Here is a 57,671-nt window from a genome sequence, read left to right on the forward strand (position 1 = left end):
TCGTTCGGATCTTCCTGAATGAGTTTTAGCGGATTTTACTCAAGACCTTGAAAGGGATGGCTGTAAGAGCGAAACCATAAGTGGTCGTTACCGCAGCAACGGACATGCCCACCAACAAGACCGCCCCCTCATGCTCCACGACCACCACGCCCCCCAACAGGAACACCCCCCCTCACCACAACAAGCCACCCAACAGAAATGCCGATCGCCCGCCTATGTGCCCCAACGCACAGACACCCTCCCCCACGCCCGCCACCGTCAAGGTTGCAGCTTTTTGCCTGAAACGTTCGTCGCGACGGTGCATCGATTTGACCGCACGCCCCGCTCCCGGCCCTCCCTCGCACCCCGTGCCGAGGGACGGCTCTGTTATGCCAAGGAAAACATGGACAGTCATTGGACCCACACATTCCTGAGGTTCTGCCGTCTGCCCGCCGCCAGATACGGCCAATGGAAGGCCTCGCGCAACAGCGTCGAATACGAAGCGCCGCTGCGCTCGGAATTGTTCAGCAGTGAACAGATGGCCAGCCACGGCACCCTGCTGGCGCACCAGCACCGCCTGAGCCAAAGCCGCAACCCCGACTGGCTGCTGGCACGCCTGTCGGACAACGCCAGCGCCCTGGCCAGTTGCTGCAAAAGCCTGACCGCCGCCACCGGCAGCTCGCCCCGAGCCACCCCCGCCGCCGAGTGGCTGCTGGACAACTACTACCTGCTGGAAGAACAGATCCGCATCACCCGCACTCACCTGCCCCGGGGCTACAGTCGGCAATTGCCGCGCCTGGCCAACGGCCAGTCGGCGGGCCTGCCACGGGTCTACGACATCGCCCTGGAAACCATTTCCCACGGCGACGGCCGGGTCGACAGCGAAAGCCTGGGGCGTTTCGTCGACAGCTACCAGAGCGTCACCCCGCTCAAGCTCGGCGAGCTGTGGGCGATTCCCATCATGCTGCGCCTGGCCTTGATCGAGAACCTGCGGCGCGTGGCCTTCCGGGTCATGGCCAACTGGAGCGAGCGCAATCTGGCCAACGACTGGGCCGACCGTCTGATGGAAACCGCCGAGCAGGACGCCAAGAGCGTGGTGCTGGCGGTGGCCGACATGGCCCGCTCGGCACCGCCCATGAGTGCCGCCTTCGTCGCTGAACTGGCGCGGCGCCTGCAGGGCCAGAACGCCGCCCTGGTGCTGCCCCTGGCCTGGATCGAGCAACTGCTGGGGGAAACCGGGCTGAACATCGAGCGCCTGGTGCAGCTCGACGCCCAACAGCAAGCCGCCGATCAGGTGTCCATCAGCAACAGCATTTCCAGCCTGCGCCTGCTCTCGGCCAGCAACTGGCGCGAGTTCGTCGAACTGATGAGCCGGGTCGAACAGGTGCTCCAGGACGACCCGGCCAAGGTCTACCGGCGCATGGATTTCGCCACCCGCGACCATTACCGGCATGTGCTCGAACGCCTGACCCGCCACTGCCCCCTGAGTGAAGACCAGGTGGCCCGCCAGTGCATCGAACTGGCCCGGGCCCACTACCGCGCCGAGGCCCCGGAAGCCGTGGCCGGCCATGTCGGGCATTACCTGATCGGCGCCGGACGCCGCACCCTGGAACAACAGATCGGCGCCCGAGTGCCCCTGGCCGAACGCGGCCGGCGCCTGCTGACCCAGGCGCCCCTGGGCTTTTTCCTGGGGCCGGTGATGCTGCTCTCGGCGCTGTTCGCCTGGCCGTTTCTCGATGCCCTGTATCAGGAAGCCAGCCCCGGCCATTACTGGCTGGCACTGTGGGCGGTGCCGGCGTTGCTGCTGGCCAGCCGCCTGGCCATCGGCCTGATCAACGGCCTGGTGACCCTGACCGTGGCCCCGGGCATTCTGCCGCGCCTGGACTACAGCGAAGGCATTGCGCCCCGGGCCCGGACCCTGGTGGCGGTGCCCTGCCTGTTCGGCAACGCGGCGGATGTCGAAGAGCTGGTGGAAGGCCTGGAAGTGCGCTTTCTGGCCAACCGCGATGCCCAGCTGTACTTCGCCCTGCTCAGCGACTTTCTCGACGCCCCCAGCGAAACCCAGGACGGCGACACCGCCCTGCTGGCGCTGGCCCGACAAGGCATTGAGGCGCTGAACCTGAAGTACCCCGAAGAGGCGGTGGACCGCTTCTACCTGCTGCACCGGCCACGGCTGTGGAACGCCGCCGAACATTGCTGGATGGGCCACGAGCGCAAGCGCGGCAAGCTCGAAGACCTCAATGCCCTGCTGCGCGGCCGGGGCCAGGAACGCTTCTCGCTGATCGTCGGCGATATCCAGGCCCTGCCCGAGATCACCTACGTCATCACCCTGGACAGCGACACCCAACTGCCCCGGGACGTGGCCCAGCAATGCGTGGGCGCCATGGACCACCCGCTGAACCGCCCACAGACCGACCCGCTCAGCGGGCGCATCGTCAGCGGCTACGGGATTCTCCAGCCGCGGGTCGGCATCAGCCTGTCGAGCACCGCGCGCAGCGCCTATTCCCGGCTGTTCGCCAGCGATGCCGGGATCGATCCCTATACCCGCGCGGTGTCGGACGTCTACCAGGACCTGTTCCAGGAAGGCTCCTTCGTCGGCAAGGGCATCTATGCCCTGGACACCTTCGAGCAGACCCTGGGCGGGCGCTTTGCCGACAACCGGATTCTCAGCCACGACCTGATCGAGGGCTGCTACGCCCGTTCCGGGCTGCTCAGTGATGTGCAGCTGTTCGAGGAATACCCGGCGCGCTACAGCGCCGACGTCAAGCGCCGCCAGCGCTGGATTCGCGGCGACTGGCAACTGCTGCCCTGGCTCCTGCCCTGGTCGCCCAAGGCCGCCGGCGGCCTGGAAAGCAATCGCCTGAGCCCGCTGGCACGCTGGAAAATCCTCGACAACCTGCGCCGCAGCCTCGAACCCCTGGCCTTGCTGAGCATGCTGCTGTGGGGCTGGCTGGGCTCCACCCAGCCCCTGGCCTGGACCCTGGCGGTACTGATTGTGCTGCTGGTGCTGCCCCTGTCCGCCGCCTTGCGCGAGCTGGTGCACAACACCCCGGAAGTGCCGTTGCTGCAACAACTGAACGCCGCCCTGGGCAGCGCCGGCCAGCACCTGTCCCGGGCCCTGTTGCCCCTGGCCTGGCTGCCCTATGAGGTCGCCTACAGCCTGGACGCCATGGCCCGCGCGTTGTGGCGCATGGGCATCAGCAAAGCTCATCGCCTGCAGTGGCAACCGTCCCGGGAAGCCGAGCGCGGCCCGGATGACAACCTGCTGCAGCTGTACCGGCGGATGTGGATCGGCCCGTTGCTGGCCCTGCTGCTGACGGCGCTACTGTGGCCGCGGCCGCAACTGCTGATGGCCGCGCCCTTGCTCCTGGCCTGGCTGGCCGGCCCGGCCCTGGCCTGGTGGCTCAGCCGCCCGGCAAGCCAGGTGGCGTTCGAGCCTTCCAGCGGCCAACGGCGTTTCCTGCAGAGCCTGGCCCGCCGCACCTGGGGCTTTTTCGACCAGTACGTCGGCCCCGATGACAACTGGCTGGCCCCGGACAATCTGCAGGAACAGCCCCAGCAGCGCATCGCCCATCGCACCTCGCCGACCAACCTCGGGTTGGCCCTGCTGGCCCATCTGGCGGCCCACGACTTCGGCTACCTGAGCAGCCGCCGGCTGATGCACCGCCTGGAGCAGATGCTGGCCAGCATGGGCCGGCTGGAACGCTATCGCGGGCACTTCTACAACTGGTACGACACCCAGAGCCTGCAACCCTTGCCGCCGCGCTATGTGTCCACCGTGGACAGCGGCAACCTGGTGGGCATGCTGCTGACCCTGCGCCCCGGCCTGCAAGCCCTGGTGGACAGTCCTCCGGCGCTGCTGCAGATCGCCAACGGCCTGCTGGACAGCCTCGATGTGTTCCAGGACGCCCTCACGGCGGCCGGCCAGGACACCGCCCCAGTGCTGCGCTGGCGCCTGGAAACCCGCGCCGTGCATGAGCACCTGAGCCTGCATGCCGATGTGGCTCCGGATGCCTTGCTGGGGCTGCTGCAACGGATTGCCGACAGCGTCGAGCAGGCGCAGACCGGCACAACGGACGATGTGGACTTCTGGCGCCAGGCACTGGCCGCGCAATGCCGTGACCTGCATGACGAACTGCAATGGCGCTGCCTGCCGCCCATGGCCGATGGCCGCCGCTTCGGCACCCTGAGCTGGCGCCAGCTGGCCCAACTGGACGCCGGGTATTGGTTGCCGATGCACCATGAGCGGATCGCCGCCGTGCGCGAGCTGGCCCTGGAGCGCATCAGTTGCCTCAGTCGATTGCTGGAAGCGGTAGCCAGCATGGCGCAGATGGACTTCGGCTTTCTCTACGACACCCGTCGTCACTTGCTGGTGATCGGCTACAACGCCGATGAGCACCGCCTGGATGCCGGTTACTACGACCTCTTGGCCTCGGAAGTGCGCCTGACCCACTTTGTCGCCATCGCCCAGGGACAGTTGCCCCAGGAAAGCTGGTTCGCCCTGGGCCGCCTGCTCACCAGCAGCGCCGGCACCCCGGTGCTGCTGTCCTGGACCGGCTCGATGTTCGAGTACCTGATGCCGATGCTGGTGATGCCCAGCTACCAGGGCACACTGCTGGACCAGACCTGCCGCGCCGCGGTGGCCCTGCAGATCGAGCACGGCCAGCAACTGGGCCTGCCTTGGGGCGTGTCCGAGTCGGGCTACAACACCCTCGACAGTCAGTTCAACTACCAGTACCGGGCGTTCGGCGTACCGGGCCTGGGGCTCAAGCGTGGCCTCGGCGCGGAACGGGTGGTGGCGCCCTACGCCAGTGTCCTGGCGCTGATGGTGGCGCCCCAGGCCGCCTGCCAGAATCTGCAGCGCCTGGCACAGCTGGGGCTGGGTGGACGCTTCGGCCTCTATGAAGCCGTGGACTACACCGAGTCGCGCCTGCCCCGGGGCCAGGACCATGCCGTGGTGCGGTCGTTCATGGCTCACCACCAGGGCATGAGCCTGCTGGCCCTGGCCTGGTTGCTGCTGGATCAACCCATGCAACGGCGCTTCGAATCCGATCCGCAGTTCCAGGCCATCGCCCTGCTGCTGCAGGAACGGGTGCCGAAAACCGCCGCCCAGTACCTGCACGCCGCCGGTGCTCCGGAAGCCGACGAAGCGGCCCGGGCCCATGAAAACAAACTGCGGGTATTCGCCGACCCGGACCGCAAGCGCCCGGCCGTGCAACTGCTGTCCAACGGTCACTACCACCTGATGCTCAGCAGTGCCGGTGGTGGCTACAGCCGCTGCAACGAACTGGCAGTGACCCGCTGGCACGAAGACCCGACCCGCGATCACTGGGGGCAGTTCTGCTACCTGCGGGACGTGGCCAGCGGCGACTTCTGGTCCGCGGCCTACCAGCCAACCCGCCACCGCCCAGAGCATTTCGAGGCGATCTTCACCGATGCCCGGGCCGAATTCCGGGTACGTGAACGGGACTTCGACAGCCACCTGGAAATCGTCGTGTCCCCCGAGGACCCCATCGAACTGCGCCGCCTGCACCTGTGCAACCGGGCCCGGGGGCGCCGCAGCATCGAGCTCACCAGCTACGCCGAGGTGGTCCTGGCCCCGGCCCAGAGCGATGCGGCCCACCCGGCCTTCAGCAACCTGTTCATCGAAACCGAACTGCTGCCCAGCCTGCAGGCCATCGTCTGCAGCCGCCGGCCACGGGCCCAGGAGCAGCCAGTGCCGTGGCTGTGCCACCTGCTGGCGGCCCACGGCGTGGACATCGACGCCATCTCCTATGAAACCGACCGCGCACGCTTTATCGGCCGCGGCCGGGATCTGGCCGCGCCCCAGGCCCTGGACCCGCAGGTCGAACGGCTCTCGGGGAGCGATGGACCGGTGCTCGACCCGATCGTGGCGATCCGCTGCCGGATCACCCTCGACCCCGGCCAGAGCGCCACCATCGACCTGGTGACCGGGGTCGCCGAGAGCCGCGAACACTGCCTGCAACTGATCCACAAATACCGTGACCGGCACCTGGCGGACCGGGTCTTCGACCTGGCCTGGACCCACAGCCAGGTGCTGTTGCGCCAGCTCAACGCCTCGCTGGCCGAAGCCCGACTGTTCCAACAGATGGCCGCCTCGCTGCTCTACGCCAACGCCAGCCTGCGGGCCGACACCAGCCTGCTGCTGGCCAACCGCCGCAGCCAGTCCGGGCTCTGGGGCCAGGGCATTTCCGGCGACCTGCCGATCGTCCTTTTGCAAGTGGGCGACCTGGCCAACATCACCCTGGTGCAGCAACTGATCAAGGCCCACGCCTACTGGCGGCAGAAAGGCCTGGCGGTGGACCTGGTGATCTGGAACGAGGATCAGGTCGGCTACCGCCAGCAGCTCCAGGACCTGATCATGGGCCTGGTGACCTCCGGCAGCGAAGCCAGCCTGATCGACCGTCCCGGGGGCATCTTCGTGCGTCCGGCCCAGCAACTGTCGGGCGAAGACCGCGTGCTGATGCTGGCGGTGGCGCGCCTGGTGATCAGCGACAGCCGCGGCAGCCTCGCCGAGCAGGTCCACCGGCGCCGCGCCGATCCGTCGCTGCCGCGTCTGGAAGCGCCCCTGGTGCGCCTGCCACAAACGGCCAGCAGTGCCCCGCCAGCCCCGCTGCCGGAACTGATCCTGGAAACGCCCTACGGCGGCTTCAGCAGCGACGGCCGCGAATACCTGATCACCCTCAACCCCGGGCAACCGACCCCGGCGCCCTGGGCCAACGTGCTCGCCAACCCGCTGTTCGGCACGGTGATCTCGGAAAGCGGCGGCGCCTACAGCTGGCGCGAAAACGCCCACGAGTACCGCCTCAGCCCCTGGCACGACGACCCGGTCAGCGACCCCAGCGGCGAAGCCCTGTACCTGCGTGACGAAGACAGCGGCCAGGTCTGGTCGCCCACTCCCCAGCCCTGCCCCGGCAACGGCAGCTATCGCACCCGCCATGGCTTCGGCTACAGCGTGTTCGAGCATGAGGAGAACGGCATCCACAGCGAGCTGACGATCTATGTGGCGCAGCAGGCGCCGATCAAGTTCTCGCGGTTGAAGATCCGCAACCGCAGCGGCCGGCCACGGCGCCTCACAGTGACCTGCTACGTGGAATGGGTGCTGGGGGAATTGCGCGGCCGCTCGGCCATGCATGTGGTCACTGAAAGCGATCCGGTCAGTGGCGCGCTGTTCGCCCGCAACCCCTACAACATGGAGTTTTCCGGGCATGTGGCGTTTCTCGACACCGACTCGGCGGTGCGCAGTTTCACCGGTGACCGCAGCGAGTTCATTGGCCGCAACGGCAGCCTCGCGGCGCCGGCCGCGTTGACTCGGGGGCGTCTGTCCGGGCGTTCCGGCGCCGGTTTCGATCCGTGCGCGGCGATGCAGGTGGCGCTGGAGCTGGCGGACGGCCAGAGCCAGGAAGTGCTGTTCCGCCTGGGGGCCGAGGTGGATGCCAAGGCCGCAACCCGGCGGGTCCTACAGTACCGCGGCACGCAGATGGCGCAGAGCGAACTGGCCGCCGTGCACCAGCACTGGCAGCAGAGTCTGGGCACACTGCAAGTGCATACCCCCGACCCGGCCGTCGATGTCATGGCCAACGGCTGGCTGATGTACCAGACCATCGCCTGTCGCTTCTGGGCTCGCAGCGGTTTCTACCAGTCCGGTGGCGCCATCGGTTTTCGCGACCAGTTGCAGGACAGCATGGCAATGATCCACGCCGAGCCGACCCTGGCCCGCGAGCACCTGCTGCTCTGCGCCGCCCACCAGTACCCCGAGGGCGACGTCCAGCACTGGTGGCACCCGCCACAGAATCGCGGGGTACGCACCGGCTGCTCCGATGACTTCCTCTGGCTGCCCCTGGCCACCAGCCGCTACGTGCAGATCACCGGCGACCGCAGTGTGCTGGAGGTTGAAGTGGGTTACCTGGAAGGTCGCCAGCTCAACCCCGGGGAAGAGTCCTACTACGACCTGCCCCAGGCCAGCGGACTGCGGGAAAGCCTCTACCGCCACTGCCAACGGGCCATCGAGCACGGCAGCCGGCGCGGCGTCCACGGTTTGCCGCTGATGGGCACCGGGGACTGGAATGACGGCATGAACCGGGTCGGCGAGCGGGGCCTGGGGGAAAGCGTGTGGCTGGGGTTCTTCAGCCACGAGGTGCTGCAGCGGTTCGCCGTCACCGCCGAACAGCACGACGACCCGGCCTTCGCCCGGACCTGTCGCGAGCAGGCCCTGGCCTTGCGCGCCGCCCTCGACAGCCAGGCCTGGGACGGACAGTGGTATCGCCGGGCCTGGTTCGACGACGGCCAGATCCTGGGCTCCGCCGACAACCAGGAATGCCGCATCGACTCCATCGCCCAGAGCTGGTCGGTGCTCTCCGCTGCCGCCAGTGACGTCCGCCAGCATCAGGCCATGGAGTCCCTGGACCGGCATCTGGTGCGCCGCGACAGCGGCGTGGTGCTGCTGCTGGACCCGCCGTTCGCCCACAGCCCCCTGGACCCGGGCTACATCAAGGGCTATGTGCCCGGGGTGCGGGAGAACGGCGGCCAATACACCCACGCGGCGATCTGGGCCAGCATGGCCTTCGCCCGCCTGGGGGACAGCGCCCGGGCCTGGGAGCTGCTGCACATGATCAACCCGGTGAGCCGACGCAGCGCCGAGCAGGTGGCCACCTACCGGGTCGAGCCCTATGTGATGGCCGCCGACGTCTATGGCGTGGCGCCCCACACCGGACGCGGCGGCTGGAGCTGGTACACCGGCTCGGCGGGCTGGATGTACCGGCTGATCGTCGAGTCGTTGCTGGGGCTGCGCCGCGAAGGCGAGCAGCTGTACATCGAACCGGTGATCCCGGCCCACTGGCCGGGCTACAGCCTGGACTACCGGTTTGGCGCGACGGTCTACCACATCGAGGTGCAGCAGACTCCAGGCGCCAACCTCAGCCTGAGCCTGGACGGCCGCCCCCTGCCGGGGCTGGCCATCCCGCTGCTGGACGACGGCACCACGCGCCGGGTGTTGCTCACCTGGCCCGTCAGTGTCCCACCGCCGCAGACCGGGCATTCCCCGACAGCGGCCATCACCGAGTCGGCGCCATGACAGACACCGGGCAACGCCCTGGACTACCCTGAGTGAGCGCTGACGCCTTGCCATCCGGTGGTTCTGAGATGTTCGACAACCTTGGGCTCGGGCCCAATCACTTGCTCAACGCACTGCCGGCCGAGGTGCAGGAGCGCCTGCTGCCCCACCTCAAGCCGGTGCCCCTGGCCCTGGGCCAGGTGCTCTACGAGTCCGGGGATATCCCGCGCCACGTGTATTTCCCCACGGACGCGGTGGTGTCGCTGCTGTACCTGATGGAGAACGGCGCCTCGGCGGAAATCGCCGTGGTGGGCAACGAAGGGCTGGTGGGCGTGTCCCTGGTCATGGGCGGCGAGAGCACCACCAGCCGAGCCATCGTGCAAAGCGCCGGGCATGCCTTGCGCCTGCCCGGGCAGCGTCTCAAGGACGAGTTCAACCGCCACGGCGAGATGCTCCTGCTGATGCTGCGCTACACCCAGTCGCTGATCACCCAGATGGCCCAGACCGCGGTGTGCAACCGGCACCACTCCATCGACCAGCAACTGTGCCGCTGGCTGTTGCTGTCCCTGGACCGCCTGCCGGGCAACCAACTGGTGATGACCCAGGAGTTGATCGCCAACATGCTCGGGGTGCGCCGTGAAGGGGTCACCGAGGCCGCTGGCAAACTGCAGCGCCAGGGCATCATCGAGTACAGCCGGGGACGCATCAACGTCCTCGACCGGCCTCGCCTGGAACAGCACAGCTGCGAGTGCTACGCGGTGGTGCGCAAGGAGACCGCGCGGCTGCTGCCGTACCTGCCGGGCAGCCAGCGCGACGAGCCGGGCTGAGGCTCGTCGCTGACGGGGTCAGAGCGGGGATTTCAGTTCGGGCTCAGCGCCTTCACCGCCAGGATGCTGCCCGGCATCGAGTACAGGGCACGCTCGGTGGTGCTGCCGATCAGCCGGCCAAAGCCGGTGCGGTGCACGGTGCCCATGACCACCACGTCCACCAGGTACTCGTCGACGAACTGGGCGATGCCCGGCACCGGCGGCCCCATGATGAAGTGACGGAATTCCTGGGGCACGTTGTGTTCATCGCCCAGGCGCTCGAATTCCTTGTGCAGGGAGTCGCGCAACTCGTCCAGGCAGTTGACGCTCCAGGCGGTGGATGCCACCGGCGCGACGCCATCGAGCATCGGCATCAGGTCGTAGGCATACAGCAGGTGCAATTGCGCATCGCATTGCAGGGCCAGGGCGTTGGCGGTCTGGATGATCAGGCCGTTGAGGCCGCTGATCTGGGTGTCGGACTGGGCCGGGTCGACGGCGGCGACAATGCGCCGGGGCAGTTTGTGCGGGGCGTCGTTGACCAGGTGCACCGGCACCGGGGCTTCACGCAGCAGATGGCAATCCAGGGGAGTGACGAAAACGCGCTTGAGGGCCGATTCCAGGGTCACGTCCTTGATCAGCAGATCAGGCTGGAATTCGTTGATGTAGGCCAGCATGTCCTTGAGCACCTGGGTGCTCCAGATCACCTGGGTGGTGACTTCCACCCCCTGCTCGCGCATCCATTCGGCTTCCACCTGCAGCCAGCGCTCATGGCGTTGCAGGTAGGCCTGGCGTTCACTCTCTTCCAGGTGCTCTTCCCACAGGTAGGTGCGCGCCGGTGGTTCGACGAACACCAGGGCATGCAAGGCCGCTCCGCTGGCCTTGGCCAGGGCGGCAGCGCGGCGCGCCGCGGGAGACTGATGCTGTTGGGGATCGGCAATCAGCAACAGACGCTGGTACTGGCTCATGGTTGACCTCCTTGGACGTTGATGGGCCTGAGTGTCGAGGCAGACGGCGCCGGGCGCCTTGATATGCATCAAGGCCACCCGGTACGCGGGTCATGGCGTGATGGCGATCTTCATTACGCCGTCGCGCTGGCTGGCGAACAGTTCGTAGGCGGCTTCGATGTCATCCAGCTTGAAGCGGTGGGTAACCAGGGGCTTGAGGTCCACCTGGCCACTGGCGACCACCTCCATCAGCCGGCGCATGCGCTCCTTGCCGCCGGGGCACAGGGTACTGAGGATGCTCAGGTCGCCGAGGCCGGCGGCGTAGGCATCCAGCGGGATGCGCAGGTCGGAGGAATAGACCCCCAGGCTCGACAGCTTGCCGCCCGGGCGCAGCACCCGCAGCGCCGATTCGAAAGTGCCCTGGGTGCCCAGGGCCTCGATGGACACATCGACCCCGCGGCCGTCGGTGAGGTCCATGATCTGCTTGACCACGTCGCCCTGCTTGAAGTCCACCACATGGGTCGCTCCCAACCCGCGCGCCACGCTCATGCGCGCGGCCACGGTGTCGACGCCGATGATGGTGGTGGCGCCCTTGAGCCGGGCCCCGGCCACCGCGCACAGGCCGATGGGCCCCAGGGCAAACACCGCGACGCTGTCGCCGATGTTGACTTCGGCGCGCTCGGCGCCGGAGAAGCCGGTGGACATGATGTCCGGGCACATCAGTACTTCTTCGTCACTCAGACCGTCGGGAATCGGGCACAGGTTGGCCAGGGCGTCCGGCACCCGCACGTACTCGGCCTGACAGCCATCGATGGTGTTGCCGAACTTCCAGCCGCCCGTGGCGCGAAAGCCATGGCGGGTGTCGGGCCCATCCTGGGAGCCGCAGCCACAGAGGCAGGCGTAGCTCTGGCCGCTGGGGGTGATGGCCCCGGCGATCACCCGCTGGCCTTCATGGAAACCACGGACCTGGGAGCCGAGGCGCTCGATCACGCCCACCGGTTCATGGCCGATGGTCAAGCCCTTGGCCACCGGGTATTCACCGCGCAGGATGTGCACGTCGGTGCCGCAGATCGTCGTGGTGGTGATGCGCACCAGGGCGTCCAGCGGACCGATTTCGGGGATGTCCTTGTCTTCCAGGACGATGCGGTTCTTTTCCACGAATACCGCGGCTTTCATCTTGGCCATGTTGCCGATCTCCATTTCCGGGAAGGGGCTGCGCCGTTGCACAGATCTGCCAACAGGCTGCGCGGATGCGCCGGGCAACGGCTTGATCATGGTCAAACAATGGACCCTTCAGGGACGGTGCGGCGACCGCGTGTCGCAAACCCGGCTTTCATGTGCGGTGGCGCGCATCCAGGCACAGCAACAGGGCCGCCGCGCCGCACAGGCAAAGGCTCGGGCCCAGGGCCTGCCCCCAACCCACCAGCAGCAGGCCGGCGCCGATCAGCAGGTAATAGAACAAACCGAACCAGGCCCCGGCGCTGCCCAGCCGGTCGCTGTAGGCCGCCAGGGCCGAGCCGAGAATGTTCGGGATCGCCAGGCCAAAGCCCAGCACCACGCCGAGCATCGGCAGCACCAGCCACAGGCTGTGCTGCAAGGCCAGGACACCGCCGCCCCCGGCCAACACCGCCAGGGCTGCCAGCATCAGTAGCCGCTCGCTGCACCAGCCCCGGCCCAACAGCCGGCGATTGAGCCAAGCGCCCAGGCCGGACCCCAGGGCCAGCAACGCGCCGCTGTAACCGAACCATTGCGCGCCTTGCCCCAGGCTACGGAACACAAAGGGCCCGAGGCTGTAATAGCTGAGCAAGGCCAGGTTGAACACCGCCACCAGCAGCGCCGAGCGCCAGATCGCGGGGTCCCGCAGCATCTGCCACAAGGTGCCGGCCAGGGGCGCCAGAGGCTGCGCAGGCGGACGGGTTTCCGGCAAGGCCCGGGCGCACCAGCCGAACAACGCCAAGGCCAGCACCAGCAACCCCGTCAGTGCGCCCTGATAGCCAAAAGCGCGGCTCAGGGCCGCTCCCGCGAACAGGCCGATAGCGGGACTGGCCGCCAGCACCATGCCCATCAGCGAGAACACCCGGATCAGTTCGCGGCCCTGGAACAGATCCCGCAGCAGGGTCTGGGTCACCACCGAACCGGCAGCCACGCCCAGGGCCGCCAGGCCCTGGCACAGCAACAGCTGGGCAAAGCTGCGGACCTGCAACTCCAGGACCAGCGCCAGGGCATACAGCGCCAGCCCGCCAAGCAAGGCCGGGCGCCGCCCCCAGCGATCGCTCAGGCGTCCCCAGAGCACCACCCCCGGCGCGAACCCCAGGATAAACACCGACAGGCTCTGGGCCGCCTGCTGCGCCGGGACGCCAAAGGCCCGACCGATATCGGTCAGGGCCGGGCTGAAGAGGGTCTGGGCGATCTGCGGGAACATCAGCAGGGCCATGGCCAGGGGTAACAGGGAACGGGGATTCATCAGGTGGGTGCTCGGCAAAAAAAACATGCCGGCGATTCTAGGCAGGCGCGGCTGGCGTATTATCGCAATCCCGCCAACAAACAGTGGAAATCGGACAAAGATGGCATGGCTCGATCCCCAGGCACGCTTCGACCCGGACCCCTTCAGCGCACCGGTGATCGGCGTTGCCGCCACCCTCGGCGATCATGACTCCGGCCTGCACCGGCACCGTCGCGGGCAACTGCTGTACACCCGCCAGGGCTGCACCCGGATCACCCTCGCCGACCGCCTGTGCCTGCTGCCCCCCTCGCGGGCGGCCTGGATTCCCGGTGGGGTGCAGCACCGGGCGCAAATGCAACAGAGCGTGGATTACCGCTCGCTGTATTTCAGTGTCGAACTCAGTCCGCGCCTGCCGGCGGACGTGGCGGTGATCGATGTCAGTCCCCTGCTGCGCGCCGTGCTGGAACCCATGGCCCTGGCGGCGTTCGATTGCGACTGGAGCCAGGGCCGCTACCCGCACCTGCTGGGCCTGTGCCTGGAGGAAATCGGCGCTGCGCTGCATCAGCCGCTGTCCTTGCCCCTGCCCCGGGACAAGCGCCTGCAGCCGCTGCTGGAAGACCTGCAGCACCTGCCACCGGAGCTAAAGGTGCTGGCCACCCGGGTCGGCGCCAGCAGCCGCACCATCGGCCGCATCTTTCAGCGCGAGACCGGCCTGGGTTACCAGCAATGGCGTCAGCAATGGCGGCTGATGCGCGCCATCGAGTTACTGGCCACCGGCCGCAGCATCGGCTACACGGCCTTCGAACTGGGCTTTGCCAGTGACAGCATCTTTATCGCCTTCTTCAAGGCCACGACCGGCACCACGCCCCGGGCCTACTTCAAATGAGGAACCGCGCCTTCAGACCTGGGGGCTGCAGAAGGTCTTCGCCGAGAACTGCGCGATCGTGGCCCTCTCGGCCACCGCGCCCGCTTCGCCAATCACTTCACCCGGGCTCATGGGCCCGGCTTCGAAGGGCTGGCCGTCACGCTGCATGGTCACCGACACCACGCCGGACTCGATGATGAACAGGTGATCGCTGGCCGCCCCTGCCGCCAGCCGATCTGCAAACCGATGGCCGCCAGGTGCAACGGCACATCGTCCGGCCAGGGCGCCGTCTGCATGGGGCTCAGGCCATGCCACGCAACAGCGGGCGCGATGCCCGCCGCTGCCGGGGCTTTACTGGCCTTGGGTCAGGGTGTTGTAGCTGGTCATCAGGTTGCGGTAGTCGGGGATATGGTTGGAAAACAGAGTGCCCAGGCCTTCGACATCGTTGCGCCAGTCACGGTGCAGCTCGCACGCCAGGCCAAACCAGGTCATCAATTGCGCGCCAGCGTTGGACATGCGGTTCCAGGCCGAGTCGCGGGTCAGTGCATTGAAGGTACCGGAGGCATCGGTGACCACAAAGACTTCAAAGCCTGCTTCCAGGGCCGAGAGTGCCGGGAACGCCACGCAGACTTCGGTGACCACCCCGGCAATGATCAGTTGCTTCTTACCGGTGGCCTTGATCGCCTTGACGAAGTCTTCGTTGTCCCAGGCGTTGATCTGGCCGGGACGGGCAATGTACGGCGCGTCGGGAAACAGCGCCTTGAGCTCCGGCACCAGCGGGCCGTTGGGGCCGGTTTCGAAACTGGTGGTGAGGATGGTCGGCAGCTTGAAGTACTTGGCCAGGTCGGCCAGGGCCAGCACGTTGTTCTTGAAGCGATCGGGCTCGATATCGCGGACCAGCGACAGCAGGCCGGCCTGGTGATCAACCAGCAGAACAGCGGCATTTTCCTTGTCGAGACGTTTGTAGGCGTTAGTCATGGTGAGTCCTCGTTAATGATCGATGCCGGGTAACCCGGCTGGGGTTAAACCCATGGCCGCGCCTGCAGCGTGAGGGCGGACATGGGGGTAGCACGCGACTCGCAGAGCCTAGTCGGCCAAGCGCGCCGCGCCAGCGCTGCCGGTCAGTGACCGGTAGCGTCCATCTGGCCGAAGCGTCCCGATTGAAAATCGACGAAGGCCTGATGAATCTCCTCTTCGCTGTTCATCACGAACGGGCCGTGACCGACGATGGGTTCGTCGATGGGCTCGCCGCTGAGCAACAGCACAATCGCGTCGCTGTCGGCTTGCAGGCTGATCAGGTCGCCCTCGCGTTCCAACAGTGCCAACTGTCCTTGCGCGACCCGCTCCTGGCCATTGACCTGCAGCGTGCCACGCAGCACCACCAAAGCGGTGTTGCGCCCCGGGTGCAGGGGCAGCTCCAGGTGTTTGCCGGCCAGCAGGCGCATGTCCCAGACGTCAATGGGGGTGAAGGTCCGCGCCGGGCCGCGCTGGCCGGCGAACTCACCAGCGATCAGGCGCAGGCTGCCGGCATGGCCGGGCAGCGGGAGCTGCGCAATATCCGCCGCGACGAGGGTCTGGTAACCGGGGGCTGCGAGCTTGTCCTTCGCCGGCAGGTTGACCCACAGTTGGACCATTTCCAGATTGCCGCCACGCCGGGCGAAATCGGCGGAGTGGAACTCCTCGTGGAGAATCCCCGAAGCGGCGGTCATCCACTGCACGTCGCCCGGACCGATCTTGCCGCCGCTGCCGGTGGAATCACGGTGTTCCACTTCGCCGTCGTAGACGATGGTCACTGTCTCGAAGCCGCGATGGGGATGTTCACCGACCCCACGGCGGGTGCTGGTGGGGCTGAACTGGGCGGGGCCGGCGTGATCCAGCAGCAGGAACGGGCTGATGTGCTGACCCAGGTTGTCGTAGGAAAACAGGGTGCGGACCGGGAAGCCGTCACCGACCCAATGAGGCCGGGGGCTGGTGTAGATGCCGATGATGTTTTTCATGTCGTCCTCCAGAACTATCTGATGGACACACCTTAAAACTCACACCTTTGCCGCGCTAGACTGCAAAAATCGCCCTTAGCGTTCTATTTGGAGAACGATCTTGGAAGACCTGAACACCCTCTACTACTTCACCCAAGTGGTGGAGCACCGAGGATTCGCCGCCGCCGGGCGCGCCCTGGACATGCCCAAGTCCAAGCTCAGCCGACGGATTGCCCAGCTGGAGGAGCGCCTCGGCGTGCGCCTGATCCAGCGCACCAGCCGCCACTGTTCGCTGACCGAGATCGGCCAGGAGTATTACCAGCGCTGCCTGGCCATGCGGGTGGAAGCCGAGGGCGCGGCGGAAGTCATCGAACGCAATCGCTCCGAACCTCAAGGCCTGGTGCGCGTGGCCTGCCCCACGGCCCTGCTCAATTCCTGGGTCGGGCCGATGCTTACCCGCTTCATGCTCAAGTACCCCTTGGTCGAGCTGTTCATCGAAAGCACCAACCGCCGGGTCGACCTGATCCACGAGGGTTTCGACATTGCCCTGCGGGTGCGCTTCCCGCCCCTGGAAAACACCGATCTGGTGATGAAGGTACTGGGCAACAGCACCCAGAGCCTGGTGGGCCATCCGGACTTTCTCCAGCGCCTGTCGAGCCCGGCCACACCGGCGGATCTCAGTGGCCTGCCGAGCCTGCACTGGGGAGCGGCGCAACGCGAATACCAATGGCAGTTGCTGGGGCCCGACGGCGCCGAAGCCTTGATCCGCCATCGGCCGCGGATGGTCACCGACGACTTGCTGGCCCTGCGCCATGCGGTGCTGGCGGGCGTCGGCATCGCCCATCTGCCCAAGGTGGTGGTCCGCGAGGACCTGGACGCCGGGCGCCTGCTGGAACTGGTGCCCGGCTGGGCGCCGCGCTGCGGGATCGTCCACGCCATCTTCCCGTCACGCCGCGGTCTGCTGCCTTCGGTACGCAGCCTGATCGACTTTCTCGGCGAGGAGTTCAGCCACAGCGACATGGCCTGAACCCGGCCTCGCCTGCTCAGCGACGCCTTGCCCGAAGCGCAACGTAAAACGGCATCCCCTGGGGATGCCGTTTTTTATAGAGCGCGGTTCAATCAATTGGCACTGACGCGCCAGCCGCCGTGCTGCAGTTCCGGCAGCCACTGAATGCCTGATCTGGCGCCCCTGAACACCGGGGGATCGATCTGCAGCATCAAGCGGCGGATCGCCTCGCTGTCGGGCAACTGGGCGCGGCTGGCCTGGATCCGGTGCCGCAGGCTGCTGGGGATGGGCGGAAAGCGCTGGCTGTCATAGATCAAGGCGTGACCGAGCTGAGGGTTGTCCAGGCAGAAGTCCAGAAGATCGAAACCGCTGTGGATGGCCAGGCTACCGTTGATGATCAGCAGGTCGAACGGATCGCAGGCGTACTCCACCAGCGAAAGCAGCTCCTCCAGCGTGTGCACGGGGGCAATGCGGTAATAACTCAGTTGATTCAAGGTTCGTTCGATCTGCATCCGATGAAAATGTTGATCATCGGCAATCAGTATGCGCAGCGCTCTATTGGACATTTCTGGATCCTGCTTTTGAGACTACGACCGGCGGCTGCCGGCCTTTCCTCCTAGGTCGGTAGAAGGCTAGGGAAGTGCCTGTAGGTTTTCTCTAGGAGTATTCTGAAAACCATGTCCAGCGTGCTCTTGCCGTAGTTTTTTTCGGACAAGTCAGCTAGTGCACAAGCACAACCGCTAGCTCTTTCTAAGTCGCTGACTACCTTAATCGCCGCCCGTTTTTTTTAGCAGAGGGGTAGGAGACTGAAAGGTCTTGTTGTTTTGTAAGGCTTTTCCCAGAACCCACTACAGGTCTCTGAGAACAGCAAAAGACAACAGGCTAGCCATCATCGAGCCCCTATCACTCGGTGGTGCTCGGGCTCCAGAATGCCTGCTGCACCAGGGCCGAAGTGGACAGCCGCGCCACCAGCGCATCCAGTTCTTCACCGTCCACCGAGGTGCTGGCCAGAGTCGCCTCGATTTCCACTTCATCGTTGCCAAAAGCATGCACATCGACATCGCTGGCCGGGTAATTGCTGCGCGTCAGCTCGGCTTCCAGCAAGGCGAACACGGCCTTCTGGTTCGAACGCTGGGCAATGACGTAGACGATGTTGGTGACCTCGGCGGAGATCACGTCCAGTGGCTGGCGGTTGATGTTGTTGACGATGGGCCGCAACAGGGTATTGGCGGCCAGCACGAACAGGGTGCCCAGCAGGGCTTCGAGAACCAGATCGGCACCGGCACAGGCGCCCACCGCCGCCGAAGCCCAAAGGGTGGCGGCGGTGTTCAGCCCGCGGACGTTGCCCTCCTCGCGCATGATCACCCCGGCGCCGAGAAAGCCGATGCCCGACACCACGTAGGCCACCACCCGCACCGCGCCGTCGGCACCGCCCAGGCGGTTGGCCATGTCGACGAAAATCGCCGCGCCCACCGCCACCAGCACGTTGGTGCGCAAGCCCGCGGTGCGCTGCCGGTACTGGCGTTCAAAGCCGATCAGGCCACCAAGGATAAAAGCCGCGCTGAGGCTGACCAGGGTATCGATCAGCGAGTCCAGGTTGATGTTGTGCAGGGCCTGCATGGCGAAAATCCTCTTGGCGACTAGCGGCAAGCTACAAGCAGCAAGTTACAAGCAGTACGCCGCAAACCCGAAACTTGCCGCGGGCCACCACGACGCGGCAAGAGGAATCGAAAAGTTCTCAAGCCAAGGTTCAGGAACGCCTTCGCCGGCAAGCCGGCTCCTGCAAAAAACACCCGGGATAACCCCGAACGGCAGGAGCCGGCTTGCCGGCGAAGAGCTCTGCAAGAATGCCTTGGCGCCCGTCCGCGCAGGCCACGCAAGAGCGGCCGTGGCGCCTCTCAGCTGGCGGTGGCCAGCAGCAGGTCGCGGACCGAGCGGCTGTGACCGCGGGTCTTGCCATGTTCGTACAGCGAATCGGCAATCTCCTGGGCACGAATCGGCAGCACCGACAGCAAGGTGTCGCTCAGGCCATGGCTGGCCTGGCTGAAGCCCTGCATGTAGATACCGGCCTTGCAGCGTTCGTCGGTGATCACCCGATAGTTGCGGTCCACTTCGAAGTCGCCCAGGTATTCCTGCAGAGGCGCCAGCAACTGCCGATGCATCTGGCGCTCATAACCGGTGGCCAGCACTACCGCGTCGTAGTTTTCAGTGGTGCAGGCGCCGGTGGCATTGTTGCGCAGCACCAACTCGATGCCTTGATCGGTAGCCACGGCTTTTTCCACCAGGGTCAGGGTGCGGAATGCGTGACGGGCGATCCCCGAGACTTTCTGGCGATAGAAGATCCCGTAGATGCGTTCGATCAGGTCGATGTCCACCACCGAATAGTTGGTGTTGTGGTACTCGTTGACCAGGCGCTCACGTTCACTGCTGGCTTGCTGGAACACTAGGTCGGTGAACTCGGGCGAGAACACTTCGTTGACAAAGGGACTGTCGTCGGCTGGCTTGAGTGCCGAGCCACGGATCATCATGTCCACCTGCACCGACGGAAAACTGTCATTCAGATCAATGAAGGCCTCCGCCGCACTCTGACCGCCACCAATGATGGCGATTTTCATCTTCTTGCCGGCGACACAAGGTTGTTCAGCCATGCGCTCCAGGTACTGAGAATGGTGGAACACCCGAGGGTCGCCCTTGAGCGCCTTGAAGGTCTCGGGAATCCGCGGTGTTCCACCGGCGCTGACCACCACCGAGCGAGTGCTGCGGATGAACTCTTCCCCCTGGGCATTGCGCGAGATGACCCGCAGCGCCTCGACGTGCTGGTTGTGCAGCAGCGGCTCGATGGCCAGAACCTCCTCGCCGTAGCGGCTCTGGTCCTTGAATTGAGCGGCGACCCAGCGCAGATAGTCGTTGAACTCCATGCGGCACGGATAAAAGGTCCCGAGGTTGATGAAGTCCACCAGGCGTCCATGGTGCTTGAGGTAGTTGACGAACGAGTAAGGGCTGGTGGGGTTGCGCAGGGTGACCAGGTCCTTGAGGAAGGAAATCTGCAGTTCACTCTGGGTCACCAGGGTATTGCCGTGCCAGCGATAATCGGCCTGTTTGTCGAGAAACAGCACGTCCAGAGGACCCTGAACCTGGCCGCGCTCCTCCAGCGCAATGGCCAGCGCCAGGTTCGAGGGACCAAAACCGATACCAATCAAATCGTGAACGATGGCCGATGCCATTGCCTGTGTCATGTCCAGTGTCCTCTGGAGAAGCCCCTCAACGCGGGGAATTACGCCGGTGACCTGGCCGGCCCCTGAGGGCCAACAGGTCGTCTGTTGAGTAGGAACGAGGACGATGAAAAAAAATTTAACCCACTGCCCCGGCGGTCCGGCAAACAAAAGTCAGCCGCCACTACACCAGGCTCAGTGCCACCAGCGTGCGCCGCTGGTCACTGAGCTTCCCACTGACGCAGGCGCACCCGGCAATGCTTCATGGCATTGACGATGTGTTTTTCCACCAGGCTGCGGGAAATGCCCAGATGCTCGGCAATCTGCACATGGGACAGACCTTCAAGCTTGCGCAGCAGAAAACTCTCGCGGCACAGCCGGGGCAGTTCCGCCAGGGCTCGCTGGAGCATCTCCAGGCGCTGCCCCTGATCCAGGCTCGCCTGCGGTGACGGACTGAAGCAGTGCTCTTGCTGGTCGAGTGCTTCCAGGGGTTCGGATTGACGCAGCTGGTTACGCCGATGGTCGTCGATCACCAGATTCAGCGCCGTGCGATAAAGGAAGGCCCGCGGCTGCTCGATGGGAGGAGCGCTGGGGCGCTCCAGCACCCGCACAAAGGCGTCATGGGCAACGTCCTCGGCGACCTGGCGGTTGCCAAGCCTGGCGTTGAGGAAGCCCATCAGCTCGCGGTAGTAACTTTCCAACATGACTCCCGACCCAGGTGGGTGATTTCTGTCCTTGAACAAGATCCGTGGCAAGGGGACTGATCCAGTCATTCAATGATGGCAGTTTAGGAGCGACGTAATTTATAGTAATTCTCATATAGATTTAAAGTACTGCTGCTGCGATACGCTGATATTTCGTGTTCAAGCAGCTGTAACCCCATGTGTCGGGAGTTAAATTCCCCCACGCGCTTCTCGTTTACCTGACAGCTCCCCGTATCTGCCGCCCCGACGGCAGCGCCCGGCCTTGCCTCATGAAGCAGCAACGGCTGGATGACGGGCCGATTTCCCCTGGCCGGAACCCTGCATGAAACGTCCCCGACATACCCGACGCGCCCTGCTTGCAGCACTCTGCTTGATTCCCGTTGTAGCCATCACTGCCTGGACCTTCATTCCCCCTGGACGGGATCAGTTCGCGACGGTGCAAGTCAGCCGTGGCGATATCGAAAGCAGCGTCACCGCCCTGGGCACCCTGCAGCCCCGACGCTATGTCGACGTCGGCGCCCAGGCCTCCGGGCAGATCCGCAAGATCCACGTCGAGGCCGGCGACACCGTCAACGAAGGCCAATTGCTGGTGGAGATCGACCCCGCCACCCAACAGGCCAAGCTCGACGCCAGCCGTTTCGCCATCGAGAACCTGCAGGCCCAGTTGCAGGAGCAGTACGCCCAGAACCAGCTGGCCCGGCAGAAATACCAGCGCCAGCAGAACCTGGCGGCCGGCGGCGCCACTCGCGAAGAGGACGTACAGACCGCACAGGCCGAACTCAAGGCCACCCAGGCACGCATCGACATGTACAAGGCGCAGATCCGCCAGGCCCAGGCCAGTTTGCGCAGCGACCAGGCGGAGCTGGGCTATACGCGCATCTACGCCCCCATGTCCGGCACCGTGGTGGCGGTGGATGCCCGCGAAGGCCAGACCCTCAACGCCCAGCAGCAGACGCCGCTGATCCTGCGCATCGCCAAACTCTCGCCCATGACCGTCTGGGCCGAAGTCTCGGAAGCCGATATCGGCCACGTCAAACCCGGCATGCAGGCCTACTTCACCACCCTGAGCGGTGGCAACCGGCGCTGGACCAGCACCGTGCGGCAGATCCTGCCCATTCCGCCCAAGCCGCTGAACGAAACCAGCCAGGGCAGCGGCAGCCCCACCAGCACCAGCAAGAGCGGCAGCGGCCGGGTGGTGCTCTACACCGTGCTGCTGGACGTGGACAACGCCGACAACGCGCTGATGGCGGAAATGACCACCCAGGTGTTTTTCGTCGCCAACCAGGCAAAAAATGTCCTCACCGCCCCCATCGCCGCCCTGCAGGGCAGTACTGAGCCGGACCTGCAGATTGCCCGGGTGGTGGCCAAGAACGGTTCGATCGACGAGCGCAAGGTCCGGGTCGGTATCAGTGACCGCCTGCGCATCCAGATCCTCGACGGCTTGAACGAAGGTGATCACCTGCTGATCGGCCCGGCCAACAGCAGCGAGGGTTGAATGCAGACTCCGCTGATCGACCTCAGAGACATCCGCAAATCCTATGGCGGCGGCGACAGCCCGCAAGTCGATGTCCTGCGCGGCATCGACCTGTCGATCCACGCTGGGGAATTCGTCGCCATCGTCGGCGCCTCGGGCTCCGGCAAGTCGACCCTGATGAACATCCTCGGCTGCCTGGACCGTCCGACGTCCGGCGAGTACCTGTTTGCCGGAGAGAACGTCGCCCAGCTCGACAGCGACGAACTGGCCTGGCTGCGCCGCGAAGCTTTTGGCTTCGTGTTCCAGGGCTACCACCTGATCCCCTCGGCCTCGGCCCAGGAAAACGTCGAGATGCCGGCCATCTACGCCGGCACCCCGACCGCCGAACGCCACGCCCGCGCCGCCGCCCTGCTGGAACGCCTGGGCCTGGCCAGTCGCAGCGGCAACCGCCCGCATCAACTGTCCGGCGGTCAGCAGCAACGGGTGTCCATCGCCCGCGCCCTGATGAACGGCGGCCACATCATCCTCGCCGACGAACCCACCGGCGCCCTGGACAGCCACAGCGGCGCCGAAGTCATGGCCCTGCTGGACGAACTGGCCAGCCAGGGCCACGTGGTGATCCTCATCACCCACGACCGTGAAGTGGCGGCCCGGGCCAAGCGCATCATTGAGATCCGCGACGGCGAAATCATCAGCGACACCGCCCACCACGACCCATCGGTACAGACCAGCGCCAACGCCGGCGCCCTGCAGGCAGTGGACCTGCGCCAGCGCCTGGCCGACGGCAGCGAAGCCACCGGCGCCTGGAAAGGCGAACTGCTGGAAGCGGTGCAGGCGGCCTGGCGGGTGATGTGGATCAACCGCTTCCGCACCGCCCTGACCCTGCTGGGGATCGTCATTGGCGTCGCTTCGGTGGTGGTGATGCTGGCGGTGGGCGAAGGCAGCAAACGTCAGGTGATGGCACAGATGGGCGCCTTCGGCTCGAACATCCTTTACCTCAGCGGACACGCGCCCAACCCGCGCGCACCGCAAGGCGTCATCAGCCTCGACGACGTCGCCGCCGTGGCCACCCTGCCCCAGGTCAAGCGCATCATGCCGGTCAACGGCTCGGAAGCCGTGGTGCGTTTCGGCAATGCCGATCACATGAGCTACGTAGGGGGCAACGACACCAACTTCCCGCACATTTTCAACTGGCCGGTGGTCGAAGGCAGCTACTTCACCGAGGCCGACGAACGAGCCGGCGCCGCGGTCGCGGTGATCGGCAAGAAGGTCCGGGAAAAACTGCTCAAGGACGTTGCCAACCCCATCGGCCAGTACATCCTGATCGAAAACGCCCCCTTCCAGGTGGTCGGCGTACTGATGGGCAAAGGCGCCAGCTCCGGCGACCAGGACAGCGACGATCGCATCGCCGTGCCCTACTCCGCCGCCAGCACCCGCCTGTTCGGCAGTCGCAATCCGGAGTACGTGGCCATCGCCGCGGCGGACGCCAGCAAGGTCAAGGAAGCCGAGCAAGCCATCGACCAACTGATGCTGCGCCTGCACAACGGCAAGCGCGACTATGAGCTGACCAACAACGCGGCGATGATCCAGGCCGAGGCCCGCACCCAGAACACCCTGTCCCTGATGCTCGGCGCCATTGCCGCGATCTCGCTACTGGTGGGCGGTATCGGGGTGATGAACATCATGCTCATGACCGTGCGCGAACGCACCCGGGAGATCGGCATCCGCATGGCCACCGGCGCTCGCCAGCGCGACATCCTGCGCCAGTTCCTCACCGAAGCGGTGATGCTCTCGGTGGTCGGCGGCCTGACCGGCATCGCCCTGGCACTGCTGATCGGTGGCGTACTGATCCTCAGTGAAGTGGCGATCGCCTTCTCCCTGGTCGCCGTCCTCGGCGCCTTCGGCTGCGCCCTGGTCACCGGCGTCATCTTCGGCTTCATGCCGGCCCGCAAAGCTGCCCGGCTCGACCCGGTCACGGCCCTTACCAGTGAATGATCGATCGATGAAAACACCCCTGAGCCTTCTGGCCGCCTGCATCCTGCTGGCCGCCTGCAGCAGCCCCGCACCGCGCCCGGACAGCGGCCTGCAAGCACCCGCCACCTGGCAAACAGCCACCCCCCCCGCCGCCCAGGCCGACAACCGGCAATGGTGGAGCCAGTTCGCCAGCCCGGACCTGGACCGCCTGATCGCCCAGGCCCGCGATGGCAGCTTCGACCTCGCCGCGGCCATGGCGCGGGTACGCCAGGCCCAGGCCAGCGCCGTGATCACCGGCGCGCCACTGCTGCCCGAGCTCAAGGGCGGGCTCAACGCCAACCGGCAGAAACTGCTGCGCGGCAAGGGCTACAGCAAGTTGGACGCCACCAGCGACAACCAGGCTGTGGACTATTTCGACGCCAGCCTCAGCGCCAGCTACGAGATCGACTTCTGGGGCGGCCGCCACGCCGCCCGCGACAGCGCCCTGCTGGGGGTCAAGGCCAGCGAGTTCGACCGGGCCACCGTGGAACTGACCCTGCTCAGCGGCGTCGCCAACAGCTACACCCAGGCCCTGGCGCTGAGCGAACAAAGCCGGATCGCCCAGCTGAATCTGGACAACGCCCTGAACGTGCTCAAGCTGGTGCAGACCCGCTACGACTCGGGCTCGGCCACCGCCCTGGAACTGGCCCAACAACGCAGCCTGGTCGCCGCCCAGCAACGCCAGTTGCCCCTGGCGCAGCAACAGGCCGAGGAAGCCCGGATCACCCTCGCCGCCCTGCTCGGGCAACCGGTGCAGGCGCTCAACCTGGGCCACCAGGACTTCACCCAACTGCAATGGCCGAGCATCAATGCCGGCGTCCCCAGCGACCTGCTGAGCCGGCGCCCGGACATTGCCAGCGCCGAGGCCAAACTGGCCGCAGCCCAGGCCGACGTCAAAGTGGCGCGGGCGGCCATGTTGCCCAGCGTGACCCTGAGCGCCAGCCTCGGCTCCGGCGCCAGTCACGCCCCGGATCTGCTGCGCAGCCCCTTCTACAACCTCGGCGCGGGGCTGGTGGCGCCGATCTTCAACGCCGGACGCCTGAGCGCCGAACGGGACAAAGCCACGGCCCGCCAAGAAGAACTGCTGGAAAGCTATCGGGGGGCGATCATCAATGGTTTTGCCGATGTGGAAAAAGCCCTCAACAGCATTCGCGGCCTGGACCAGCAACGCCAGTGGCAGAGCGAGGAGTTGAATCAGGCGCAACGGGCCTTCGAGATTGCCCAGAGCCGCTACCAGGCAGGCGCCGAAGACCTGCTGACCGTGCTGGAAACCCAGCGCACCCTGTACGCCGCCCAGGATCAGAACGTGCAACTGCGGCTGTCACGGCTGCAGTCCAGCATTGCCCTGTACAAGGCCCTGGGCGGCGGCTGGAATCAATGAATCACCAAAGTCTCGCATGGCCGGCGGCATCACCACTGGCCATCGTCGCAGCGACGGCCAGGCCCCTGATGACCTAGAATCGTGCGACCACCAACAGACGCGAGCAACACCCCCACCATGCCCATCGGAACCGAGCTGGACGCCTCCCTGGCAGACGTACTGTCGATGCTGAAAAGAGCATTCCCGAACGGAGTCAGCCCAACCGATTACCGCCCTCTTCTGGCAGCGCTATATGAACATCTGTCAGATCGAAACCTGGCGAATGTCATCTCACAGCTCACCCACAAGGACCCGGATCTGGTCCTCAACGAGATCTACGAGGCCGTGACCAGCAAGAAACCGAAAGCTCAGGAGATAGCATCGCTAACTCGGCGCCTGAACCATCACGGAGCGTCTGAAACACTGGCCGACACCTGATGCCTCGCCCCTCAAGAAGACCAGGACAATGAACTTCAGTGAATTTGAACAACTGCTGAATGCCAAGAAGAACCTCCATCCGATCTGGTTTGAGCTCCCTTCGGACAGCGCCGCCACCGAGGAGGACATCACCGAGGCTCAAAATGACCTGGCGCTGCGACTTCCTGTCGAGTACCGCCAGTTCCTGCTGAAGCATGGGGGCGGCTACTTTGCCTTGGGAATCGTCTACTCACTGGACAGAGACAGCGATTTCAACCTGGCCAGAATCAATCGACAACACCCACTGATTGGCAAGTGTCATCTGTTGTTTTCAGAGAACGGCTGCGGCGACTTCTACGGATTCCGGATTGAAAATAACCAATGCCTGGCAGAGGTGTGCTTTTTTGATCATGAAACCCAAGCATGGCAGCAGACCGGATACCCAGAACTGTTCAGCTTCCTGGCCGAAGTGGCCCTTTCGATCTGAACACCCCTAGCAACGACCTCCAGACTCGAAGTTCGCGATCAGCCCGGCGCCACTACAACAGCCGCTGCCTGACCTTCAAATGCCGCGCATACCAGGGCCGGCGCGGCACCTTGCGCAGCAGATCGGCCAACTGCTTTTCATCCTCGATAAAGGTGATGCGCAGGGCCAGCTTCATGGTTTCCGGGTCCATCTCCACGGTCTTGCCGGTCTGCAATCCAGGGATAGTGCTGCAACCGTGGGTCACCGGCCCCAGCCAGGGATCGCCGGCCTCGACCCAGCGCCCCGGGGCGAACCAGGGCACGCCATTGACTTCCAGACGCTTGAGCTCGCCGGGATGGAAACGCTCGTGGGCGCGGAACCAGTCCTCCAGGCGGTCGTCGATCCAGCCATGGAAACGCCAGAACACCGGGCTGACATGGGAGGAGAACGGGTCGCCGAGAAAGTCGTTTTCCGGCTGGTACCAGCGCGGGGAAAAGTCCGCCGGATCGCGGGCCATGGGCACCGGTGCACCGCTGGAAGGATCACGCGGCACCGAGGCCCAGCGCATGTGCAGCCAGTCGTGCAGGCCCAGTTCAATCTCCGAGCCGAACTGGCCCAGGGTCAGGTTCGCCAGGTAGCGCGGGTTGCGATACTGCGACTCCCAGACCTGGAAGTTGCTGTGGTATGTCTCGCCGGCCTTGATGTCGCTGACCCACTGGCTGTAGTCGTCATCGTCATCGGCCAGCCACGCTGGCGGCAGGGAACCGCCGTCATGGTTGTCGAAATAGCGGGCGAAGCCCAGGCGATCACGCAGCAGTTCCGGCTGCGGCAGGGGGAAATGCTGCCAGGACGGCAAGTCCTGCATGGAACGCGCCGTGCCCAGCATGTGCCGGTGCATGAAGAAGAAATCGATGCCCGAGCCATTGCGATCCTTCTTCGGACCGCGCGCATCGCGCTCCTGCCCCCGAGGACCGGGCTGCCAGCCGATGCCGCGCAGGGCGTCACGCTTCTCTTCGGACAGCCGGTGCCACTTGTCCCGGGTCGCGTGCCACAGCTGGTGGAACAACCGATGCTCGGGCGACACCAGCCAGGCCTGCAGCGTCGGGTTCAGGCCGATACGCTGGCGGGCTTCGGGAAACATCTGCTTGGTGGCGACAAAGCGGTTGTCCAGGGCGGGCAGCGCCAGGGGCCGGTCCAGGCGCTCGACACGGCCGCTCAGGGTGCCGCTGCCGGCGTTGGCGAAATCGGCCCAGACTTCATCCAGGCTCATCTTGAACTCATAAGTGGCGGCACCGTCCACCGCCGTGGCAGGAATCAACCGCCAGTACATTTCACCCGGCTGCGGGCTCACCAGGTCGGCAACGATCCGGTAGCGCGGCTCGGCGGCGCCGCGCAGGCCCTCGGCGGTGTCCAGGTAACCGCGCAGGCCACGCCCGCGCTGGGCGATGTCGAGAAACACTTCCAAGTCCTGGCGCCCCAAGCCATCGAGCCCGGCATCGGCGCCTTCAAAGCGAATGCTCCAGATGCCCCGCAACTGGTCCGCCAGGCGTTGCCCGGCGGTATCCGCCAGGTCCACCGTGGCCTCGCCCGGGGTGATCGGGAATTCCTCACGCGTCAACTCGCGATGCACATAAAACGCCGCCGGCACGGCAGCGCCAGTCAGCGCCAAGCCCGCCATGAACCCTCGTCGAGAAATCGTCATTGCCCTACCTGTGTCAGCCCTGATGCAGGCTTTATCCAAGCTAGAACGTTTATTGCCCACGGAAATTTACCGCCCGCGCAGGGGGCTTAAATTTCCTCGTCACTGGCTCGTTCTTCCCAGATAGCAAAGGCCCCTGTGCCTGCACCTTGACGGCGAAACCGACTGAGATGGCAATGACAAAACCACGTTCGAAGAAGGCTCTTTACATTGGCCTGCCGCTGGCCCTGGCGATTGGCGCCGGCGCCGGCTTCCTGGCCTGGGACTACTGGTTCAGGGACAACCCCGGCTATCCGGTCAAGCTGATGAAGCAGGCAGAAGAACTGCAGGAGCGCATCCTCTCCTTCGACAGCCACATTACCGTGCCCCTGGATTTCGGCAGTGCCGGCAACGAGGCCGACAAGGACGGCAGCGGCCAGTTCGACCTAGCCAAGGCCGGACGCGGGCGCCTGTCCGGCGCAGCCCTGACGATCTTTGGCTGGCCGGAAATCTGGAACGGCGCAAATGCCCCTCATCGTCCCACGGCGGGCTTTGTCGACGCCGCGCGCAACGAGCAGGAAGCGCGCTACAAGATCCTCACCGGCATGGTCCGCGACTTCCCCAACCAGGTGGCCATTGCCCACACCCCGGAAGAGTTCCGCCGCCTCAACGGCGAAGGCAAGTTCGCGGTGTTCCTCAGCATGCTCAACGCCTACCCCCTGGGCACCGATCTCAACCAGCTCGATCTCTGGGCGGCCCGGGGCATGCGCATGTTCGGTTTCAGCTACGTGGGCAACAACGCCTGGTCCGATTCCTCGCGGCCACTGCCGTTCTTCAACGACACCCCGGATGCCCTGGGCGGGCTGTCCGACCTGGGCCGGCAGGCCGTGCGCCGGCTCAACGACCTGGGGGTGATCATCGATGTTTCGCAGATGTCGACCAAGGCCCTGGAGCAAGTCAGCCAGCTCAGCCGCGCGCCCTTCGTCGCCTCGCACTCGGCGCCCCGGGCCCTGGTGGATATCCCGCGCAACCTCAGCGACAAGGAAATGCAGCTGATCAAGGACAGCGGCGGCGTGGTGCAGATCGTCGGTTTCCCCACCTACCTGCGCCCCCTGAGCCAAGCGACCCGGGACAAGCTCAACGCCCTGCGCGCGCGTTTCGACCTGCAACCCTTGACCGGGCTGGAAATGGCCCTGATGCCCGGCGACGCCATCATCACCGTGTGGCCCGAACAGCGTTTCGGCGAATACGCCGGCGAGCTGTACAGCATTGTCGAAGCAGAACCCAAGGCCACCCTCAAGGACTTCGGCGACGCCATCGATTACGCCGTGAAGAAGATCGGCATCGACCACGTCGGCATCAGTTCGGACTTCAACGACGGCGGCGGCCTGGACGGCTGGAAGGATGTCAGCGAGGGCCGCAACGTCACCGCCGAACTGCTGCAGCGCGGCTACAGCGAAGCAGATATCGCCAAGCTCTGGGGCGGCAACTTCCTGCGGGTCTGGGAGCAGGTGCAGAAGTCCGCCAAGCCCCTGGCCAATCGCTGATCCCCCCTTTTGCCAACCAGTGAAATGAGCTCATGACCGATCGCCGTACATTTCTCAAACAGGCCGGCATCCTCGCCGCCGGCCTGCCTCTGGGCGCCAGTGCCCTGGCCGCGTCCGGCACCAGCGCTAGCGCCCCGGCGCCCACGCCCAAGGACCCATGGGCGCAACTGCGCCTGCTGTTCGACCAGGACCCGGACTCCATTCACTTTTCCAACTTCCTGGTGACCTCGCACCCAAGGCCCGTGCGTGAAGCCATCGAACGGCATCGCGCCAATATCGACCGCAACCCCGGGCTGGCCATGGACTGGGACCTGCAGGAACCCTGGAAACGCGAGGCCGAGGTGCGTCGATGGGCGGGTCGCTACCTGCAAGCCAAGCCCGGCCAGATCGCCCTCACCGGCAGCACCAGCGAAGGCCTGGCGATGATCTATGGCGGCCTTCACGTGCGGCCCGATCAGGAGATCCTGACCACGGTGCACGAACACTACGCCACCGAGTACAGCCTGGAATATCGCGTGCGCAAGCAAGGCACCCAGGTGCGCAAGATCAGCCTGTTCAAGGACCCGCACCGGGTGTCCAAAGATGAAATCCTGGACTCGATCAAGCGCAGTATCCGCCCCAATACCCGAGTCCTGGGCATGACCTGGGTGCAGTCGGGCAGCGGCGTGAAACTGCCGATCGGCGAGATCGGCCAGTTGGTGGACGAGTTCAACCGCAACCGCGACGACAAAGACCGAATCATCTATGTGGTGGATGGGGTCCACGGGTTTGGCGTGGACAACCTGGACTTCCCCGACATGCACTGCGACTACTTCATTTCCGGCACCCACAAGTGGATGTTCGGCCCTCGCGGCACCGGGATCATCTGTGCCCGTTCCGAGGAGCTCAAGGACGTTACCCCCAGCGTGCCGACCTTTTCCGAGGACAACAATTTCGCCACCAGCATGACCCCCGGCGGCTACCACGCCTTTGAACACCGCTGGGCCCTGGATGAAGCCTTCAAGCTGCATTTGCAATTGGGCAAGGCCCAGGTCCAGGCGCGCATCCACGCCCTCAACAGCTACCTCAAGCAACGTCTGCAGGAGCTGCCCCAAGTGGAGCTGGTCACCCCCCTGAGCCCCGAGCTGTCAGCGGGCTTCACCTTCTTCCGGATCAAGAATCAGGACTGCGACAAATTCGCCGCCTACCTGATGGCCAATCGGGTGGTGGTCGATGCCGTGGACCGCGACGTCGGTCCGGTGATCCGTACCGCGCCTGGCCTGCTCAACGACGAACAACAGATCGATCGCTTCATGGACCTGCTGCGCAAAAAGGTCTGAAACCGCTCCTCCTTGCGCCCTGCGTCACTTTTAAAAAGAGAGTCATGATGAAACAGCATTCACTGAGCACCGCCCTCCGCCCGCCCCTGGCCAGTCTCTCCCTGGCCCTGCTGTTGAGCCTGTTACTGCCGACCGCCGCCCAGGCCGCCGCCTCGCCCCAGCCGGGCAAGGTGTTCAAGGACTGCAAGGACTGTCCGGAAATGGTGGTGCTGCCCGCCGGCACCTTCATCATGGGCACCCCCGCTGACGAGGTCGGCCGCCAGGAGGACGAAGGTCCGATGCATGAAGTGACCTTCGCCAAGCCGTTCGCCATCGGGCGCTTCCAGGTCCTGGCCGGCGAATGGGCGACCTACCTGAAGGAAACCGGCTACCAGATGCCCGACGGCGACACGCGCCCTGGCCGCGAATGCAAGGCCGGCAAACCCCGCTACGAAGTCGGTCCGCGCCAACCGGCGGTATGCATGGACTTCAACGAAGCCCAGGCCTACACCGCCTGGCTGTCCAAGCGCACCGGCCAGCACTACTTCATCGTCAGCGAAGCCATGCGCGAATACGCGGCCCGCGCCGGCAGTACCGGCCCCTTCCCCTTCCCTTTCGACGAGGGCAAGGAGTACAGCATCGCCAAGCACGCCAACACCTACGGCCCGGAAGACGGCTTCAGCTTCACCTCACCAGCCGGCTCCTTCCCCGCCAACGCCTTCGGCGTCTACGACATGCACGGCAATGTCTACGAGTTCACCCCCGACTGCTGGCATGAAAACTATGTCGGCGCCCCCACCGACGGCAGCGCCTGGACCGAGCCCAACTGCAGCGTCCTGCAGATGCGCGGCAACGATTGGACCGAAGCGCCGATTTTTTCCCGCTCAGGCAACCGCAACAACATCTACCCCACCGATCGTGGTGACTGGCTGGGGTTCCGGGTTGCCCGCGACCTTTGACCTTCCCCCTCATCGACTGACGGAGACACACCATGAAAGCAGCTTTGTTCACCCTGTCGCTGAGCGACGGTTCCACCGCCAGCGTGCATGACGCCGAAGAGAACCAGGGCAGCCTGCACACCGAGGGCTTCGCGGCACTGACCTTTCGCAGCGATGGCGAACTGATCGAGATCGCCGGCGAGATTGCCCCCAACTACCCGGCCAGCGCGCTGCTGGCCTTGTTGGGCGGGCATTTCTGCTACAAGAAAAAGTCCGCCCAGGTGCGGGTTCGCCTGCGTGCCAGCCGCGACTTTGCCGTGTCAGCCATCCGCCAGGGGGTCTTTGACACCTTGCTCGCCGCCGATGCCCACCAGGTGGAGCTACAGTGCCGACGCGGCACCTTCTGGCAGCACCCGCTGCCCTGGCTCAGCGCTCCGGCCAGCGCCCACACCGCGCCCTTCTACCAGTTCAGCGGCGAGAAACGTCACCCACAACGCCCGCCACTGCCCCAGGGCGAGGTGTACCGCCGTCGACTGCCGGGGCTCAACACCGAGTTCAGCCTGCGCACCATCGATCCGGACCGTGACCTGCAAGCCTTCAATCGCTGGATGAACCTGGAGCAGGTGGCGTTCTTCTGGGAGCAGGCCGGCAGCCTCGACGAGCACGCCGCCTATCTGCAAGACATGCTCGCCGACCCGCGGGTCCATCCGTTGATCGGCTGCTACGACGACGAGCCTTTCGCCTACTTCGAAGTCTACTGGTGCAAGGAAGACCGCATCGCCCCCTACTACGACGTGCAGGACCACGACCGCGGCTGGCACGTGGTGGTGGGCGAGAACAAGCACCAGGGCATCGGCAAGCTCAAGGGCTGGTTCAATTCGCTGATGCACTACATGTTCCTGGATGATCCACGCACCCAGCGCATCCTTGGCGAACCGCGCATCGACCATGACCGGCAGATCGACTTCCTCAAGTCCCAGGGCTTCGGTCACTTGAAGGACATTCAACTGGCCCACAAGAAAGCCGCTCTGCTGCGCCTGGAACGCGAGTTCTTCTTCGATCGACCACTTTGAGCTGATCCAGCGGTCGCTGCAGCCTCCCTGCAGCGACCGACGCACGGCGCGACGCCAGGCCTGCGCTAAATCCCCCCAGCGCCACTTCGTCTTCTCTGCAACGGTCTTGAGTCAAGCCCCGTCCCGAACGCGACAGCCTCCTCAAGCCCGGCATTGAAGCGCACGGCACTGCACGCCGCGTCGCGCTGTGCACCCCGGCCCCTTGCCCGTATCTCGATCCATTCCAGAGGAAGCGCACCAGATGAACCCGACGGCTGCACCCCGGCCCCCATGCCCCAACGCAAACCGCCTCTCACCCGCCCTTATCCGTGCTTGAACCAGGAGTCATCATGAACAGCCCTCCGCGTAGCCGCAGCGCCATCCGTGACCTGCTGGGCCTGCTCAAACCTTTCTGGCCCACCGTGGCCGTATCGATCGTGCTGGGCATCATCGGCGGCCTGAGCATCACCGTCCTGTTGGCGACCATCAACCAGGCCCTGAACGGCGCCGACGGCCTCAGTCGCGGCGTGGTCCTGACCTTCGCCGGGCTGTGCCTGCTGGCGCTGCTGTGTTCGATTCTGTCGGACATCGGCAGCAACTACGTCGGCCAGCACATCATCAGCAAGCTGCGCAAAGACCTGGGGGAAAAAGTCCTCAGCGCGCCCATCGAGCAGATCGAACGCTATCGCAGCCATCGCCTGATCCCGGTACTGACCCACGACATCGACACCATCAGCGACTTCGCCTTCGCCTTTGCGCCACTGGCCATTTCCCTGACCGTGACCCTGGGCTGCCTGGGTTACCTGGCCCTGCTCTCATGGCCGATGTTCCTGCTGATGCTGGTGGCCATCGTGATTGGCTGCAGCGTGCAGTTTGTCGCGCAGACCAAGGGCATCAAGGGCTTCATGGACGCCCGGGATGAAGAGGACAACCTGCAAAAGCACTACAACGCCATTGCCGACGGCGCCAAGGAACTGCGCATCCACCGGCCGCGCCGCAACCGCATGTTCAACCAGCGGATCAAGCACAGCGCCGAGCACATCTGCAACAAACAGATCGAGTCGGTGAACATTTTCATCGTCGCCAAGACCTTCGGCTCCATGCTGTTTTTCGTGGTCATCGGCCTGGCCCTGGCCCTGCAGTCCTTCTGGCCCAACAACGACCGCGCAGTGATGAGCGGTTTCGTCCTGGTGCTGCTGTACATGAAGGGCCCCCTGGAGTTGCTGATCGGCAACCTGCCGATTGTCAGCCGCGCCCAGGTGGCCTTCCGCCGCATCGCCGAACTGTCCGAGCGCTTCTCCTCCCCCGAACCGCACCTGCTGCTCAGTGAAACCGCGAGCCAAGCCCAGACTGTGCACAGCCTGGAACTGCACGATGTGCGCTACGCCTTCCCGGCCGTCGAAGGCAGCGCGCCCTTTGCCCTAGGCCCGGTGAACCTACGAATCAAGCAGGGCGACATCGTCTTCATCGTTGGCGAGAACGGCTGCGGCAAGACCACCCTGATCAAGCTGCTGCTGGGCCTGTACCGACCCCAGGAAGGCGAGATCCGCCTCAACGGCCACGCGGTCACCGCCAAGACCCGCGACGACTATCGGCAACTGTTCACCACCATCTTTGCCGACTACTACCTGTTCGACGACCTGGTCCAGGGCGGCGAACAACTGCCCGAAGAGGCCGAACAATATCTGCGCCGCCTGGAGATCGGGCACAAGGTGAGCATCCGCGACGGGGCCTTCACCACCACCGACCTGTCCACCGGGCAACGCAAGCGACTGGCGCTGGTCAACGCCTGGATCGAAGAACGCCCGGTGCTGGTGTTCGACGAATGGGCCGCCGACCAGGACCCGACCTTCCGGCGCGTTTTCTACACCGAGCTGCTGCCGGACCTCAAACGCCTGGGCAAGACCATCATCGTCATCTCCCACGACGATCGCTATTTCGACATTGCCGACCAGTTGGTGCGCATGGAAGCGGGCAAGGTCAGTTGCGAACTCGAACCGGCTTGATTTTTTTCGTCTCGGCTTTCCGGTTTTCGGGAAGTCGAACGTCTCATAACAAGTTTGAGAAACATTCACATTTAAAACGAATTCCCATTGCCGCTTAATAAGAGCAAATGAACATGCCAGCACCTCTTGGACTCACCCCCCTGAAAACAGCCCTGCTCATGCGCCATGCGCTGCGGCCGAGCTTGCGTCCCTATCTGCTTGGGGCCGTATTGGCGCTGCCCTGTGCCGCCCAGGTACAGGCCCAGCAAGCCAATTTCGATATTCCTGCACAGTCACTGGGCAGCGCCTTGCAGACATTCGGCCAGCAAGCCGACCTGCAAGTGCTCTACAACCAGGACAGCGTCCAGGGCAAGCGCAGCACGGCGATCAAGGGCGCCTTACAGCCCGACCAGGCCCTGTCGCAACTGCTGCGCGGGACCGGGGTGAGTTATCAGCGCCAAGGCAACACCGTGACCCTGGTGCAAAGCAGTGGGGCTGTGGAGCTGGGGACCATGAACATTTCCACTCAGGGGCTGGGGAGCACCACTGAGGGGACTGGTTCCTACACCACCGGGCAAAGCAACTCGGCCACGCGCATGGACCTGTCCCTGCGTGAAACGCCGCAGTCGGTGAGCGTCATCACCCGCCAGCAGATGGATGACCAAGGGTTGACCGAACTGGCGCACGTCATGCAGCAGACCCCCGGGATCACGGTCAACCGCGAGAGCTCCGAAGGCTACGTGTATTACTCGCGGGGCTTTGAAATCCAGAACTTCCAGTACGACGGCATTCCCAGCCTGGGCACCGACGGCGGCAACATCCGCGACAACTACAGCATCGGCAACACCCTGATCTACGACCGCATCGAAGTGCTCAAGGGCGCCACCGGCCTGGTCAACGGCATCGGCTATCCGTCCGGGGTGATCAACATGGTGCGCAAGCGCCCCACCCGGGAATTCCAGGGCCACGTCGCCGCTGGCGCCGGTTCCTGGGACCGCTACACCAGCGAAGTGGACGTTTCCGGCCCGCTGGTGGAAGGCGGTGCGATACGCGGACGGATGGTGGCCGGCACCGGCAAGCGCAACAGCTTCATCGACTATCAGAAAGGTGAGCAGAACGTCTTCTACGGCATTCTCGAAGGCGACCTGAGCGACGCCACCACCCTCAGCGTCGGCTACGACTACCAGAAGAACAACAACGACGCCACGACCAACACCAGCTTGCCGGTGTTCTACAAGAACGGTAATCGGATCAAGTTCTCCCGTTCCACCAACCCGGCGGACAAGTTCGCCTACCGCAACCAGGAAACCCAGCACGCCTTTGTCGGCCTCGATCACCAGTTCGACAACGACTGGACCTTCAAGGCGACGGTCAACACACGCAAGTACACCTCGCGGGAAATCATTGCCGGCATGTCCAGCGAGCACGTCAACCTCGACAACAGCCAGGACTATGGCTACCTGCCGCCGGGCGGCGTGGCCAACTTCGGCTCCAACAGCGACGAGAAGTCCTTCGATGCCTACGCCAAGGGTCCGTTCGCGCTGTTTGGGCGCACCCACGAACTGGTGCTGGGCTACAACTATTCCCACGCCACCACCCGCTCCAAGCGTATCGACGGCACCACCACTGGAGTCATCGACGACGTGCTGAACTGGAACAACAGCATGCCCTACCCGACCGACTGGGCCTGGTGGTCGACCTTCGACATCAAGAGCACCCAGAAAGTCTCCTACGCAGCGGTGATCCTCAAACCCACCGACGCCCTGAACTTCATACTCGGTGCCCGGGTCACCGACTACGACTGGCAGATCGATCGGGTCAACGCCCTGCGCCAACTGCCGCGCATCTCCACCACCAACTCCGGGGAAGTCATTCCCTATGCCGGCATCACCTATGACCTGGACGACTACCACACGGTCTACGCCAGCTACACCGACATCTTCAAGCCACAGCCCTACAGCCTGGACGTCAGCGGCAAGTCCCTGGAGCCGCTCACCGGGCAGAGCTACGAAGTGGGGGTCAAGGGTGAATACTTCGACCGTCGCCTGAACGCCAGCCTGGCGCTGTTCCAGCTCAAGCAGGACAACCTGGGCGAGAATACCGGCGTCATGGGCGTTGACGGCTTCGAGGCCATGCGCGCGATCAAGGGCGCCACCACCAACGGCATCGAACTGGAAATGGCCGGTGAAGTGCTGCCGGACTGGAACGTCAACGCCGGCTACGTCTACCAGGAATCCTACGACGCCAAGAACAAGCGCGTGGCCACCACCCAGCCACAGCACTTGTTCAAGGTAGCCACCACCTATCGCCTGCCTGCCGAACTGAACAAAGTCACCGTAGGCGGCAACATGCAATGGCAGAGCTCGACCTCCTTCGTCGACAACAGCTTCGTCGATGCCGCCTACAACCAACTGCCCAGCCACAAATTCACCCGTGCCAGCTACGCCGTGGTGGGCCTGATGAGCAGCTACGACTTCAACCAGAACCTCAAGGCCACGGTCAACCTGAACAACGTCTTCGACCGCAACTACTACAGCGGTATCGGCACCTACAACTCGGTCTACTACGGCGACCCGCGCAACGTCATGTTCAACGTCAAATACAGCTTCTGATTCCCCTTGGTTGAACCCCTCCCCGCCCCGGTCACCGGTGCGGGGATTTTTTTGCCCGAGGCGCCAGCATCGACCTGATGTCTCGCCCTCAGTCTTCGGCATACGCATTGGTATTGGATTTTCGTAGGAGCCGGCTTGCCGGCGAAGAGGCTCGTGAGACATGCATTGCCCGGACGGACGCCTTCGCTGGCAAGCCAGCTCCTACACAAACGCACCCCACCCTTAGCTTCAGGCCGGCCGGCAGGCCGCCGTCACGCTCTTGATCTTGATCTGAACGCCCCGTTAACCACGATGGCTCAATGCCGGAGTTCGGGCATGCCGAGCCTAGGCGAGGCACCGAGTGGAGGGGCAAAGCCCTTTGGTTACTTTGGGGCCCCAAAGTGACTCGCCGTAAGGGCGAAACCGCCAGCCGCCGCACCCGCAGCAATGGATAAGCCCCCTAACCGCCAGCCACCACCCCCGCAGCAATGGATCTGCACTCCAACCCCCGCCGCAAAAGCCCAACCACCACCAGATTTCCCCCATCCAAAAAAAACGGGAGAACAGTCACCTGCCCTCCCGCCCTTCACTCCAATGTCCTGTACCTAAGCCCCCACCCGCACCTCCCGCTGAGACCGAGTCCCACCCAGCTGCGCCAACACCTGCGCCAGCGAGCGCGCCGGCGAACCATCTGCCAACACCCCAAGCAACTGCACCAGTTGCAGATTCACCCCCTGCACCGCCGCCTCGCTAAAGGCCTCAAGCCGATGGTCATAGTGGAACTGCAACTGCCCCTTGAGCTCGACATACAAGGTCAACGCCGAACTGGTCTGCTCGAAACTGTGCATGCTCTCCAGACGCAAATCACCGACATCACCACCGGCCGACGCCGCACTGACCGGATAGTTCTCGAACACGATCACCGTGTCGCTCAACTCCCCGCCCGGCAACCCGGCCCAGCGTTCGATATCGCTCAAGGCACTGTAGCCATGCTCACGCATCAGCAAGTTGCGTCCTTGCAGCGCCTGCAACCAGTCACCCACGCTCTGCTCTGGCTCGATACGGGCCACCAGCGGCACATCGTTGATGTACAGCCCCAACTGCTGCTCGATGCCCTTGAGCTGTGGCGGGCGTCCGGCGATGGTGGCGCCGCAGGCCACCGTCGACTGACCGCAATGCACATGCAGGAGCAACAGCCAGGCCGCCTGCACCAGGGTGTTGGCGGTGATCTTCTGCTGCCGGGCGAAACGAGTCAGTTGCTCGGTCTGGGCCTCGTCGAATTCGAAGTAATGCTGGCGATGCCCACCCCGCTGCCGATCACCCTGGGCCATCGCGCAGGCACTGAGCAAGGTCGGCACCTTCAGTGGCTTGAGCTGTTCACGCCAGAAGCGTTCGTCGGCCTGCTGGTCACGGGCCTGCAGCCAGGCAATGTAGTCATGGTAGCCAGCCGGTCGGTGACTGATGGCCTGCCCGGTGTAGGCCGCCAGCACATCGTTGAACAACTGGAACCCGCTCCAGCCGTCCAACAGGATGTGATGGTTGGTACAGATCAGCCGGTAGCGTCCCTCCCCCAGCTTGATCGCCTGCAGACGCAGCAACGGCGCCTGGGCCAGGTCGAAGCCCTTGAGCCGGTCAGCCAGGGCCAGACGCTCCAGCGCATCGCTGCTCAACACAGTGCCGTCGAGCTCCTGGAACGGCACCTCGACCTGCTTGTGGACCACCTGCAGCGGCTGCACCAGGGACCCGCCCCAGACAAAACGGCTGCGCAGGATCTCATGGGTATCCATGGCCTGCTGCCAGGCCTGACGCAGTCGCTGCGGGTCGACGCCTTGCACATCCATGCACATCTGGTTGACGAAATCCCCCGCCTCATGGTCCTGCAACTCATGCTGCAACAAGGCCTGCTGCATCGGCGCCAATGGGTAGATGTCCTCGATCTGCGCCGGCACCAGCGTCAGGGCGTCGAGCTGTTCCTGAGTCAGCCGCGCCAGCGGGAAGTCCGATGGCGTGACGCCGCCGCGGGCCTGGCAGCAATGCTCCACCAGTGCCTGCAGCGCCTGGACATAGTCCTGGGCCAGTGACTCGATCTGCGCACTGTCGAACATGCGCTGACTGAAGCTCCAGTCCAGGCGCAATTGACCGTCGTACACCTTGCCGCTGATGGACAGCCAGTTGCCCAGGGGCGCATCGATACTGGCATCCGCGCCATGGGCCTCGGGCGCCGGAATGAACAGCGCCTGAGGATCATCGAAACTGCCGTCGAACTGCCCCAGGTAGTTGAAGGTGACCCGAGGCTGGGCAAGCCCCTGCAACGCCTCGCGACTGGCGGTATCCCCCAGGTAACGCAGGGCACCGTAGCCGATCCCCTTGTTGGGGATCGCCCGCAGCTGTTCCTTGATCCGCTTGATCGAAGACTCGGCGCTGTCCGCGGCGCTCAGGCGCACCGGGAACACCGAGGTGAACCAGCCCACGGTGCGGCTCAGGTCCAGGTCCTCGAAGAGTTGCTCACGCCCGTGGCCTTCCAGCTGGATCAGGGTCGAAGGCTGTCCGGTCCACTGCCCCATGACCTGGGCCAGGGCCGCCAGCAACAGGTCGTTGACCTGGGTCCGGTAGGCGGCCGGAGCGCGTTGCAGCAAGCGTTGGGTGGTCGCGGCATCGAGCTGGACCTGCACGCTGCCGGCGTCGCGGCTCAAGGCCTGGGTGCCGGGTTCAACCCCAGGCAACGATGCCTGTGCGCCCGCAAGTTGCGCGTGCCAGTAGGCCAGTTCGGCCCGGGCCTCGGGCCCATGGGCATACGCTTGCAGGCGTCGGCCAAAGGCCTGATAAGAACTGCTCTTGGCAGGCAACTGCACCGCTTGCCCGGCCAGCGCCTGGGTGTAGGCACTTTGCAGGTCTTCGAACAGCAGCCGCCAGGACACGCCATCCACCACCAGGTGATGGGCCACCAGCAACAAGCGCTGAGTGGAGTCCGCCAGGGTCACCAACAGCGCCCGCAACAAAGGCCCGCGCTGCAGGTCGAGGCTGCACTGGACCTTCTCGCAGAGTTGCTCCAGCTCGGCGGCGTTGGCGGCTTCGGCCTGCCACAACAGGTCCGGACCGGGCCCGGACTGATCCAGCGGACCATGGCTGGCACTCCAGCCTGCGCTCCCCTGCTGGAACTGCAGACGCAATCCGTCGTGATGCTCAAGCAAGGCCCGCAAGCCCTGCTTCAGGGCCAGCGGGTTCAAGGGCGTGGCCGGAATCAGCAGCACCGACTGATTGAAATGGTGCCGCTGGGGTATCGGCTCGGCAAAGAACAGACGCTGGATCGGCAGCAGCGGCATGTCGCCGGTCACCGGTCCCTGGTCGATGTCGTCCTGCACCCCGCACTGCGCCACCGCCGCCAGCCCCCCGATGGTCTGTTGCTCGAACAGGTCCTTGGGGGTAAAGCGGATCGAGGCCTGACGCGCTCGACTGACCAACTGCAGGGAGATGATCGAGTCCCCACCCAGCTCGAAGAAGTTGTCGGTCAGACCGACCTGCGCCAGCTTCAGCACGTCCTGCCAGATCTGTGCAAGGCGCTTCTCCAGATCGCTGCGCGGTGCCACATAGGCGTGGCTGGCCTGGGCCATTTCCGGCATGGGCAGCGCCTTGCGATCCAGCTTGCCATTGGGCGACAGCGGCAAGCGTTCGAGGAACAGCCAATAGGACGGCACCATGTAGTCGGGCAGGCAGGCCTTCAACGTCTGGCGCAGGGTTTCACGCAACCTTTCCTGGTCTTGCTCGTCCTCAAGCGCGGTCGCGGCCGTCACCAGATAAGCCACCAGACGCCGGCCATGGGCGGTGTCCTGGGCCAGAACCACCGCCTCGCTGACCTGCTCATGGGCCATCAGCCGCGCTTCGATTTCACCCAGCTCGATGCGGAAGCCGCGGATCTTCACCTGGTTGTCGATACGCCCCAGGTACTCGAACACCCCGTCACTGCCCTGGCGCACCACGTCCCCGGTGCGATACAGGCGTCCCCCCAAGGGGCTGTAGGGATCGGGAACAAAGCGCTCGGCGGTCTGGGCGAAACGCTTCAGGTAGCCTCGCGCCAAGCCATTGCCGCCGATGTACAGCTCTCCGGCGACCCCCACTGGCAAGGGATTGAGATCGGCATCCAGGACATAGGCGCTGCGCTCGCCGACGCAATGGCCGATGGGCGCATAAGCAGCCTTGCAAGGCTCACCGGCAGCGGTTTTCCACACCAGCGGCGTGACCACGGTTTCGGTGGGCCCGTAACCGTTGATCATGTACTGGGGACGCAACACCTGCTGGACCAGCTCGAAGCTGGCCTGAGGCATGGCATCGCCGCCAAAGCTGTAGAGGCGCATGGGCGGCGGATTGCCGACCCGCTGCACATGCTCCGCCAACTGATGCAGGTACGCCGGCGGAAAGCCGGCCATGGTCACGCCATGGCTGCGAATCGCTTCACAGGTCTGCTCCGGAGTCCACAGGCTGTCGTCACGCAGCAGCAGGCTGGCACCGCAGACAAAGGCGGTCAGCCAGCGTTCATGGGCGCCGTCGAAGGAAAACGACAGGAAGTGCAGTTCACAGTCATCGGGCGTCATGCCATAGCGTTCGCCGGTGGTGCGACAGTGCATCGCCAGCGGACCATGGGCCACGGTCACGCCCTTGGGCTGCCCGGTGGAGCCCGAGGTGTAGATCACATACGCCAGGCTCTCTGGCGCCACCGTCACCGCAGGCGCGGTCAGCGGATGCTGCCCGACCTTGAGGCGCGACAGATCGAGCACCGCCAGACCGGCGGCCGAAGGCAGGCGCTGCAACGACTCGCTGTCACTGAGCAACAGGGCCATGCCGGAATCCGCCATGAGGTAGGCCAGGCGGTCGACTGGGTAGCTCAGGTCCAGCGGCACGAAGGCACCGCCGGCCTTGAGCACCGCCAGCAAGGCCACCAGCAGCCCCTCGCCCCGGGGCAGGGCCACGCCGACCCGGACCTCCTGGCCGACCCCGCGGGCCACCAGTTCATGGGCCAGGCGGTTGGCCCGGCGATCCAGTTCACCGTAAGTGAAGCGCTGCCCGGCAAACAGCACCGCCTGACGCTCCGGCCAGCGTTGTGCGAGGGCACCGATGCTCTCGTGTACCGCCGGCTCGATCCCCGGCGCGACGGGCGCTACGCATTGGCTCGCCGTCTCGGCCGGGGTCAGCAGCTCGATGGCGCCCAGTTGCAACTGGGGGTTATCAATCAGCTGAGCCAGCAGGTGCAGCAGATGGCCGTTGAGGCGCTCGATCACCGCCGCGCTGAAGGCCTCCCGGGCATAGCCGTAGCTGATGCTCAGGCGCTGCTCCAGCGCCACCGCCACCGACAACGGATAGTTGGTGCGTTCACGACTGTGCACGGCACCGAAGCGCACGCTGGAAGCCTCCTCCTGCTCCAGGGCCTGGGCCACCGGGTAGTTGTCGAAAACCAGCAGGGTATCGAACAGCGCTTCACCGCTGCTGCCGGCCCAGCGCTGGATATCGTTGAGCGGCGTATGTTCGTATTCGCGCAGTTGCAGATTGTGCGCCTGCACCTGTTGCAGCCACTGCGCCACGCTCATCTGCGCATCGGGGGTGGCGATCACCGGCAAGGTATTGATGAACAGACCGATCTGCTGCTCGATCCCCGGCAGCTCCGAAGGACGCCCCGCCACCGTCGCGCCAAAGGCCACGGTGCTCTGTCCGGTATAGCGCTGCAACAGCAGGAGCCAGGCCGCCTGCAACAGGGTGTTGGCGGTGATTTTCTGCTGCCGGGCGAAGGCCACCAAGCGCTCGGTCCACGGCTGGGTCCAATCATGGTGGAACTCGCCATGGCCGGCATCCGCGCCCGGGTTCTCCAGGGCGATGCTGCCCGCCAGGCGGGTCGGGGTCGACAAACGCCCCAGTTGCTCGCGCCAGAAACTTTCACAGGCGCTCAGGTCCTGGCGTTGCAGCCACTGGATGTAGTCGCGATAACGCCCCGGAGCCTGTGGCGGCACCACCCCGGCGTAGCGTTGCAGGACCTCGCTCATCAACTGCGAACTGCTCCACCCATCCATCAGGATGTGGTGGTTGGTGTAGATCAGTTGGTAGTCCTGGGCCGTGGTCTGTACCAGGCACAGGCGCAACAGCGGTGCACGATCGAAATGCGCACACAGGCTGCGCTCTTCGCCGGCCAGCGCTTCAAGGGCCGGCTCGGTGGCCTGCCCGGCCGACCAGTCGAGCACCCGGAACGGCAGCGCCAGCTGACGCTGGACAATCTGCACCGGTTGCTCCAGCTCCGCTTGCCAGTGGAAAGAGGTACGCAGGATGTCATGGGCCTGCAGGGCATCTTCCCAGGCCCGGCGGAAACGCTGCGGGTCCAAGCCCTGCACCGACACCCGGACCTGATTGACGTAATCGTCGCTGGCCTGCTCGTAGAGGGTGTGGAACAGCATGCCCTGCTGCATCGGCGACAAGGGATACAGGTCGACGATGGTTCGTGGGGCCACCGGCAGCGCATCCAGCTGAGCCTGGTTCAACCCGGCCAGGGGGAAGTCCGACGGCGAGACACCAGCCGAGGTGTCCAGGGTGCAATGCTCGATCAGTGCCTGCAGTTCCAACAGGTAATCATCGGCCAGGCGCTGAACCGTCTGCGGCTTGAACAACTGATGGCTGAAGCTCCAGCTCAGGGACAGTTCGCCCCCATAGACCTGGCTGTTGACCGTCAACCAATTGCTCAGTGGCGCCTCGCGGTGACGTTCGTCACCGGCCGCTTCCGGCGCCGGAGCCAAGAGTGACTGCGAGTCGAAGCTCTGGTCGAACTGCCCCAGGTAGTTGAAGGTGATCCGCGGCTGCGCAAGCCCCTGCAGGCGTTCGCGGACCGCGTCCTGCCCCAGGTAACGCAACGCGCCATAACCCAGGCCATTGGCCGGGACCCGACGCAAGTCCTCCTTGACCGCCTTGATCGAATCGGCGAGTAGCTGCGCCGGAGTCAGGCACAGCGGATAGAGACTGGTGAACCAGCCCACCGAACGCGACAGGTCGACATCGGCAAACAGTTCCTCACGCCCGTGACCTTCCAACTGCACCAGCATTTGCGAATGCCCGGTCCAACGGCAGATCACCCGCGCCAGGGCGGCCAGCAACAGATCGTTGATCTGGGTGCGATAGGCCTTGGGGGCTTCCTGCAACAGCTGGCTGGTCAGCTCCCGAGGCAGACGGGCATTGATCGCCGTGCCATGGCACGCCAGGTTCGCCCCGGCGGGATAGTCCAGGGGCAGGCCCTGAGGCGCCTGCTCCAGTTGCCGGCACCAGTAATCCAGTTCGTCGGTGTGCCCAAGGCGCTGCGCCCAGTCTTGCAGGTGCACGGCCCAATCCTGGAAAGCACTGGTCTTGGACGGCAGGACCGGCGCCTCACCCTCGGCCAACTGCCGATAAAGGCTTTGCAGGTCCTCCAGCAGAATCCGCCAGGACACGCCGTCCACCACCAGGTGATGAATGACCAGCAACAAACGCTGGCTGCCATCGTCCAGGTCCATCAGCACCGCGCGCAACAACGGTCCCTGTTCCAGGTCGAGACTGCTCTGGGCCTGTTGGCCCAGTGCCTGAATCGCTGCGGCATCCGCCACCCGCTGCCGCCAGAGGCTGACCGGCTCGGGATGCTCCTGGTGTTCGGCCTGCCAGAGGCCGGCGTGCTGCCGGTACCTCAGGCGCAAGGCATCGTGCTGCACCAGCAGTTGGTTCAGGGCGCGCTCCAGCAGCGGCACCTGCAGCGGCTCGCGTGGGGTCAGCAGCAGCGACTGGTTCCAGTGCTGGCGCTGGGGAATGTCACTGGCAAAAAACACCTGCTGGATCGGCGTCAGCGGCATCGGGCCACGCACCGGTCCCTGATCGATGAGCAAGGCCGTGCCTTGCTTGGCCACCGCTGCCAGTTCAAGAATGCTCTGGCAGCGGAACACGTCCCGGGAGGAAATCTGCAAGCCCGCCTGGCGTGCCCGGCTGACCATCTGGATGGCAATGATCGAGTCGCCACCCAGTTCGAAGAAGTTGTCGTTGATACCGATCCGCGGCTGGTTCAAGACCTCCTGCCAGATATCCACCAGTGTCTGTTGCACGGGGTTCTGTGCCGCACGGTAGAGGTCCTGCGGACGGCCCTGCTCAGGGCGCGGCAGGGCCTGGCGATCGAGCTTGCCGTTGAGGCTCAGGGGCAGCGCCGGCAGCAACAGCAGGTGGCTGGGCACCTGATGGGCCGACAGCTGCGCATTCATGTGCTGTTTGAGCCCTTCCTTGCACTGATCCGGGTCGAGCCCGGGCTGGCACACCAGATAGGCCACCAACTGCTTGCCCTGGGGTCCATCCAGAGCCAGTACCGCACACTCGCGCACCCAGGGATGACTGTGCAGGCAAGCCTGGATCTCTCCCGGCTCGACCCGGAAGCCACGAATCTTGATCTGCTGGTCGATGCGCCCGCAGAACTCGATGCTGCCGTCGCGGCGGTAGCGCACCTGATCGCCGGTGCGGTACAGACGGGCACCGCCCTGCGGGTCGAAAGGATCGGGGATGAAGCTGGCAGCGGTCAGCTCAGGACGCCGATGGTAATCACGGGCCAGTCCGGCACCGGCCAGATACAGTTCGCCCAGGCTGCCGACGGCAGCCGGCTGGCCTTCGCTGTCCAGCACATAGGCGCGGACATTGGTCAGTGGCCGGCCCAGGGGAATCGAGGCGGCCTGGGACCAGTCGCCCTCCACGGCCTGGGTCAGGGCGCCCACGGTGCTTTCGGTCGGCCCGTAGTGGTTGACGATCCGGCACTGCGGCGCCAGGCGTTGTATGCGCTCAACCAGGCTCACCGGGCAGGCTTCGCCACCCAGCACCAGGCACTGACGTGGCAGCACCGCGCCATTGTCCTCACCCAACAGCGCCGCCAGGTGCGAGGGGACAATTTTCAGCACATCGATCTGTTGCTGTTGCAGGTACTGGCCCAGGCCCGCACCGTCCACCGCCAGATCGGCGCTGATCACATGCAGCGCCTGGCCGCCGCACAGGGCACCGAACAGCACCGTGTGCCCAAGGTCCGCCGCCGGCGTGGACACCAGCGCCATGCTGCGGGCCGACGCCAGCGGCAGACGCTGATGAATGGCCGCCACGTAGTTGGCCAGGGCGCCGTGGCTGATGGTCACGCCCTTGGCCCGACCCGTGGAGCCGGACGTGAAGATCACATACGCCAGGTGCCCGGGAGCCGTCAGGGGTTCGAGGTTGTCGCCACTCAGGGCCTGGCGTGCCGGCGAATCCTCAAGGGGCTCGATACAGAGCCCGGGCAGATCGGCAAAACGCTCGATCAGCTGCTGTTGGGCCAGCAACTGGGTAATCCCGCTGTCCTCGATCATGCCGTTGAGGCGTTCCTGGGGGTATTCGGGGTCCAGAGGCACGTAAGCGCCGCCGGCCTTGAGCACCGCCAGCAGGCCCACGATCATCTCGATCGAGCGTTGCGCGGCAATGCCCACCAGCACATCCGGCCCCACGCCGCGCTCGCGCAGCTGACGCGCCAGGCGGTTGGCCTGCGTATTGAGCTGTTGATACGTCAGTTGCTGACCGGCGCAGACCACGGCCGGCGCATCGGGGCTGCGCAGCGCATGTGCCTCGACACAGGCCGGTACCGACAGGGGTGGACGCTCAAAGGCGCTGCCGAGGTTCCACTGCTCCAGTATCTGCGTGCGCTCTGCAGCATCGAGCATGGGCAGTTCGCCCAGGCGACGCTGCGGTTCGCGCACCACCGCCTGCAACAGGTTGTGCCAATGCCGGGCCATCTGCTCGATGGTCTGCGGGTCGAACAGGTCGCTGGCGTAGACCAGCGCCCCCTGCAGGCGCCCGCCTTCTTCATGAGTGTTGAAGGTCAGGTCGAAGCGCACGGCTTCGCTGTCGCTGGCCAGGGCCTCGATCTTCAGCCCGGGAATCTCCACCCGCGCGCCTTCATTGTCCCCCGCCAGGTGGTTGTAGAGCACCTGGAACAATGGGCTCTGGTTCAAGCTGCGCTCAGGCTGCAGGGCATCGACCAGTTGCTCGAACGGCAGGTCCTGATGCGCCTGGGCCTCCAGCACCCGGGTCTTGACCTGGGCCAGCAAGGCACTGAATGACTGCTGCGGGTCGATCTCGGCCTGCAGCACCTGGGTGTTGACGAAAAAGCCGATCAGCCCCTCGACTTCGGCCCGCGTGCGGTTGGCCACCGGCGTGCCCACGCGAATGCTGCGGGCACCGCTGTAGCGCTGCAGCAGCACCTGCAGGGACGCCAGCAGCACCATGAACAGGGTGCAACCGGTACTCGCGGCCAGTTCGCGCACACCGCGGTCCAGGTCCTGATCGAAGACCATGGCGTGACGCCCGCCCCGGGCACTGCGCACCGGCGGGCGCGGCCGGTCCAGAGGCAGTTCCAGGGTCAAGGGTTCGCTGCCCAGGCGCTCGCGCCAGTACTGCAACTGCCGCTCGGCTTCACCGGCTTCCAGCCACAGGCGCTGCCAAACGGCGAAGTCGGCGTACTGCACCGCCAGCGGCGCCAGGTCCGGCGCGCGCTGGTATTGGCGCCAGTGCTCATAGGCGCTGGTCACCTCGCCCACCAGGATCGGCAGCGACCAGGCATCACTGATGATGTGATGGGTACAGAACAGCAGCACATGTTCCTGGGGCCCGAGCTTGATCAGGGTCGCCCGCAACAGCAGGTCGTGCTCCAGGTCGAAGGGGCGTTCGCCCTGCTCCGCCACCTGTTCGGCCACCTGTGGGCCGGCGTCCTCAAGGTGGCTGTAATCCAGGCGCTGCAGGAGGAATTCACGCTGCGGATGAATCACCTGCATCACTTGCTGGCCGTGCAGGCTGAAGGTGCTGCGCAGCACTTCATGGCGGTCGATCAGGTACTGGATACTGCGTTGCAGATCGGCGTCCTGCAGGTCGCCCTGCAAGCGCAGCACCGCCAATTGGTTGTAGGCGCTGGAGGTCGGCTCCAGTTGCCAGAGAAACCACAGGCGCTGCTGGGCATAGGACGCGCACATCAGCGTCTGGTCCTGGCTGCGCCCAGGGATCGGCAACAAGTCCAGGGACAGCCCCTGCTCGATCATCTTGCGCTGCAAGGCGCTACGCTCCTGGGGGCTGAACGCGGCGAACCGCTTGGACAGCGCCAGCATGCGCTCGGGTAACGGATTCATCACTCCTGGGCCTCCGCAAACAGGGCTTCCAAGGCATCGACCTTGTCCCCTGTCACCCCGGAATCACGATGCAGCTCGACCTGTCGGGCCAGCAGCTCCACCGTTTCGCCCTCGAAGAACACCCGCAGCGGCAAGGACAGGTTGAGCTCGCTTTGCACCTTGGAGCGAATGCGCGTGGCCAGCAGCGAGTGGCCGCCCAGGGCAAAGAAGTTGTCATGCACACCGACCCGCTCCAGTTGCAGCGCCTCTTGCCAGATGGCGGCCAGGGTGGCCTCCAGCTCGTTGCGCGGCGCCACATAGGCGCTGCCTTGCAACTCCAGGGCGCTCAGGGCGTTCCGGTCCAGCTTGCCGTTGGGGGTCAGGGGGAAACGCTCCAGGACACTGAGGAACGACGGCACCATGTACTCGGGCAACTGCTCGCGCAGCTGGGCCAGCAGGGCCTGCTCCTGGGCCTCGCGGTCGTCGACCTGGGCCAGCACCACATAGGCCACCAACTGTTTGCCGGCCGCCGTGTCCCGGGCCACGACAGCGGCTTCGCGCACATTGGCAGCTTGCCCGAGCAGGCTCTCGATCTCGCCCAGCTCAATGCGAAAGCCACGGATCTTCAGCTGGAAGTCAATCCGGCCGAGGTAGTCCAGCGTGCCCTGGGGCAAGCTGCTGACCCGATCCCCGGTGCGATACAGGCGCGCGCCGGGGGTGCTGGCGAACGGGTCCGGGAGGAAGCGACTGGCGGTCAGGGCCGGACGCTTGAGGTAGCCACGGGCCAGGCCCGGACCGCCGATGAACAACTCGCCCTCGCGACCGATACCGGCCAGTTCGGCTTCTTCATCCAGCACCCGCAGGCGCGTACCGGCGATAGCGCCACCGATGGCCACCCGCTCATCCACAGGCGGCTGCTCCACCGCGAAGGCCGAACACCAGACCGCACTTTCCGAAGGGCCGTATTCATTGACCAGCAAGGTCTCGGGCAGCCGTTCCCGGTGCCGCAGGGCCAGCTCCACCGGACAGGCTTCGCCGGCCACGATCACACAGCGCAGTGATGGCTGCTGCAGGGCTTCGAGGATTTGCGCATAGAACGATGGCAGGGCCAGGAAGTGGGAAATCCGCTGCGCGTCGATGAGTTCGGCGACCTGCTGCGGGTCCTTGTGCTGCTCTTCGCTGGGCAGGTACAAGGTCGCGCCCTGGCTCAGGGTCCAGAAGATCCCCGCCACGGAGCTGTCGAAGGAGAACGAGGACAGCATCAGGAAACGGTCCAGGGGCGCCTGGTAGAACGCGCCACGGGCCAGGGTCGAGGTGCTGGCATTGGTGTGGGACACCATCACGCCCTTGGGTTTGCCGGTGGAGCCCGAGGTGTAGATGATGTACGCCAGGTTATCGCCTGTGCTGCGGCTCGGCAGCGCTTGGGCGCTGCCGCTCAACAGCTGCGGGTCCAGGCTGATCTGGGGCAGCTCGGCCGGCAAGACGATGTCCGGGTGCAAGGGTTGCAGGCTGATCAGGCTGCGCACCGCTGCGTCCTCGAGCATGAAGGACAAGCGCTCGCTGGGATAGGCCGGGTCCAGCGGCAGGTAGGCGCCACCGGCCTTGAGAGTCCCCAGCAGGGCCACCACGATCTCGATGGAACGCGCCCCATAGACTCCGACGATGGCATCGCTGGCAACCCCTTGCTGGCGCAAGCTGTGGGCCAGCTGATTGGCCTGACGGTCGAGCTCGGCGTAAGTGATTTCCCGGCCATCGACATGGATCGCGGCACGCTCGGGAAAGGCCCGGGCCGCCTCTTCGAACAGCTGGTGCAGCAGCGGTGCATCAGCGGCGCTCAGGTCCGCGCTGCGATCGAAATCCTGCAACAGGCGCTGCGCCTGATCAGCGCTGACCAACGGCAATTGCTCAAGGCTGAGACTGCTGTCCGCAGCGGCCGCTTTGAGCCACTGGGCGAATTGTTCGAGCCAGGCGGCTGGTAGGCCGTCGGGCAGCAGATGGGGCTGCCAGCTCAGTTGCAGCGACAGCTGGTCGGCCTCGGCCCGGGCCTGCAGGTGCAACTTCTCGAAGCACGCCTGATCGAGGAACAGCTCCTGCACCTCGGCGCCTTCGCTGTAGGAGCAACCCAGGTCCAGGGGACGGGGTTGCTCGGCGCCGAACGCTTCCAGCTCGTTCAGGCAATCCTGCCAGGAGCGGCTCAGGTCCAGCTGATGACGGAACGCCTGCAGGTTGTCCTGCAAGGTGGCTTGGGGCTGCAACGTGACGGCCACGGGCAGGCGCCGGCTGAAATGGCCCAGGGTCTGCTGCAACTGGTCGCTGCGACCGTCCACGGTCAGCGCCACCAACAGCGAGTCCTGCTGGCTCAGCCCGGCGAGGAAACCGGCCCAGAGGAACAGCAGGCTGTCCTCGACACTCAGCTCGGCCGCACTGGCCAATTGGCGCAATGCCGGTGCCAGATCGGTGTCCAAGCGGCATTCCTGCAACTGCGGCGTAAAGTCCAGGCGGCGCTCGAACGGCAGGCGCACGCCCGGCTGCTGTCCGGCATACAGAGTGCGCCAGAACTGCAGGCCTTCGCGACCGATCGCCTCCTCCCCCAGCTCGCTCTGCCAGGCGGCGTAATCGGCGTACTGCAGGCTGTCGAACGCTGGCAACTGCCCTCCCGCGCACAGTTGCTGCAGTTCGGTCATCAGCAATGCCAAAGACTGGCGGTCACAGCTGGCCAGGGCCACGCTGACCAGCAACTGGCGATCCAGCAGCGAGGCCACCAGGGGCACCTCGGTCAGGGCCAGGCGATCCTCGGCACGGGCCTGTTGCAGGCTGCGCCCCGTTTCCAGCGACAGGCGCAGGCGCACCTGGGGGGTGATTTCCTGCACCGGTTGCTTGAAGCCGGGCACCTGCCGGTAGCGGGTGCGCAGGATTTCGTGGCGCTGGCACACCTCGTTCAGTGCGGCCTCCAGCACAGCACGCTCGGGCGGCGTGTCGAAGGACAGGAGCGCCTGCGCCGCCAGCGGCTGGCCCAGGTACTGCTGCTGGGAAAGAATCGCGGCCTGCTGGGCCGAAATCTGAAACGTCTCTGCTGGGGAAAAGTCGGTCATGCTGATGTCCTTAACCAATGGCCACGTCGGTGCTTTTCAGCGGGACGGCCATGGCTGTGAGTATTTTGCGCGGGCCTGAATATTCGTTGCGGGCGTGCAGGGTGAGGATGTTGTCGAGCATCACGACGTCGCCCTTCTCCCAGGGAAACTCCACCATCACCTCGCGATAGAGCTGTTGCAGATGGGTGATGTAGTCATCGGGGATCGGGCTGCCATCGCCAAAGAAGGTGTTTTGCGGCAGGTCCTCGGGCGCGAACTCCGCCAGCAGGCTGTCGCGGATGCTCTCTGGCAGGGTCAGGGCATTGAAGAACGTCGCATGGTTGAACCACACGCTCTCGCCGGTACGCGGATGCCGGACCATGGCCGGGCCCTGTTGCCGGGTGCGCAGGCGGTTGCCGGATTTCCACTCCGGGGTCACGCCGATCTTCGCGCAATAGGCCTCGACCTCGGCGCGGTTGTCGGTCTGGAACACGGTCTGCCAGGGCAGCCCCATGCCGTCGCCATAGTTGCGCACATAGAGCACGCGCTTGTGTTGGAACTCTTCGCGCACCTGCGGATCGATCCGCGCCAGCAAATGCCGGGTGTCGCCAAATGGCGTCTCGCCGCCGGTGGTCGACGGCACGTCGCAGTAGAAATACAGGTGCAGCGGAAACACCGGGGAATAGGAGTGCTCGTTGTGGGGGAAGATCTTTTCCACGGCCGGGTAGTCGGTGGAGCTGTAGACATTGAGTTTCTTGGTGATCTGGGTCCGCGGCGAGGCCCGGAACAGGTACTCCAGGGCCCCACCGGAAATCGAATCGACGCACTGGTTGAATTCGGTGATGTCCTGCACCGCGAAGCCGCGGAACAACAACGTTGCGTGCCGGTCGAGCTTTTCCTGGAGCAGCTCGCGGTTTTCCCCGGCCCACTGCGCCAGCCCCACGCCAGGAACGTTCGGCGTACACAACAGGGGAATCGAGCTGTTCTCGAACAGCGGCGTAAACGTCACCAGGCTGGATTGGTCCAGGCTCAAGCTCTTGCGCCGTCCCTTGCCCAATGCCGGTATGGCTTGAGACTCGAATTTCGACATGACCCACCTCCGATTCGCGGTATCAGGCGCGGCGATCGCACGCGCCTGCATGATTCTTCAATATGGCTTCACTCGACCGGCACCCGTCCTGGACGGCGCCGCTGAATCGGGTGCTGTTGCTTGAGCAGGACCTGGCGCTGTTGCAGCTGGTCTCGCTCACGCAGGTATTGGATATCCCGTGCCTGGTTCAGCAACGCCGCCAGCGGCGCCTGGGTATCAATCACCATCAACTCGAACACCGCCTGCAACTGCTCGAACAGGCACGCCATGTCCGCGGCGGTGTAGAGCCCTGCATCGCACTTCAGGCCGAGGTAGATGCCCTGTGGCGCATTGACGAACTCGGCCACCAGGTCCAGCTCCGCCGCGGCCCTGCCGGCAGCCACCGGCTGCACGTCCAGGCCGTCGATCGACAAGGGCTGATCGAGGCTTTCCTGATAGATGAACTTGATGCTGAACAACGGCGAACGACCGGCGCGCCGGACCACACGCAGCGCCTCCACCAGGCGCTCGAAAGGCAGGTCCTGGTGATCCGAGGCACCGATGACCGTGCTCCGTGTCACCTGCAACAAGTCGCTGACGCACTGTTGTTCCTCGACACTTATCTGCAATACCAGTTGGTTAACGAAGAAGCCCACCAGATCTTCAACGCCGGCGTGATTGCGGTTGGCGATATCGGTCCCCAGACGCACCCGCGAACTGTCGCTGCGCTGCCCCACCACCAGGGCAAAACCTGCCAGCAGCAGCATGTACAAGGTCACCCCCTGGGCACTGGCAAAGGCACGCAGCGCCTGGCTCTGAGCCGCCGAAAAATGGAACTCGTGGAGATCGCACAAGGGTGACGGCGCCTGCCCTGGCTGCACCGTGGCACTGGCGGGCAAGCGTGTGAGGTGATGGTCATCGCCCAGGACATCACGCCAGTAATCGAGCTGACGCTGCAGTTCACCGCCTTCGAGCCATTGCCGCTGCCAGACAGCGAAGTCCACGTAATGCAGGGCCGGCTCCGGCAACGGGCTGGCCGTGGCGGTCCGATGGGCGTGATACAGGCTTACGAACTCGGTCGGCAGAATGCCGAACGACCAGTGGTCGGCGACGATGTGGTGCAGGGTCATGAGCAGCAGGTGCCGTTGCGGCTCCAGCCGCAGCAGGCGTACACGCATCGGCGGACCGGCGATCAGGTCGAAGGGCTCCGCGGCCTGTTGCTGCAACTGCTGCTGGGCCATGATCTCGCGCTCGGCCACTGGCAAGGCGCACAGGTCATCGAACACGAACGACAGCGGCAGGTGGCGATGGACGTGCTGCCAGCTCTCGCCTTCGACCTCGCTGTAGGTGGTACGCAATACCGAATGCCGCTGCATCAGCGATTCGAAGGCTTGCCGCACTGCCTCGATGTCCAGTTCGCCACGCAACTCCAGGGCCCGGGCGATGTTGTACATCGAGCTCTGCGGCTCCAACTGCCAGAGGAACCACAAGCGCTGCTGGGCAAAGGACAACGGCTGTGGCCGCGAGTCATCCACCCGGCACAAGGCCGGGGCCGCCTCCGGAGCCTCAGTGACGCCCAGGGCGGCGACAAAGGCCTGCAGGTCGGGCGCATCGAACAGGGTTCGCAGCGCCGCCTGCAAGCCCAGCTCATGCCGCACCCGGCTGATGACCTGGGTGGCCAGCAACGAGTGCCCGCCCAGGGCGAAGAAGTTGTCCTGCAGGCCGACCCGCTCGACTTCGAGCACGCCCTGCCAGATCGCCGCCACCTGCTGCTGCAGTTTGCTGTGCGGGGCCACATAGGCTTGTTGCAAGGCACTCAAGTCCAGCTTGGGCAGGGCCTTGCGGTCCAGCTTGCCGTTCGGGTTGAGGGGCAGGCGCGGCAACAGCAGCACGTGGCTGGGCAACATGTAATCCGGCAGCGTTTCCTTGAGCCCGGCCTTGATCAGCGCGCAACGCTCGGCCTGTGCCTGAGCATCGCCCAGGCCGTCGTCGGTATCCCCAGGCAACGCAGAGGGCACCACATAGGCCACCAGTTGCATGCCGTTGTTGGCCGGCACGGCCAGCACCACCGCCTCACGCACATCTGGCCGAGCCGACAGGCGCGCCTCGATTTCCCCCAGTTCGATGCGGAAGCCGCGGATCTTCACCTGATGATCGATGCGGCCGATGTACTCGATCGCCCCTTGCGGGTTGTAACGCGCCAGGTCGCCACTGCGATACAGCCGGGCGCCGGGCTGACCGGCAAAGGGGTCAGGAATGAAGCGTTCGGCAGTCAGTCCCGGCCGGTCAAAATAACCCTGGGCCAGACTCGATGCAGAGCCGATGCACAGCTCCCCGGTGCCGCCTTCGGGCAGCAGATTGAGGTCGCCGTCGATGATCCGCAGGGCGCGGCCGATGATCGGCTGGCCGATCGGGATGCCGTAGACCTCGCTGGCATCCTGCTCCCGGCAGTCGTGGACACTGGAGACCACGGTGGCCTCGGTCGGGCCGTAGGTATTGAGCAGGCGTACACCCCCAAGCCCAGCGGCGTGCCACAGGCGCAAGCCCTCCACCGACATCGCCTCGCCACCGACATGCACCTGGCGCAGGCGCCCCAGGCTGCGGATACCGTCGGCCATGCACTGCTTGGCCAGCAAGTGCCAGTAAGCCGCCGGCAGGTCAGCCAGGGTCACGCCCTGGCTGACGATCACCGCCGCCAGTTGCTCGACGGCCCAGGGCTCGTCGCCGCGCATCACCAGGGCCGCGCCGAGGCACAGGGCTGGGTAACACTGCTCGACGAAACCGTCGAAGCTGAAGGTGGCGAATTGCAGCACCTTGTCGGTGGCGGTGAGCGCCGAATAATCAGCCGCCGCTTCGCAGAACGCCGACAAGGCCCGGTGATCGATGGCCACGCCCTTGGGGACCCCGGTGGAGCCCGAGGTGTAGATCACATAGGCCAGGTCTTGCGGGCTGGCGCGGTTCTGCGGATCGGCGCCGGAGCAATGGCTCAAGCGTTGCGCCAGGCTCGGTAGATCCCAATGCAGCACGCTGTCGGGCAGCAGCGGCGCGGCCCAGGTGCCGGTGTCGCTGAGCAGCAGGCTCAGGCGGCTGTCGGCAATCATGAACGCCAGACGCTCTTGCGGGTATTGCGGGTCCAGGGGCACATAGGCCGCGCCACTCTTGAGCACCGCCAGCAGGCTGACGATCAGTTGCGGGCCGCGCTTGAGTGCCAGGCCGACCCGATCCCCCGGGCCAATCCCCTGGGCTTGCAGACAATGGGCCAGGCGGTTGGCCTGGGCGTTCAACTGGCCATAGTCCAGTTGCTCGCCATCGACCACCAGCGCCAGCGCCTCGGGCGTGGCCGCCGCCTGCGCCGCGATCCGCTGGTGCACCAGCGGCGCCTGGGCGGGCACCACCTCGGCCAGCTGGCTGTGCTGCAGCAAGTCCTGGCGCGCCTGTTCGCTCAACAACTGCAAGCCCCCCAGGGCCGCGTCGGGATCGGCCATGAACTGCAGCAGCAAATGCCGCAGCTGGGCACAGAAGCCCTGAACCTGATCGGCACTGAAACGACTGCGGTCATAGCTGAAGTCCAGGCTCAGGTGCTCGCTCAACTCGATGCCCAGGGTCAGCGGATAGCTGGTCTGCTCGTGGTTGGCCAGGCCGGAGAACTGCAGCCCGGCCGGAGCCCCCTCCTTGAGGGCCTGGGCCACGGGGAAGTTCTCGAACACCAGCAGGCTGTCGAACAAGGGGGCGCCCTGGTGCCCGGCCCAACCCTGGATCTCGTAGAGCGGCACGTGCTCGTGTTCGCGCAGGCCCAGATTGAGCGCCTGCATCTGCTCCAGCCATTGCCCCACGCTGCACTGCGAACGTGGCTGGCAAATGATCGGCAAGGTGTTGATGAACAGCCCCAACTGCTGCTCGATACCCGGCAGCGGCACCGAACGCCCCGCCACGGTGGCACCGAAGATTACGCACTGCTGCGCGCAGTACCGCTGCAGCAACAGCGCCCAGGCGGCTTGCAGCACGGTGTTGAGGGTGACCTTCTGCTGCCGGGCAAAGCTGCCCAGGCGCTGTGTCAGCGCCTGGTCGAACCCTTCCAGGTACTGCCCATGGCCGCTGCCCGACACCGGCCTGCGCACTCCGTCGGCGAGCAAGGTCGGCGAGTCCATGGCATGCAGGCGCTCGCTCCAGAACTGTTGTGCAGCCGGGGCCGACTGCTGCTGCAACCAGCCCAGGTAGTCGCGATAGCGGCCTTGGGGCGCCGGCAAGCGGGCCCCGCCGTACAACTGGATCACTTCGGCCAGCAGGCTGGCATTGCTCCAGCCATCGAGCAGCAGGTGGTGGCAGGTGTAGATCAGGTGCCAGTGGTTGTCGACGATGGGCACCAGCAGCAGGCGCAGCAAGGGCGCCCGGTCCAGCGCGAACCCCCGGGAACGCTCTTGCGCGGCCAATCGATCGAGATCCGCCGGGGCCGATGCCAAGACCTGCAACGGCACCTTGACCCGGTTCCTGACCAACTGATGGGCGCTGTCCAGCCCTTCCCAGTGCACGCTGCTGCGCAGGATCGGGTGGCGATCC

General features: G+C 65.1%; 29 protein-coding genes and 1 pseudogene (1 of these 30 running past the window's edge). 15 read left to right on the top strand and 15 right to left on the bottom strand.

All coding sequences use genetic code 11. From position 1 onward, the window contains the following. Positions 1-382 precede the first annotated feature (382 nt). Positions 383-9,073, top strand: coding sequence for a glycoside hydrolase family 94 protein (locus tag PQT43_RS28875; RefSeq protein ID WP_272755353.1), 8,691 nt, complete (start codon positions 383-385; stop codon positions 9,071-9,073). A gap of 68 nt (positions 9,074-9,141) precedes the next feature. Beyond that, on the top strand, positions 9,142-9,879 hold the full coding sequence (locus PQT43_RS28880) for a Crp/Fnr family transcriptional regulator (protein ID WP_102880162.1): 738 nt from the start codon (positions 9,142-9,144) through the stop codon (positions 9,877-9,879). 32 nt (positions 9,880-9,911) lie between these two features. Here the strand turns inward: PQT43_RS28880 and PQT43_RS28885 are convergent, their stop codons facing one another. The 3 genes from PQT43_RS28885 to PQT43_RS28895 form a co-directional block, all read right to left on the bottom strand. Next, positions 9,912-10,823, bottom strand: a complete 912-nt coding sequence (locus PQT43_RS28885; protein WP_102880161.1) for a universal stress protein — start codon at positions 10,821-10,823, stop codon at positions 9,912-9,914. 90 nt (positions 10,824-10,913) lie between these two features. Further along, positions 10,914-11,987 carry an NAD(P)-dependent alcohol dehydrogenase gene (locus tag PQT43_RS28890; protein ID WP_053152835.1) on the bottom strand — a complete coding sequence of 358 codons (1,074 nt, stop codon included), beginning with the start codon at positions 11,985-11,987 and terminating at the stop codon, positions 10,914-10,916. 148 nt (positions 11,988-12,135) lie between these two features. After that, complete coding sequence (locus PQT43_RS28895) at positions 12,136-13,266, bottom strand: MFS transporter (protein ID WP_267268641.1); 1,131 nt, start codon at positions 13,264-13,266, stop codon at positions 12,136-12,138. A gap of 100 nt (positions 13,267-13,366) precedes the next feature. On the opposite strand from PQT43_RS28895, the gene PQT43_RS28900 reads away from it, so the two are divergent. Next, a complete protein-coding gene (locus tag PQT43_RS28900; RefSeq protein ID WP_267268642.1) occupies positions 13,367-14,131 on the top strand; it encodes an AraC family transcriptional regulator in 765 nt (254 codons plus the stop codon). A gap of 24 nt (positions 14,132-14,155) precedes the next feature. Here the strand turns inward: PQT43_RS28900 and PQT43_RS28905 are convergent. The 3 genes and pseudogenes from PQT43_RS28905 to PQT43_RS28915 form a co-directional block, all read right to left on the bottom strand. After that, positions 14,156-14,341 (bottom strand): annotated as a pseudogene (locus tag PQT43_RS28905) (cyclic nucleotide-binding domain-containing protein); the annotation flags it as partial. Between the two features lie 120 nt (positions 14,342-14,461). Further along, positions 14,462-15,088, bottom strand: a complete 627-nt coding sequence (ycaC, locus tag PQT43_RS28910; RefSeq protein WP_267268643.1) for an isochorismate family cysteine hydrolase YcaC — start codon at positions 15,086-15,088, stop codon at positions 14,462-14,464. A 143-nt stretch (positions 15,089-15,231) separates the two neighbouring features. Beyond that, positions 15,232-16,107 carry a pirin family protein gene (locus tag PQT43_RS28915; RefSeq protein ID WP_102880158.1) on the bottom strand — a complete coding sequence of 292 codons (876 nt, stop codon included), beginning with the start codon at positions 16,105-16,107 and terminating at the stop codon, positions 15,232-15,234. Between the two features lie 97 nt (positions 16,108-16,204). Between PQT43_RS28915 and PQT43_RS28920 the strand changes: the two genes are divergently transcribed. Then, a complete protein-coding gene (locus PQT43_RS28920) occupies positions 16,205-17,113 on the top strand; it encodes a LysR family transcriptional regulator (protein ID WP_102880157.1) in 909 nt (302 codons plus the stop codon). A gap of 92 nt (positions 17,114-17,205) precedes the next feature. Here the strand turns inward: PQT43_RS28920 and PQT43_RS28925 are convergent, their stop codons facing one another. The 4 genes from PQT43_RS28925 to PQT43_RS28940 all read right to left on the bottom strand — a co-directional run bounded on the left by PQT43_RS28925 (position 17,206) and on the right by PQT43_RS28940 (position 21,008). Beyond that, on the bottom strand, positions 17,206-17,658 hold the full coding sequence (locus PQT43_RS28925) for a response regulator (protein ID WP_102880156.1): 453 nt from the start codon (positions 17,656-17,658) through the stop codon (positions 17,206-17,208). Positions 17,659-17,995: 337 nt separating this feature from the next. Then, entirely contained in the window at positions 17,996-18,712 is a 717-nt protein-coding gene (locus PQT43_RS28930) for an MgtC/SapB family protein (protein ID WP_102880155.1), read from the bottom strand. Between the two features lie 278 nt (positions 18,713-18,990). Then, a complete protein-coding gene (locus tag PQT43_RS28935; protein ID WP_267268645.1) occupies positions 18,991-20,328 on the bottom strand; it encodes a lysine N(6)-hydroxylase/L-ornithine N(5)-oxygenase family protein in 1,338 nt (445 codons plus the stop codon). A 197-nt stretch (positions 20,329-20,525) separates the two neighbouring features. Then, complete coding sequence (locus PQT43_RS28940) at positions 20,526-21,008, bottom strand: sigma-70 family RNA polymerase sigma factor (protein ID WP_102880153.1); 483 nt, start codon at positions 21,006-21,008, stop codon at positions 20,526-20,528. 322 nt (positions 21,009-21,330) lie between these two features. Here PQT43_RS28940 and PQT43_RS28945 point away from each other — a divergent pair, with 322 nt between their 5' ends. The 5 genes from PQT43_RS28945 to PQT43_RS28965 all read left to right on the top strand — a co-directional run bounded on the left by PQT43_RS28945 (position 21,331) and on the right by PQT43_RS28965 (position 26,759). After that, a complete protein-coding gene (locus tag PQT43_RS28945; protein ID WP_272755359.1) occupies positions 21,331-22,503 on the top strand; it encodes an efflux RND transporter periplasmic adaptor subunit in 1,173 nt (390 codons plus the stop codon). Continuing rightward, positions 22,504-24,477, top strand: coding sequence for a MacB family efflux pump subunit (locus PQT43_RS28950; protein WP_102880151.1), 1,974 nt, complete (start codon positions 22,504-22,506; stop codon positions 24,475-24,477). Between the two features lie 7 nt (positions 24,478-24,484). Next, positions 24,485-25,876: an efflux transporter outer membrane subunit gene (locus tag PQT43_RS28955; protein ID WP_267268646.1), complete on the top strand. Its 1,392-nt coding sequence runs from the start codon at positions 24,485-24,487 to the stop codon at positions 25,874-25,876. A 117-nt stretch (positions 25,877-25,993) separates the two neighbouring features. Then, the gene (locus PQT43_RS28960; protein WP_272755360.1) at positions 25,994-26,293 is read left to right on the top strand and encodes a DUF3349 domain-containing protein; all 300 of its coding nucleotides are present in this window, start codon (positions 25,994-25,996) and stop codon (positions 26,291-26,293) included. Positions 26,294-26,321: 28 nt separating this feature from the next. Beyond that, positions 26,322-26,759 carry an SMI1/KNR4 family protein gene (locus tag PQT43_RS28965; protein WP_183001503.1) on the top strand — a complete coding sequence of 146 codons (438 nt, stop codon included), beginning with the start codon at positions 26,322-26,324 and terminating at the stop codon, positions 26,757-26,759. A 52-nt stretch (positions 26,760-26,811) separates the two neighbouring features. Here the strand turns inward: PQT43_RS28965 and pvdP are convergent, their stop codons facing one another. Next, positions 26,812-28,440: a pyoverdine maturation tyrosinase PvdP gene (pvdP, locus tag PQT43_RS28970; RefSeq protein WP_110653647.1), complete on the bottom strand. Its 1,629-nt coding sequence runs from the start codon at positions 28,438-28,440 to the stop codon at positions 26,812-26,814. 173 nt (positions 28,441-28,613) lie between these two features. On the opposite strand from pvdP, the gene pvdM reads away from it, so the two are divergent. From pvdM to PQT43_RS29000, 6 genes are all read left to right on the top strand, one after another. After that, positions 28,614-29,963 carry a pyoverdine-tailoring dipeptidase-like protein PvdM gene (gene pvdM / locus PQT43_RS28975; RefSeq protein WP_267268648.1) on the top strand — a complete coding sequence of 450 codons (1,350 nt, stop codon included), beginning with the start codon at positions 28,614-28,616 and terminating at the stop codon, positions 29,961-29,963. Positions 29,964-29,995: 32 nt separating this feature from the next. Further along, entirely contained in the window at positions 29,996-31,282 is a 1,287-nt protein-coding gene (gene pvdN, locus PQT43_RS28980) for a pyoverdine-tailoring periplasmic protein PvdN (RefSeq protein ID WP_267268649.1), read from the top strand. 47 nt (positions 31,283-31,329) lie between these two features. Beyond that, entirely contained in the window at positions 31,330-32,220 is an 891-nt protein-coding gene (pvdO, locus tag PQT43_RS28985; RefSeq protein WP_170004348.1) for a dihydropyoverdine dehydrogenase, read from the top strand. A 32-nt stretch (positions 32,221-32,252) separates the two neighbouring features. Continuing rightward, complete coding sequence (locus PQT43_RS28990; RefSeq protein WP_272755362.1) at positions 32,253-33,272, top strand: GNAT family N-acetyltransferase; 1,020 nt, start codon at positions 32,253-32,255, stop codon at positions 33,270-33,272. Positions 33,273-33,601: 329 nt separating this feature from the next. Next, positions 33,602-35,257 (top strand): cyclic peptide export ABC transporter, encoded by a 1,656-nt coding sequence (locus tag PQT43_RS28995; protein WP_272755363.1) that lies wholly within the window; start codon positions 33,602-33,604, stop codon positions 35,255-35,257. 113 nt (positions 35,258-35,370) lie between these two features. After that, entirely contained in the window at positions 35,371-37,848 is a 2,478-nt protein-coding gene (locus tag PQT43_RS29000; protein ID WP_180988411.1) for a TonB-dependent siderophore receptor, read from the top strand. A gap of 584 nt (positions 37,849-38,432) precedes the next feature. Here the strand turns inward: PQT43_RS29000 and PQT43_RS29005 are convergent. The 4 genes from PQT43_RS29005 to PQT43_RS29020 form a co-directional block, all read right to left on the bottom strand. Further along, positions 38,433-48,995 carry a non-ribosomal peptide synthetase gene (locus tag PQT43_RS29005; RefSeq protein WP_267268650.1) on the bottom strand — a complete coding sequence of 3,521 codons (10,563 nt, stop codon included), beginning with the start codon at positions 48,993-48,995 and terminating at the stop codon, positions 38,433-38,435. Then, positions 48,995-52,066, bottom strand: a complete 3,072-nt coding sequence (locus PQT43_RS29010; protein ID WP_272755364.1) for a non-ribosomal peptide synthetase — start codon at positions 52,064-52,066, stop codon at positions 48,995-48,997. Before PQT43_RS29010 ends, PQT43_RS29005 begins: the two co-directional genes overlap by 1 nt. A gap of 10 nt (positions 52,067-52,076) precedes the next feature. Beyond that, positions 52,077-53,135, bottom strand: a complete 1,059-nt coding sequence (locus PQT43_RS29015) for a TauD/TfdA family dioxygenase (protein WP_102880138.1) — start codon at positions 53,133-53,135, stop codon at positions 52,077-52,079. A gap of 68 nt (positions 53,136-53,203) precedes the next feature. Next, positions 53,204-57,671 carry the 3' portion of a non-ribosomal peptide synthetase gene (locus PQT43_RS29020; RefSeq protein ID WP_272755365.1) on the bottom strand. Its footprint extends 4,829 nt past the window's final position, so the window shows 4,468 of its 9,297 coding nt (coding positions 4,830-9,297); the start codon falls outside the window, past its right edge; its stop codon occupies positions 53,204-53,206.

This window comes from Pseudomonas sp. BLCC-B112, assembly GCF_028550695.1.
GTDB lineage: Bacteria > Pseudomonadota > Gammaproteobacteria > Pseudomonadales > Pseudomonadaceae > Aquipseudomonas > Aquipseudomonas danubii.

Excerpts from the sequence above, each read along its gene's own strand:
- PQT43_RS28915 (WP_102880158.1), bottom strand. The coding sequence starts at position 16,107 with ATGAAAAACATCATCGGCATCTACACCAGCCCCCGGCCTCATTGGGTC.
- PQT43_RS29015 (WP_102880138.1), bottom strand. The coding sequence starts at position 53,135 with ATGTCGAAATTCGAGTCTCAAGCCATACCGGCATTGGGCAAGGGACGG.
- PQT43_RS28990 (WP_272755362.1), top strand. The coding sequence starts at position 32,253 with ATGAAAGCAGCTTTGTTCACCCTGTCGCTGAGCGACGGTTCCACCGCC.
- PQT43_RS28950 (WP_102880151.1), top strand. The coding sequence starts at position 22,504 with ATGCAGACTCCGCTGATCGACCTCAGAGACATCCGCAAATCCTATGGC.
- PQT43_RS28875 (WP_272755353.1), top strand. The coding sequence starts at position 383 with ATGGACAGTCATTGGACCCACACATTCCTGAGGTTCTGCCGTCTGCCC.
- PQT43_RS28885 (WP_102880161.1), bottom strand. The coding sequence starts at position 10,823 with ATGAGCCAGTACCAGCGTCTGTTGCTGATTGCCGATCCCCAACAGCAT.
- PQT43_RS29005 (WP_267268650.1), bottom strand. The coding sequence starts at position 48,995 with ATGAATCCGTTACCCGAGCGCATGCTGGCGCTGTCCAAGCGGTTCGCC.
- PQT43_RS28880 (WP_102880162.1), top strand. The coding sequence starts at position 9,142 with ATGTTCGACAACCTTGGGCTCGGGCCCAATCACTTGCTCAACGCACTG.
- PQT43_RS28890 (WP_053152835.1), bottom strand. The coding sequence starts at position 11,987 with ATGGCCAAGATGAAAGCCGCGGTATTCGTGGAAAAGAACCGCATCGTC.
- PQT43_RS28895 (WP_267268641.1), bottom strand. The coding sequence starts at position 13,266 with ATGAATCCCCGTTCCCTGTTACCCCTGGCCATGGCCCTGCTGATGTTC.
- pvdN (WP_267268649.1), top strand. The coding sequence starts at position 29,996 with ATGACCGATCGCCGTACATTTCTCAAACAGGCCGGCATCCTCGCCGCC.
- PQT43_RS29000 (WP_180988411.1), top strand. The coding sequence starts at position 35,371 with ATGCCAGCACCTCTTGGACTCACCCCCCTGAAAACAGCCCTGCTCATG.
- pvdP (WP_110653647.1), bottom strand. The coding sequence starts at position 28,440 with ATGACGATTTCTCGACGAGGGTTCATGGCGGGCTTGGCGCTGACTGGC.
- PQT43_RS28960 (WP_272755360.1), top strand. The coding sequence starts at position 25,994 with ATGCCCATCGGAACCGAGCTGGACGCCTCCCTGGCAGACGTACTGTCG.
- PQT43_RS28955 (WP_267268646.1), top strand. The coding sequence starts at position 24,485 with ATGAAAACACCCCTGAGCCTTCTGGCCGCCTGCATCCTGCTGGCCGCC.
- pvdM (WP_267268648.1), top strand. The coding sequence starts at position 28,614 with ATGACAAAACCACGTTCGAAGAAGGCTCTTTACATTGGCCTGCCGCTG.
- PQT43_RS29010 (WP_272755364.1), bottom strand. The coding sequence starts at position 52,066 with ATGACCGACTTTTCCCCAGCAGAGACGTTTCAGATTTCGGCCCAGCAG.
- PQT43_RS28935 (WP_267268645.1), bottom strand. The coding sequence starts at position 20,328 with ATGACACAGGCAATGGCATCGGCCATCGTTCACGATTTGATTGGTATC.
- PQT43_RS28900 (WP_267268642.1), top strand. The coding sequence starts at position 13,367 with ATGGCATGGCTCGATCCCCAGGCACGCTTCGACCCGGACCCCTTCAGC.
- pvdO (WP_170004348.1), top strand. The coding sequence starts at position 31,330 with ATGAAACAGCATTCACTGAGCACCGCCCTCCGCCCGCCCCTGGCCAGT.
- PQT43_RS28930 (WP_102880155.1), bottom strand. The coding sequence starts at position 18,712 with ATGCAGGCCCTGCACAACATCAACCTGGACTCGCTGATCGATACCCTG.
- PQT43_RS28995 (WP_272755363.1), top strand. The coding sequence starts at position 33,602 with ATGAACAGCCCTCCGCGTAGCCGCAGCGCCATCCGTGACCTGCTGGGC.
- PQT43_RS28940 (WP_102880153.1), bottom strand. The coding sequence starts at position 21,008 with ATGTTGGAAAGTTACTACCGCGAGCTGATGGGCTTCCTCAACGCCAGG.
- PQT43_RS28945 (WP_272755359.1), top strand. The coding sequence starts at position 21,331 with ATGAAACGTCCCCGACATACCCGACGCGCCCTGCTTGCAGCACTCTGC.
- ycaC (WP_267268643.1), bottom strand. The coding sequence starts at position 15,088 with ATGACTAACGCCTACAAACGTCTCGACAAGGAAAATGCCGCTGTTCTG.
- PQT43_RS28965 (WP_183001503.1), top strand. The coding sequence starts at position 26,322 with ATGAACTTCAGTGAATTTGAACAACTGCTGAATGCCAAGAAGAACCTC.
- PQT43_RS28925 (WP_102880156.1), bottom strand. The coding sequence starts at position 17,658 with ATGTCCAATAGAGCGCTGCGCATACTGATTGCCGATGATCAACATTTT.